The organism is Paenibacillus hamazuiensis (assembly GCF_023276405.1).
Lineage (GTDB): Bacteria > Bacillota > Bacilli > Paenibacillales > NBRC-103111 > Paenibacillus_AF > Paenibacillus_AF hamazuiensis.
In genome coordinates this window covers 8,686,275-8,743,945 of sequence record NZ_JALRMO010000001.1, presented here as the reverse complement: position 1 = coordinate 8,743,945, position 57,671 = coordinate 8,686,275, and the positions used below count along the sequence as shown (strand labels likewise).

General features: G+C 50.7%; 45 protein-coding genes (2 of these 45 cut by a window edge). 9 read left to right on the top strand and 36 right to left on the bottom strand.

Annotated features, from left to right (window positions below):
- Positions 1–2,527, top strand: partial view of an aconitate hydratase AcnA gene (gene acnA, locus MYS68_RS38170; protein ID WP_248930740.1) — the 3' portion only. It extends 164 nt beyond the left edge of the window; the window shows 2,527 of its 2,691 coding nt (coding positions 165–2,691); its start codon lies beyond the left edge, outside the window; it ends in the stop codon at positions 2,525–2,527.
- A 268-nt stretch (positions 2,528–2,795) separates the two neighbouring features.
- Here acnA and MYS68_RS38165 read toward each other — a convergent pair whose 3' ends face one another.
- From MYS68_RS38165 to MYS68_RS38115, 11 genes are all read right to left on the bottom strand, one after another.
- Positions 2,796–4,223: an aldehyde dehydrogenase family protein gene (locus tag MYS68_RS38165; RefSeq protein ID WP_248930739.1), complete on the bottom strand. Its 1,428-nt coding sequence runs from the start codon at positions 4,221–4,223 to the stop codon at positions 2,796–2,798.
- 20 nt (positions 4,224–4,243) lie between these two features.
- Positions 4,244–5,410, bottom strand: a complete 1,167-nt coding sequence (locus tag MYS68_RS38160; protein ID WP_248930738.1) for an iron-containing alcohol dehydrogenase — start codon at positions 5,408–5,410, stop codon at positions 4,244–4,246.
- A gap of 35 nt (positions 5,411–5,445) precedes the next feature.
- A complete protein-coding gene (locus MYS68_RS38155) occupies positions 5,446–6,213 on the bottom strand; it encodes an SDR family NAD(P)-dependent oxidoreductase (RefSeq protein WP_248930737.1) in 768 nt (255 codons plus the stop codon).
- A gap of 19 nt (positions 6,214–6,232) precedes the next feature.
- Positions 6,233–7,264, bottom strand: coding sequence for a LacI family DNA-binding transcriptional regulator (locus MYS68_RS38150; protein ID WP_248930736.1), 1,032 nt, complete (start codon positions 7,262–7,264; stop codon positions 6,233–6,235).
- A gap of 33 nt (positions 7,265–7,297) precedes the next feature.
- On the bottom strand, positions 7,298–7,969 hold the full coding sequence (locus MYS68_RS38145; protein WP_248930735.1) for an aspartate/glutamate racemase family protein: 672 nt from the start codon (positions 7,967–7,969) through the stop codon (positions 7,298–7,300).
- Between the two features lie 382 nt (positions 7,970–8,351).
- Entirely contained in the window at positions 8,352–9,335 is a 984-nt protein-coding gene (nudK, locus tag MYS68_RS38140; protein WP_248930734.1) for a GDP-mannose pyrophosphatase NudK, read from the bottom strand.
- Positions 9,336–10,529, bottom strand: a complete 1,194-nt coding sequence (locus MYS68_RS38135) for a MerR family transcriptional regulator (protein WP_248930733.1) — start codon at positions 10,527–10,529, stop codon at positions 9,336–9,338.
- A 172-nt stretch (positions 10,530–10,701) separates the two neighbouring features.
- Positions 10,702–12,081, bottom strand: a complete 1,380-nt coding sequence (locus MYS68_RS38130) for a phospholipase D-like domain-containing protein (protein ID WP_248930732.1) — start codon at positions 12,079–12,081, stop codon at positions 10,702–10,704.
- Positions 12,082–12,157: 76 nt separating this feature from the next.
- A complete protein-coding gene (locus tag MYS68_RS38125; RefSeq protein ID WP_248930731.1) occupies positions 12,158–13,402 on the bottom strand; it encodes an ISL3 family transposase in 1,245 nt (414 codons plus the stop codon).
- 19 nt (positions 13,403–13,421) lie between these two features.
- On the bottom strand, positions 13,422–14,603 hold the full coding sequence (locus MYS68_RS38120) for an MFS transporter (RefSeq protein WP_248930730.1): 1,182 nt from the start codon (positions 14,601–14,603) through the stop codon (positions 13,422–13,424).
- A 74-nt stretch (positions 14,604–14,677) separates the two neighbouring features.
- Positions 14,678–14,968 carry an ArsR/SmtB family transcription factor gene (locus MYS68_RS38115; protein ID WP_248930729.1) on the bottom strand — a complete coding sequence of 97 codons (291 nt, stop codon included), beginning with the start codon at positions 14,966–14,968 and terminating at the stop codon, positions 14,678–14,680.
- A 182-nt stretch (positions 14,969–15,150) separates the two neighbouring features.
- Between MYS68_RS38115 and MYS68_RS38110 the strand changes: the two genes are divergently transcribed.
- Complete coding sequence (locus MYS68_RS38110) at positions 15,151–16,056, top strand: AraC family transcriptional regulator (protein ID WP_275983660.1); 906 nt, start codon at positions 15,151–15,153, stop codon at positions 16,054–16,056.
- Positions 16,057–16,127: 71 nt separating this feature from the next.
- On the opposite strand, the gene MYS68_RS38105 is transcribed toward MYS68_RS38110, so the two are convergent.
- The 13 genes from MYS68_RS38105 to MYS68_RS38045 form a co-directional block, all read right to left on the bottom strand.
- Complete coding sequence (locus MYS68_RS38105) at positions 16,128–17,201, bottom strand: Gfo/Idh/MocA family protein (RefSeq protein ID WP_248930727.1); 1,074 nt, start codon at positions 17,199–17,201, stop codon at positions 16,128–16,130.
- A 1-nt stretch (position 17,202) separates the two neighbouring features.
- The gene (locus MYS68_RS38100) at positions 17,203–18,363 is read right to left on the bottom strand and encodes a Gfo/Idh/MocA family protein (RefSeq protein ID WP_248930726.1); all 1,161 of its coding nucleotides are present in this window, start codon (positions 18,361–18,363) and stop codon (positions 17,203–17,205) included.
- 176 nt (positions 18,364–18,539) lie between these two features.
- On the bottom strand, positions 18,540–19,361 hold the full coding sequence (locus tag MYS68_RS38095; RefSeq protein ID WP_248930725.1) for a PfkB family carbohydrate kinase: 822 nt from the start codon (positions 19,359–19,361) through the stop codon (positions 18,540–18,542).
- Entirely contained in the window at positions 19,358–21,160 is a 1,803-nt protein-coding gene (locus MYS68_RS38090; protein ID WP_248930724.1) for a hydantoinase B/oxoprolinase family protein, read from the bottom strand. Before MYS68_RS38090 ends, MYS68_RS38095 begins: the two co-directional genes overlap by 4 nt.
- Positions 21,161–23,230 carry a hydantoinase/oxoprolinase family protein gene (locus MYS68_RS38085; RefSeq protein WP_248930723.1) on the bottom strand — a complete coding sequence of 690 codons (2,070 nt, stop codon included), beginning with the start codon at positions 23,228–23,230 and terminating at the stop codon, positions 21,161–21,163.
- 223 nt (positions 23,231–23,453) lie between these two features.
- Positions 23,454–25,070: a response regulator transcription factor gene (locus MYS68_RS38080; protein WP_248930722.1), complete on the bottom strand. Its 1,617-nt coding sequence runs from the start codon at positions 25,068–25,070 to the stop codon at positions 23,454–23,456.
- The gene (locus MYS68_RS38075) at positions 25,064–26,980 is read right to left on the bottom strand and encodes a cache domain-containing sensor histidine kinase (protein ID WP_248930721.1); all 1,917 of its coding nucleotides are present in this window, start codon (positions 26,978–26,980) and stop codon (positions 25,064–25,066) included. Before MYS68_RS38075 ends, MYS68_RS38080 begins: the two co-directional genes overlap by 7 nt.
- Positions 26,981–27,092: 112 nt before the next feature.
- Entirely contained in the window at positions 27,093–28,679 is a 1,587-nt protein-coding gene (locus MYS68_RS38070) for an ABC transporter substrate-binding protein (protein WP_248930720.1), read from the bottom strand.
- Positions 28,680–28,752: 73 nt separating this feature from the next.
- The gene (locus MYS68_RS38065; protein ID WP_248930719.1) at positions 28,753–29,577 is read right to left on the bottom strand and encodes an ABC transporter permease; all 825 of its coding nucleotides are present in this window, start codon (positions 29,575–29,577) and stop codon (positions 28,753–28,755) included.
- Positions 29,578–29,589: 12 nt separating this feature from the next.
- Positions 29,590–30,531 (bottom strand): ABC transporter permease, encoded by a 942-nt coding sequence (locus MYS68_RS38060; RefSeq protein WP_248930718.1) that lies wholly within the window; start codon positions 30,529–30,531, stop codon positions 29,590–29,592.
- Between the two features lie 15 nt (positions 30,532–30,546).
- Positions 30,547–31,545, bottom strand: a complete 999-nt coding sequence (locus MYS68_RS38055; RefSeq protein WP_248930717.1) for an ABC transporter ATP-binding protein — start codon at positions 31,543–31,545, stop codon at positions 30,547–30,549.
- On the bottom strand, positions 31,542–32,534 hold the full coding sequence (locus MYS68_RS38050; protein WP_248930716.1) for an ABC transporter ATP-binding protein: 993 nt from the start codon (positions 32,532–32,534) through the stop codon (positions 31,542–31,544). Before MYS68_RS38050 ends, MYS68_RS38055 begins: the two co-directional genes overlap by 4 nt.
- A 293-nt stretch (positions 32,535–32,827) precedes the next feature.
- Complete coding sequence (locus tag MYS68_RS38045) at positions 32,828–34,045, bottom strand: MFS transporter (RefSeq protein ID WP_248930715.1); 1,218 nt, start codon at positions 34,043–34,045, stop codon at positions 32,828–32,830.
- 137 nt (positions 34,046–34,182) lie between these two features.
- Between MYS68_RS38045 and MYS68_RS38040 the strand changes: the two genes are divergently transcribed.
- Entirely contained in the window at positions 34,183–35,082 is a 900-nt protein-coding gene (locus tag MYS68_RS38040) for a LysR family transcriptional regulator (RefSeq protein WP_248930714.1), read from the top strand.
- Between the two features lie 61 nt (positions 35,083–35,143).
- Here the strand turns inward: MYS68_RS38040 and MYS68_RS38035 are convergent, their stop codons facing one another.
- From MYS68_RS38035 to MYS68_RS37990, 10 genes are all read right to left on the bottom strand, one after another.
- The gene (locus tag MYS68_RS38035) at positions 35,144–36,136 is read right to left on the bottom strand and encodes a Gfo/Idh/MocA family protein (protein WP_248930713.1); all 993 of its coding nucleotides are present in this window, start codon (positions 36,134–36,136) and stop codon (positions 35,144–35,146) included.
- A gap of 22 nt (positions 36,137–36,158) precedes the next feature.
- Positions 36,159–38,105, bottom strand: coding sequence for a sigma-54-dependent Fis family transcriptional regulator (locus MYS68_RS38030; RefSeq protein WP_248930712.1), 1,947 nt, complete (start codon positions 38,103–38,105; stop codon positions 36,159–36,161).
- A gap of 208 nt (positions 38,106–38,313) precedes the next feature.
- The gene (locus MYS68_RS38025; protein WP_248930711.1) at positions 38,314–38,892 is read right to left on the bottom strand and encodes a peroxiredoxin; all 579 of its coding nucleotides are present in this window, start codon (positions 38,890–38,892) and stop codon (positions 38,314–38,316) included.
- A 30-nt stretch (positions 38,893–38,922) separates the two neighbouring features.
- Positions 38,923–39,180 carry a glutaredoxin family protein gene (locus MYS68_RS38020; protein WP_248930710.1) on the bottom strand — a complete coding sequence of 86 codons (258 nt, stop codon included), beginning with the start codon at positions 39,178–39,180 and terminating at the stop codon, positions 38,923–38,925.
- Between the two features lie 18 nt (positions 39,181–39,198).
- Entirely contained in the window at positions 39,199–40,122 is a 924-nt protein-coding gene (locus MYS68_RS38015; protein ID WP_248930709.1) for an NAD(P)/FAD-dependent oxidoreductase, read from the bottom strand.
- Positions 40,123–40,172: 50 nt separating this feature from the next.
- Positions 40,173–41,213 carry a zinc-dependent alcohol dehydrogenase family protein gene (locus MYS68_RS38010; protein ID WP_248931155.1) on the bottom strand — a complete coding sequence of 347 codons (1,041 nt, stop codon included), beginning with the start codon at positions 41,211–41,213 and terminating at the stop codon, positions 40,173–40,175.
- A gap of 97 nt (positions 41,214–41,310) precedes the next feature.
- Positions 41,311–41,637: a propane 2-monooxygenase effector subunit MimD gene (gene mimD, locus MYS68_RS38005; protein ID WP_248930708.1), complete on the bottom strand. Its 327-nt coding sequence runs from the start codon at positions 41,635–41,637 to the stop codon at positions 41,311–41,313.
- On the bottom strand, positions 41,634–42,704 hold the full coding sequence (locus tag MYS68_RS38000; RefSeq protein ID WP_248930707.1) for an aromatic/alkene monooxygenase hydroxylase subunit beta: 1,071 nt from the start codon (positions 42,702–42,704) through the stop codon (positions 41,634–41,636). The genes mimD and MYS68_RS38000 overlap by 4 nt, the downstream gene beginning before the upstream one ends.
- A gap of 39 nt (positions 42,705–42,743) precedes the next feature.
- The gene (locus MYS68_RS37995; protein ID WP_248930706.1) at positions 42,744–43,778 is read right to left on the bottom strand and encodes an NADH:ubiquinone reductase (Na(+)-transporting) subunit F; all 1,035 of its coding nucleotides are present in this window, start codon (positions 43,776–43,778) and stop codon (positions 42,744–42,746) included.
- A 35-nt stretch (positions 43,779–43,813) separates the two neighbouring features.
- The gene (locus tag MYS68_RS37990) at positions 43,814–45,466 is read right to left on the bottom strand and encodes an aromatic/alkene/methane monooxygenase hydroxylase/oxygenase subunit alpha (protein ID WP_248930705.1); all 1,653 of its coding nucleotides are present in this window, start codon (positions 45,464–45,466) and stop codon (positions 43,814–43,816) included.
- Between the two features lie 448 nt (positions 45,467–45,914).
- Between MYS68_RS37990 and MYS68_RS37985 the strand changes: the two genes are divergently transcribed.
- The 6 genes from MYS68_RS37985 (at position 45,915) to rpoN (ending at position 52,362) form a co-directional block, all read left to right on the top strand.
- Entirely contained in the window at positions 45,915–46,466 is a 552-nt protein-coding gene (locus MYS68_RS37985) for a DJ-1/PfpI family protein (protein WP_275983658.1), read from the top strand.
- A 49-nt stretch (positions 46,467–46,515) separates the two neighbouring features.
- Complete coding sequence (locus MYS68_RS37980) at positions 46,516–47,535, top strand: amidohydrolase family protein (protein ID WP_248930704.1); 1,020 nt, start codon at positions 46,516–46,518, stop codon at positions 47,533–47,535.
- Positions 47,536–47,554: 19 nt separating this feature from the next.
- Positions 47,555–48,298, top strand: a complete 744-nt coding sequence (locus tag MYS68_RS37975) for an iron-sulfur cluster assembly protein (protein ID WP_248930703.1) — start codon at positions 47,555–47,557, stop codon at positions 48,296–48,298.
- A complete protein-coding gene (locus tag MYS68_RS37970; RefSeq protein WP_248930702.1) occupies positions 48,276–49,301 on the top strand; it encodes an NAD(P)-dependent alcohol dehydrogenase in 1,026 nt (341 codons plus the stop codon). The genes MYS68_RS37975 and MYS68_RS37970 overlap by 23 nt, the downstream gene beginning before the upstream one ends.
- Before the next feature lie 31 nt (positions 49,302–49,332).
- Complete coding sequence (gene groL, locus MYS68_RS37965) at positions 49,333–50,964, top strand: chaperonin GroEL (RefSeq protein ID WP_248930701.1); 1,632 nt, start codon at positions 49,333–49,335, stop codon at positions 50,962–50,964.
- Between the two features lie 81 nt (positions 50,965–51,045).
- Complete coding sequence (gene rpoN, locus MYS68_RS37960) at positions 51,046–52,362, top strand: RNA polymerase factor sigma-54 (protein WP_248930700.1); 1,317 nt, start codon at positions 51,046–51,048, stop codon at positions 52,360–52,362.
- Positions 52,363–52,490: 128 nt separating this feature from the next.
- Here rpoN and pyc read toward each other — a convergent pair whose 3' ends face one another.
- Both pyc and MYS68_RS37950 read right to left on the bottom strand, forming a co-directional pair.
- Positions 52,491–55,940, bottom strand: a complete 3,450-nt coding sequence (gene pyc / locus MYS68_RS37955) for a pyruvate carboxylase (protein ID WP_248930699.1) — start codon at positions 55,938–55,940, stop codon at positions 52,491–52,493.
- A 265-nt stretch (positions 55,941–56,205) separates the two neighbouring features.
- On the bottom strand, positions 56,206–57,671 hold the 3' portion of the coding sequence (locus MYS68_RS37950; RefSeq protein ID WP_248930698.1) for a ribulokinase. Its footprint extends 214 nt past the window's final position; 1,466 of the gene's 1,680 nt are visible here — the last part of the coding sequence; its start codon lies beyond the right edge, outside the window — the gene reads right to left on this strand; it ends in the stop codon at positions 56,206–56,208.

Here is a 57,671-nt window from a genome sequence, read left to right as displayed (position 1 = left end):
TACCGAAGATCATATCCGCAAGCTGGCGCAATGGACGACGAAACGGGATCCTAACCAGGAAATTCCGTTTAAACCGGCGCGCATCCTGCTTCATGACACAACGGGGCTGCCGGCCATTGTCGACCTGGCGGCCATGCGTCAAGCGATGCATCGGATCGGGGGAGCCCCTTCCAAAGTCAATCCTTTAATACCGGTCGACCTGGTTATCGATCACTCCGTCACGGTGGATTATTTCGCCCGGCCGGACGCCCTGGAATTAAACGAGGATAAGGAGTTCGAGCGGAACCGCGAACGGTTTCGGTTTTTCCGCTGGGCCCGCCAGGCTTTCGAAAATATCCGCATCGTACCGCCGTCGACCGGGATCATGCACCAGATCAATATGGAGCTGTTATCGTCCGTTGCCGTTACCAAAGCTGTCGACGGTTCCGCGGTCGTATACCCCGACTCCTTGGTCGGTACCGATTCGCACACGACGATGATTAACGGACTCGGTATCGTTGCCTGGGGAGTAGGCGGCATTGAAGCGGAGGCGGCGATGCTTGGCCAGCCGTTATATTTCGTGACGCCGGAGGTGGTCGGCTTCAGATTGACCGGCTCGCTTCCGGAAGGAACGACGGCGACCGACCTTGCGCTGACCGTCACGCAGATGCTGAGGAAAAAAGGCGTTGTCGGCAAGTTCGTCGAATTTTTCGGACCCGGGGTCGCCCGCATGAGTGTAGCCGACCGGGCAACGATCGCCAATATGGCTCCGGAATACGGAGCGACGATGGGGTATTTCCCGGTGGACCGCGAAACGTTGCGGTATTTGCGGCAAATCGGGCGCAGCGAAGAGCAACTCGCGCTTATCGAAGCTTATTACGGCGCACAGGGGATGCTGGCGACGCCGGAGCGCGCCGAACCTGTCTACCCGGACATCATCGAACTTGATCTTTCCACTGTCGTTCCGAGCCTGGCCGGACCTAAGCGCCCGCAGGATCGGGTCGACCTTTCCCGCATGAAGCAAGCTTACAACGGCATCGTACGCTCCCCCATCAGCCAAGGAGGGTACGGCTTAACCGAGGAAGAGCTGGAAAAAACGGTTACCGTCTGCCATCCGAACGGAGAGACAAGCCTTATTTCGCACGGTTCGGTCGTGCTGGCCGCGATAACAAGCTGCACCAACACGTCCAACCCGTCCGTGCTGATCGGTGCAGGGCTTCTGGCCAAAAAGGCGGTGGAGAAAGGTCTGCGCAAGCCGTTTTTCGTCAAAAGCTCGCTCACTCCGGGATCGCGCGTAGTGACCGATTATTTGACGGAATCCGGGCTTCTGCCATATTTGGAGCAGCTCGGCTTTCATATCACAGGTTACGGCTGCGCCACGTGTATCGGCAATTCGGGACCTTTGCCCGACGAAATCAGCGAGGCCGTTCAGCGCGGCGACCTGGTCGTTGCGGGAGTGCTGTCGGGCAACCGCAACTTCGAAGGCCGGATTCATCCGCAGATTAGAGCGAACTATTTGGCTTCGCCTCCGCTTGTCGTCGCTTATGCGCTGGCCGGAACCGTCAATATCGATTTCGCGGGCGAACCTATAGGCCGTGATGAGCGCGGCGAACCTGTATTTTTAAAGGATATCTGGCCTTCGTCCGCAGAAATCGAAGAGTGGATGGCTCTCGCGGTTCGTCCGGAGTTATTTCGCAAGCGATATGCCAACGTCTACGAGGCGAACCCCCGGTGGAACGAGCTGGACGTTCCGGAAGGCGAGCTTTACGCCTGGGATGCAGGTTCGACTTACATTCAGGAGCCGCCTTTTCTTGCAGGTATTGAGAAAAATGCCCCAGGCATCCGGGAAATCGGCTCCGCCCGGGTTCTCGCCTTGCTGGGCGATTCCGTGACGACCGACCATGCTTCCCCGTCCGGCGCCATCAAACCGGACAGTCCGGCAGGACAGTATTTGCTGCAGCATGGCGTGAAGCGGGAAGACTTCAACTCGTACCCTTCCCGGCGCGGAAATCACGAAGTGATGATTCGCGGAGCGTTTGCCAATGTCCGAATCCGCAATCAGCTGGTGCCGGGCTCCGAAGGCGGGGTTACGGTCTATCTGCCGACCGGCGAAACGATGTCCATCTTTGACGCGGCGATGAAATACCGGGAGAACGGCACCGCTCTGGCGGTCATCGCCGGCAAGGAATACGGCACGGGAAGTTCGAGAGATTGGGCGGCGAAGGGGCCTTACCTGCTCGGGGTCAAAATGATCATCGCGGAAAGCTTCGAACGCATTCACCGCAGCAACCTGGTTGGCATGGGCGTTCTTCCGCTGCAGTTCGTCCCCGGCACAAGCGCCGCGTCGCTGGGCATTACCGGCCGCGAGCGTTTCGACACCGCCGGCCTGAACGACGGGATCGCGCCGGGTCAAACGATCCGCATCATCGCGACGCGCGAAGATGGAACCCGCTTCGAATTCCCCGTCATCGTCCGGCTCGATAACGTCGTCGACGTGGAATATTATCGGAACGGCGGCATTATGCAGACCGTCTTTCGCAAGCTGTAAAAAGAGGTGCCGGGATACCCGGCACCTCCAGGCTGCCCGGAAAACCCCAACTCCAAGATGAATCCCTTGATAAGGTGAGGGGTATTCCCCGGAGAGTTTACGGGCCGCCTTTGAAAACGTGTAAAAACCGCTGCTTATTGATTAAATTTACACGTTTTCAAGAGCGGCCGGAGGGGATGCCCCCACCCATGACAAATGGATTCATCCGCTTTTTGGGTTTTTCGACAAGCTAGAGGTGCCGGGAAAGCCCCGGCACCTCTTGTATTTCCTATAAATGAAACGCCACGAACTTCAATTCCGTCATCTCTTCCGTGGAATATTTGACGCCTTCCTTGCCGATGCCGCTGTTCTTCACGCCGCCGTAAGGCATATGATCCACCCGGAAGGAGGGAATGTCGTTGATGATCACCCCGCCGACCTCCAGCCGTTCGGCCGCCTCAAACGCCCGCTGCACCGAGGTCGTATACACGCCGGCTTGCAGGCCGTATTGCGACGCATTCACTTGGGCGAGAGCGTCTTCCCAGTCTTCGTACGGGTTGATCACGACGACCGGCCCGAAAGCCTCGCTGCACGACAGCGCCAAATCGGAACGCCCCTCCGCGATGACCGTCGGCTGAAATACGGCCCCTTCGCGCGTCCCCCCGAGCACGATCCGTGCACCGGCCTGCCCGGCTTCCGCCACCCAGCGTTCGATCCGTTCCGCTTCGCGTATGTGGATGAGAGCCGACACATCCGTCTGCTCTAAGCGCGGGTCGCCGACGACGAGCCGTTTCGCGTTTTCGACGAATGCCTCCAAAAAAAGCTCGAATAACTCCCGCTTCACGAAAATTCGCTGAATCGAAATGCATACTTGACCGGCGAAATTGAAAGAGCCTTCCACGCAGCGGGCCGCTACCGCTTGAATATTTTCGGCGCTGTCGACAATGACGGCGGAGTTCGATCCGAGCTCCAGCGTGACCCGCTTCAGCCCCGCTTTTTCCCTTATGCCGAGCCCGACCTCATAGCTGCCGGTAAACGTGACCATTTTGACCCGGCTGTCTTTCACGAGCAGGTCTCCGACATCGCCACCCCGGCCGGTCACGACGTTAAGCGCTCCCGCAGGCAAGCCCGCCTGCTCGAAGATGCCGGCCGTCATGAAGGCGCTAAGCGGCGTTTGCGATGCCGGTTTCAGCACGACGGCGTTGCCGGCGGCAAAGGCCGGCCCGAGCTTATGCGCCGTAAGGTTGAACGGAAAATTAAACGGAGTGATCGCCGCGATGACACCGAGCGGTTCACGCACCGTAAACCCGAACTTCCCCCTTCCGCCCTTGGCCGCATCCAGCGGAACCGTTTCGCCGTGAATCCGTTTGGCCTCTTCCGAGGCAAACTTGTACGTTTCTATCGTGCGCGCGATCTCCGCCCTGGCCGCTTTGAGCGGCTTGGCGTTCTCGGCTGCCAGGATGAGCGCACATTCCTCCGACTTTTGCTCAAAAAGCCGGGACACCCTCTCCAATATTTGCGATCGTTCGAGCGCCGTCAGACGTCGCATCGTCTTCGCCGCAGCATGGGCGCTCGCCAGCGCCGCCTCCACATCCGCCCGGTCCGCGAGCGGGATGAGCCCAAGGTTTTCTCCGTTATACGGGGAAAACAGTTCGTAATGCCGTTTTCCAGCGACCCATTGACCGCCGATAAACAATTTTTTTGCCTCCAAGACCATCAAACTCCTTTCGCTTATATTTAAACACCACGATAGGCCTTTTCATAGATCCGCAAAATCTTGTCTTTGTTCAGCTTATACGGCGTATTCAGCAGCAAACGGTCGATCTTCGACGCCTGTTCGGCAAGCACCGGCAATGCGGCCTCGTCCACTCCGAGCCCGCTTAGCGAAGTGGGCAGATCGAGCTCTCCAAGCAGCCGGAACATGTAATCCGTAACCGCCTGCAAAGCTTCGTGCGGCCGGCTGCCGTAATCGCCCAGCTGCAGAAATCCGGCGATGTTCACCATCTGCTCCGTGCAGGTTTTTCCCGTCACTTCAAACACAAACGGCATCAACAGGGCATTGGCTATCCCGTGCTCGATGTGAAACTTCCCGCCGAGCGGATAAGCGAGCGCATGGACGGCGCCGACGCCGGCGTTCGCCAATGATATCCCCGCCCAGTTGCTGACGAGACTCATCCCGATCCGGGCATCGACGCTGCTTCCGTGATGAACGGCGCGGGCAATATGGGCGGGGAACAGCTTCATCGCCTGCTCGGCGTACATTTTCGTCGCCGGTGTCGCGCGCACCGCCACGTAAGATTCGATCGCATGCGTAAAAGCATCGACTCCGGAGGCGGCCGTCACACGGGCCGGGCAGGAGACCGTCAGCATCGGATCGATAATGGCCACATCGGGAAGCAGCGCAGGACTCACCAGTCCCCGTTTAAGCTCCTGCTCGTCATCTCCGAAAATGGCGTTCATCGTCATTTCCGCGCCCGTACCGGAGGTGGTGGGCAGCAAAATGCAAGGTACGCTGCGATTCTCAATCGCCTTCTCGCCGCTGATATAAGGGGCAATATCGGATTTATCCAGCAAAGCGGCGATCGTCTTGGCCATATCCATCGCGCTGCCGCCGCCGATCCCGACCACCAGATCGCAGCTTTCCTGACGCAGCGAATCGACAGCCCCGGCAAGCAGCTTAAACGTCGGCTCCCCTTGAATGTCCGTGAAAACGACTAACGGAATATGAAGCCTCTCCAGCAATTCGACGATTCGGCCCACGACACCGGCCCCTTCCAAACCTTTGTCGCTCACGAGTGCGATCCGGGAAGGGGAGAAACGGGTGACTTCCTCCGGCAGCGACTGCAATGACTGTACACCGAACCGGACGTTGCCCGGCATGCGAAAATCGGAATAAGCGCTCATTCATCATACCTCCTGAAATTAAAATCATTTATCGCTTACCATACCGTCCATCCGCCGTCCACGACGATCGTTTGCCCGGTCACCATGTCCGATGCCCGGGAGCTCAAATAAAGAAGCGCCCCGAACAAATCCTCCGGTTTCGCCAAGCGCCCCAGCGGAATACGCCTCAGCACGTCTTCTTTGAATTCGGGATCGTCCAACATCCGCTCCGTTAACGGAGTTTCGATGAACGTGGGTGCAATCGCGTTCACATTGATGCCGCAGGCAGCCCATTCGATGGCCAGCGCCCTAGTAAGCTGCAGCAGCCCGCCTTTGCTGGAGCAATAAGCACTGCGTTTATAATAGCCTACAAAAGCCATCTGAGACGATATATTGATGATTTTGCCGCGCCCGTTCTCCTTCATAAATCGGGCGGCGGCTTGACTGCAGAAAAAAGCGCTTTTTAAATTTAAATCGAGCACCGCATCCCAATCGGCTTCCGTAACCTCTTCGGCAGGTTTGGCAATGTTCGTGCCCGCATTGTTCACGAGAATATCCACACTGCCGAAAGTTTCGTTAACCTTGCGCATCACGGCCGGCAGCTCATCGACCGATAAAACGTCGCAGCCTATACTCAGCGCCATCCCTTCGGCCGCCCGAATTTCTTCCGCCAGCGCCTCCAATTTTGTTTCGTTTCTGGCCACCAGGGCCACCTTGGCCCCGGCGTTTGCAAGGAGCTTGGCCATGTCGCTTCCTATGCCTTGACTGGCCCCCGTCACAACGGCGGTTTTCCCGGCCAAATCAAATAATTGGTTCAACTTCATACCCATGGCACCTCCTTCCCTACACATTGGCCTTTAAGCAAGGCCCCGTCGTTCCTCTTATGATCAGTTCCGGCTCCAGTGTTACTTGAACAGGCTGCTTATCCCGATGATCGCTGCCAAGCTGCTTCAGCAAAATCTCTAACGCAAGCTGCGCCATTTTCTTTTTTTGCTGCGAGACGGTGGTCAAATTGATTAAGGGATTGGCGGCAATACCGATATTGTCAAAACCGATGATCGAGATGTCTCGCGGCACCGACAATCCCATCGATACCACGGCGTCCATGACAGCCATTGCCATCTGATCCGAAGCCGCCACAAAACTTGTCGGACCGTCCCGTTCGCCCAGTACGCGCTGCACATACGAATATATAGCGTCATATTCAAAAACACCGTCATAAATCCAATCGGACGTATACACAAACTCCGAATCTCGCAGACTGGAAATATACCCCCGATACCGTTCATGGAAGGTGGAATATTTCAACGGGCCGGAAACGTATCCGATCCGCCTGTGTCCGTTTTCCATCAAATGACTCATCGCCATGCGGACGCCCAGTTCATTATCGACTTCAATATAACTTGTCATCGCGTCATCCATTTTCCGGTTATAGAGCACGATAGGAAATCCGGTTTGAGCAAGGCGTTTCACACTTGGTTCGTCACGGGTAACCGATGCGGCGATAATACCGTCTACCCGCTTCGATACGAGCGTCTTTAAAGCATGCTCCATGTTCCGATCCCTATGGCCCGCATCCAGTACAACGATCTCGTATCCGGCCATGTTGGCGTGGCGTATTACCAGCTGAGCCGTTTCCGCATAAAACGGATTGGCAATATCCTGTACGATAAGTCCAATCGTATTCGTTTTGTTCGTCACCATACTGCGGGCTATTTCGTCCGGAATAAAACCGAGCTCCGCAATCGCATCGAGCACTTTTTGACGAGTGGACGGTTTCACGTTCGGATACTTGTTGAGAACCTTCGATACGGTCGGTTGAGAAACCCCCGCTTTTTTCGCGACATCGTGGATCGTTATTTTTTCCGCATTCATGGAAGCCATTTCCTTTTTCAGAATACGTATTCTTTAATCGCCGCAAGAAAGGACGGAAAGCATCGACTTCACGCTGATTTCCGGGCTGGTCAGCACAGGTACCGATCCCTTCGGAACTTGCTTCAACACGCGAGCCATCGACATTTGGGCCAGTACGATCACATCGCAGCGGCTTTCCATTTCATGTATTCGCTGTCCTATGAGCTGATCATGCTTGTTCGGATCACCTGCCTGCAGCGCATCGAAAGCTTCCGTGAGCACGATCGTCTCCACATGTACGTCAGCCCCTTCCCGCCCGGCTATCTCTTGGATAAGGCCCGTCGTCGTCGGTCCGGCCGCCTGAACCGTTGCAATGACTCCGATTCGCTTCCCGAGCTTTACCGCGTGCTCCAGCATGCTGTAATCCGCACTCAGCACCGGCTTGGAGAAAAGATGTTTGATTCCGTTAACCTGCGGCGTAAACGACGAGCATGTCAGCATAATCCCCTCCGCCCGGCTCTGTTCCGCACGCTCCATCAAACCGACGAGCCTGCGGACCATGGACTCTGAAACGACACCGGTCTCGTTGAGCTCTGAAATCAATCCTTCATCCAGAAAATGAAGCAATTTCACATGCGGGGCATGCTCCTGAAACGCTTCCACAATTGGTTGAACGGAATTCATCGTCGCGTGGACAAGCGCAATTTGCCTTTTGGCTTGATGCATATCGGTTGTCTCCTCCTTTTTTAAGTGAACACGGATACGGGCTGATTAACGGTTGCTGTCGAGCTTATTTGGCTCAAAAACGTCATTTATAAATCGTAACGGTTGTGGCAGAGCTTATTTCCCATCTTGTATCCCTTAAAACGATGAAAGTTCACAAATAACCGCTCTGGCAACCGTTGCCGTTCTGAAATGACCCATTTAGCCCGTTTAAGCTCCACTGCAACCGTTACACCAGCATGAGCCGTAACCGACCGCTGCAACATGTAAATGTTTGGTTCAACTTATAAAATCATATTAATGGGGCTTTCATGAAAAGGAAAATTCGAAATATCTATGGTCAGCCATAAGTAAAACGAATTTCAGTTCATGATGTTGTCTTTTTCTAATGCAGCTTTGGAATGTCCTCAAGCCTCCCGAAGATCTGTTTCCCCTTCTCCTTCCCGATCTTTACCATTTCATCCGCCCCCGTCGACGGACCTCCTACTCTCAGCACGGCATCGCAGTGGTTGATCAGACGCACCGCGGACGGGTGAAAAATGCAATTGAATGTCCCGTCACCGATACCGGTTGATCCCGCGGTGGCGATCAGCGGCAGCGCGTACCATTCCCCTAAAACCGGCATATGCCCGGCTTCATAGATCTGCAGGGCGACCTCGTTCATGAATCGGACGTTTTGTTCGATTCTCTTCGGATCGTCGCCGGTTCCCGATCTGTACGGTCCGGCAACAAGAATATGCAGCGGTTTTTGTCCGGGCGGCGTAATATCCGCCTCACGTTCAAACAGCCCGTGCAGATCAGCGTATTGAAGAAGCAGGATCGTCTTCCCGTCCCGAATCTCGCCGGTTCGTATCATATCCAATGCCTGGCGGAACGGCAATTCCAATACTTCGATATTCTCCTGCTCCTCATCGAGACCGCCCCCTCTTCCCGATGCCATCGTTGCGTCGTACTCTGCGACGTAAAAATGTACGATCTCCGTAACTGAACCCGGCGACATGTAAGCTTCTCCGACTTTTTGAACCTTCTTGAGCTTGTAGCCCGTCTCTTCCTCCGTCTCGCGTATAATGGTTGCTTCCGGCGTTTCCCGGTCCAGCAACCCGGCGCATGTTTCGATTAACATACCCGTAGGATTTTGATTTTTGTAGGTCGGCATTCGAAATTGGCGGGTCAGCACAACGGTTTGATTCTCCCGGTTATAGAGGAGGATGGTCGCGCCGTTGCCGCGATCGTACACTTCGCGCGTCTGCTTTTCCCATACCCCGTTATCTTTACGGTACTCGAAGGTGACTTTTTTCAGAACATACCAATTGTCCGACAAAACCTCCTCTGTAACATTTCGGATTCTGGCGTGGCGAGTTTCCATCATTTATTTCCTCCCTTTATACATTCCGTTTTCTTTCGTAACGAGCAAAGCGCCTTCGCGCTCCAGAATCTGCTCAACATAGGTCCGAAAGCGGTCCAGTGCCGCTCCCTGCAGTCTTGACCGCGCATTCATAGGAGTGGAGATCATGTAGTCAATCAGAGCTTGCGCTTCGGTGATTCTTAGGCTGTCCTCATAAAAGAACGGTTCAACCTCGCGAAAGAAAGGCGAGAGCAGCTCATCCGCATTACCCAAATGAAATCTCTCAATGACGCGGTCCAGGACCTCCATCTCCGGGTCAAAAGATATACCGAGCTGCTCCACCTCCTGCAGATGCCGCAAGCTCATCGTCGTGGTGTAGAAGCAGCCGCCTTTTTTTATAACTCGATGTATTTCCCGAATGGCTTTTGGGATATCCTGCACATGATAGAGCATGTTGCCCGCGATAACCTTATCGAATTGCCCGTCGTGGAAGGGGATGTCCTGCGCGTCCGCTACCAGAAATTTAAATTGGGGCAGATCTTTGAGCCGGCTCCGCGCCTCCTCCACCATCCCTTCGGACAGATCTGTCAATGTGATACGCCAACTCTCCGGAATGCGATCGGCGTTGCGCTGCCACAAGGCGCCGTCCCCGCAGCCCAGCTCCAGCAAATGAACGTCCGGCTCCCGCCCAAGCTGCTCAAACACCCATTTGTACCATCCGTGCGGATTGGTGCTGAAACGGTCATACAGGTGCATTCGGGATTGTAACCGGGACGGACTCCGATACTGTTCCCCCCACTTCTGGTCCGTCTGTACAGCCTGAATAATGTCCGCCAGATGGTTCCATCCCCCCTCGCTTAACGCGTTTCCTTCCTCTAACGCCCTGCGGATCGCCTTCACGACATTTTCGGTATGGAGCATCTTTTGCCGCAGCACATCCAACTGAGCGAGAAGCGAGTCCCGAATCTTTCCGCTTGAGTCCATCTCCGCCGCCAAAATGCTCCTGATCTCCTCCAATGACAACCCCACGTACTTCAGCGTTTGAATTTGCTGCAGCCGGCTTAGGTCGTCCACTCCATACCTTCTCACAGCTCCCGTTTGATCCTTGTCCGGAGTCAACAGTCCTATCTGGTCATAATACCGCAAGGTTCGAAGAGATAATCCCGTCCGCTTAGCCAGCTGTCCTGTCGTAAAAAATGTGCTTTTTTTCAAGAACATTTCCCCCCTCCGTATAGACCATAGTAAACGTTAGATCCAGTATATCTGATTACGTAACGTCACCCGCAAGCGATTTTTACAAAAACAAAAAAGGAACCGCCTCCTTAAGGAGTTGGTTCCCGGTTAAAATGAATCGCCAAGCCGGATATGGGCGATCGAAAGACAGGTTTGATTACGCGCCGTAAGCTGACGGTTCCAGACTAAACGCAAGACCTTGCCAGTTGTAGTCGCCCCGCTCCGCTTTTTGGCGGTTATCGTACGCAATATCCCGATAAAGCTGCAGGGCGGCGCGGTCATCGAGATGTCCGGTATCGTGTCCGAGATGCTCGAACAAAAGCTGCCTGCGAAATGCGCGCACCGCTTCCTCATCCCATATCGCCGCATTCATTTCCGTATGGCCGAAAAACGAGTTCGAGTGCAGGTTGCATGACCCGATAGTCATCCACACGTCGTCGACCAGCATGACTTTGGCATGCACGTAAATATGGCTGCGTCCTCCTTGTCCGTCAGGACCGGCAATTCCGACCAAAGCGAATTTTTCATACCGGCCGAGCGCTTCTATCCGATCGAAGAACGCTTTGCGTTCCGGGTTTCTGCGGGCCGCCCGCACATGATCCTCGGGATTGGCCGGAACGAGCAATACGATATCTACGCCGCGCTTTAACGCATCCTCCAGTCTGGAAGCGATCTCCAGAATCGGGAGAGCCTGATTTTCGATGTAGATGGAACGGCGAGCCGCATCAATCGCCTGCAGGTATTGCTCGGAAACAGAATGTTCGCCTTCAACGATATCGAACGGGCTGCCTTCGGGAGTAGGGCAGCTATTGCTGTAGCGGCCTTTATAGACATTCCTTTGGATTTGTACCGACGTATTTCCTCGAGGAGCGGATACTTGGGACGGAAAGGGCAATTCGTCGTCGCCGGTATGCCCCCATACCCCGTCGGCCTCCATCCTTTCGCTGGCCTCATTCCACCTTTGCACGAAATTGTGGTGCACATCGGTTGCGGACGGCCCCGCTACTTCGACATAAATATCGTGGCGCTGATTTTCCCCGATATGGCCGGGTTCGAAGGTTTGGAAGGTCGGATTGATTCCTCCGATAAAGGCCGTCTCGGACGGATGGCCTGCATCGATCAGCCAAATTTTTTGATGCTGGCAATAATAACCGAATGCCCGATCCCAACGGGCGCGAAATCGCGATCCCCGTGCGGCGAGCATATCATGGTCTTCCTTGGAGCCTGCAAAAGCTTGGCCGTAACCGCTGCTCTCCGGGTTGGGGCGCCAGAAGAGAATCCGAACATCGAGCCCTCGCGCTGCCGCGCGGTCCAGCACATCCAGAATGGTTCCGCGACCGTCCGGCATCCGGAAATCCGGTGCCATGAAAGTAATCGAGAGCCAAACGCTAATCTGCGCGTTTTCGATCGCCTCGCAAATGCGCCTAAAGGTCGGAGCGCTGTCAACCAGCGGATGCACGGAATTGCCGTATCTTACGGGATACGATCCGGATGCAAGACAAGGGATATGTGACTGCACATTGATAATGGAAGTCACCGTGACTCCTCCTTCACAAATGGATAAGATCATCCTATCACAACCTGGAAGGAAGAAATTTTTTTATTATATTAATTTATGAAACGCCCTTCTCCAATATCTCAATCAAAGTGGAAATATCAACGCCAAGCAGAGTCGGTTCTTCCGTTTCACGAGGTGGCATTTTGATTTTTGTAAAGAGAATTTTGGCTCGCAAAGCTTCGAATGAATAACCCCTACCCAACCGGTTTACGAGACGAATAAGGCTATTCAGTGACTCTGTATAAGCGTTCGTAACGCGGTGGTCGAAGTAGGCGAATATTTCTTCTTCCCAGTTGTCCACAGCCCATGTAAGAGGCTCAAAAGCCATTTGGAGTTCATTTGGAATCTCGGCCTTCCAATCGTGGTATTTGAGGTAAGCCTTTTGTCTGCTATCGCTATCCCATAAGTCAAAAAATGATTCCTTCAAGTTATATGCAATGCTGAGAGAAGGGTATTTATTCGTCCATAGGTCAAAAGTTATCTTATCCATCTCTGTTAGCTCATTATGGCGTTTCAAGAGAATAAAGCGGTCGTGCATGAGCCCACGCCGTTCCTTCGGTGATAACCCCTCTCTAAGCTGTTTGCGGATGGTTTCTAACGCTTGGTTTGCCATACGGACAACGTGAAACTTATCGACAATGATAAGAGCTTTTGGCAGTACAGCTCTCACGGCGTCCTTATATGGCTGCCACATATTCATAGTAACGTATTGTATTTGTCCTTTATTTGGAAGGCGTGAGAGGTAGCCTACTACGGATTCCTTGTTACGATTGGGCAAAACGTCTAACAAAGTACGTTCCACAATATTGGTTAAAACGCATCTTGGCTTAATCATGTGTATTTCGTCAATCCCAAGCCAATTAGGTGTTTCAAATCGATGAGTTTCTTCAAGACGGTTGATGTAATCACGAAAGATGCTGCGTATCGTTTTTTCATGCAATCCAACTTCCTCGGATATACTGACAAACGTGCGTTTAAGGCTTTGCTTTTCTATATAAGACAATAAACGTTTGGTGCAATTTCGCTTTTCGTCTATGGTGTGGTTTAGATGTTCCCAAAAGGTTCGATTGCAGTCTTTGCAGCGATACCTCATACGCTTTATAAGAAGCCCTGCACGCTTGCCGTGAATTGGTAAGTCCATACAAATCTGTTCCCTGCTATCGTGTTTGTAAAGGTTGGCTGTACATCCACAATGAGGGCAAGTCAAAGGTAGAGAGTTCGCCACCACTTGAATTAGAAATTCGAATTCATTCTCACAAATACTTAAGATGTTGAATTTCGAAAGATTTAAAATATCCATTTGAATTTCTTCTATGCATTTATGCTGCAAACTCCTTCTTTGTTTTCGCATCACTGGCCAAAATACCGCTGAATTTAAACAATAACAACGAACCGGCAAAGCAAATGGCCGCAAACAAGCCAACGGCGGAAAAACCGTTAAAAGATGCGTAAATCAGGCCTGCGATCCAAGAACCGAACGTTGTCGCGGCGTACATGACCGAACTGGCCAAGCTGGAGATTGTGCCGCGGATGGTCGGATTTAATGAATTCAGCATTCCCAATATGAGTGGAAAAGCGATTCCCATGGTAACGAATATGAAAAAGTAAACACTTTCGAAAGCCGCAACCGATGGCAAGTGGGGTAAAACAATAAAACATGCAATAGAGACAAGAAAGCCCGCAACCAACGTGTTGAAACGGTTTAATGTTTTGATCACATAGGCACCGCAGAGACTCCCGACTATATTCCCGAGACCGAGAAAAAACATCACATACCCCGCTTGATCGATTGAAAGGTGAAAGCGATCCGTCACCCATTTTCCGATGAAAGAAAAGGCAGCAAAGAATCCGCATTGAAACAAGAAATGAGCGAAGAAAGCTCTTCTTGCCATTGGACTTTTCAATAGCGGGATGTATCTGCTGAAAATAGGAGATTTGGTTATTTGGCCTTGATCCGGTTTCATTTCGGGCAAAGCATAGTGGATGAATATTGCCACAAATAACGCGAATGTTCCGATTGTAAAAAAAGAATAAGACCAATGGATGGAGGCAAGCAGACTTCCAATAGGGATGCCGAACGCTTGGGAAGCAGCCACGCCGGCCATAACGATTCCGGATACTTTGGCGATCTTCGGCGCTCTGAACAGGGCAGGGATCGCGGCCCAGACTTGAGGAGCCGTAAATGCCGCGCTGACTCCGGCTAAAAAACGGAATAAGAACATCGACCAAAAACCTGTGGCAAAGCCGCACAACAGGGTTGAAACCGAGAAGCATACCATGCCGGAAAGCATGACCTTTTTGCGATCCCAACCATCGGAAAGCGGTCCGGCAATCAGCGCGAATAGGGCATACCCTAAAGCATAGGCTCCGACCATCCAACCGGCAGATTCGGTCGGGATATGAAACAATTGTTGGAGCGTGGGGATAAGCGGAGAAATCAAAAAAGTATCCGTACCGATGACAAACATGACGAGGAATAATAAGATTGTTAATCTTAACATGGTATCCACCCTTTTCATATTGTTCTATAGTTCAATGATTATTGAACTAATGAAGAAAAAAAAGAGATTCCCTTCTACAACGTATCCAGAAATCCAGGTAAGTAAGTTTGAAAAGTCTCCAAATCGAGACTCGTATACTTTGTTTGGGCATCTTTTCGTACGTTGATTAATTTCGCCTCCTTTAAAGTACGCAAGTGATACGAAGTATTCGATTTGGAAGTATCGCGAATGTTTCTTACTTCTCCGCAATTCATTTCCTTCTTGCCGGCGTATAGAGCTCGAATGATATCCAGTCTTGTTTCATCAGCTAATGCTTTGAATATTTTGATTCTGAGCTCATCATTTGTTATTATTTGAGTAGTCATAAAACTATTGTACTAAGATATCGTTACAAATCAAGTCTTTAGAAAAATACCACCACATTCTCCGATTTATAAGTGAAATGACTTCGGCGAGTGCGGGGTATAAACCAGGTCTTGTTTACACTTATATGATTGGATATATTGAAATTAAACTATTTAAACCGGCTTAACTGGAGTGGATCCGTTTGTCTTCCCGTGAGAGCAGAAGCAGAGATTTAAGCGAAGGGCCTTTATATTTTGCTTATAGACGTCTCAGTGCGAATAACCAACACAAGGAAACGTTTCATTCCCATCGGGGCCTCGAAATATTGCTGATCCATCAAGGCAAAGGGACCATGATCGTGAACAATGTCAGCTATGCGATCAGACCGGGGATGGTTTGCATTTTCCAGCCTTACCAGTTTCACCATCTCCAGCTCGATTATTCCGATAACCAGACCTTTGAGCGTTCCATTGCCATCTTCGAGCCGGCGACGTTTGATTCCTATTTTGAAAAATGGCCCGCCCTTAATGCATTTTACAGAAACATGTATTTAAGTAAACTTCCATCTCCCTGTATATATGGAGTAGAAGACACACATGAGCTGGTAACCGTGTTTCAGAGTATGCAGCAAAAGGTCCCCACCTTAACGGAAGCGGAGCAGCTTGAGGAAATTTCTTTGTTTCTCGTATCGGCATTCCGCAGTCTAAAGCCATTATGGCAAACACAGCGGGATCAAATCACGCCGCTGCGCACCCGCAAAAATCGCCATGTGGAACAAATACTGATCTGGATCGAACGCCATTATGCCATGCCCTTCCATTTGGAGGACATGTCGAAGGAGCTTCATCTGACGACCTATCATTTGTCCCATTTGTTTAAGGAAGCGGTCGGCATCAGCATCACGGAATACATCGCTACCCGAAGGACGCATCAGGCCGTCATGCTGCTGACCACAACCGATAAGCCGATCACCCTGATCGCCGAAGAAATCGGGATTACGAACAGCTCGTATTTCTGCAAATTTTTTAAATCCCGCATGGGCACGACGCCCCACCAATACCGCAAAAGGTGGAGCAGAACAAATCCCCCGAAAAATAAACCTTTGTAGCTTATTCCCGGTACTTTTTGGGGGCAACAAAAAAGCTCGTAACCTGCCAAGCAGGCATACGAGCCTTTCCGCTATTCTATGTGTGCCGCATTGCGCTGGGCAATCACGCTGAGCTCGGCCGCCTTGAATGCGTGCTCCTGCGTCATCGCGTTTTCCGTACGGTTGATGCAATCGAGAATCAACTGCCCAAAATAAGGGTAACCGACCTGGCCGGACACATTCCAGTAATGCTCCCCTTCGGAATTGACCAGATAAACGTTGTCGCCCTTCTGATTTCTGCCGATGTCCACATATTTACGCAGCTCAATGTAACCGTCCGTGCCGAGAATCGTCGTACGCCCGTCGCCCCAGGTGGATAGACCGTCCGGAGTAAACCAGTCTACCCGGAAATATCCGGTGGCGCCGTTTTCTCCGACCAAGGTCGCATCGCCGAAATCCTCGAATTGGGGATACTGCTTATGATGATAATTCGCCTTCTTGCTGTGAGCAATAGCGGCGTTCTTCGCGCCGGTATAATACAAAAACTGCTCGATCTGATGGCTGCCGATATCGCAAAGGATTCCTCCGAAGCGGTCGCGGTCGAAAAACCAGTCCGGCCGGCTATTGGCATTGATTCGATGCGGCCCCAAGCCTATCACCTGCACTACACGCCCGATGGCTCCCTGTTCAATAAGCTGGCCTGCATAAACCGCGCTCTCCACGTGAAGACGTTCGCTGTAATAGACCGCATATTTTTGCTTCGTTTCGGCCGCCTTTTGCTTCGCCTGCTCCAATTGTTCCAATGTCGTAAGCGGCGCCTTATCGGTAAAATAGTCTTTCCCGTGCGACATGACGCGGAGCCCCAACGCGCATCGTTCCGAAGGGATAGCCGCTCCCGCAACGAGGCGGATGCCGCTGTCCTGCAAGATCTCCTGCTCCGAACGGGCAGCCTTTACATGAGGGAATTTATTCTGAAATGCCGCCACCTTCGCCGGGTCCGGATCGTACACCCAATCCAGTTGGCCGCCGGCTTCGATCAAACCTTGACTCATTCCATAGATGTGCCCATGATCCAAACCGATTGCCGCAAATCGAAATTCCCCGGGGGCGCAAACCGGATTCGGCTTCCCCTTAGGGGCGTAAAACATTCCGCTCTTATGATCCATCTTATTTTTTCCCTTCCTCAAGACTTCCTGTAGTAATGGCCATATCCGCAAAGTTTTCAACGTGGCTATTTTTCTCATAGAAGTAGGTGACATGTTTCAGCACCCCTTCTCGGGTATAAAACGGATCGTCCGGCTGCAGCGGCAGTTGAACGATTTCGCCGGTGCTTGCCGATTTGTAAATACTCATGATCAATTCCAAAGTGTCGCGACCGCTGATTCCGTCGATAAGCACGGGCGAACCGGTCTCAATGGCCGTAAGCACGTTATCGATTTGTGCCGTATGCCCTTGATAGGGAAGATCGGGTAGGCTGTCATAATACTGCTGAATTTTCGTTTCCAGTTCCGTATCCGGTTCAGGGAATCCGTTTGGCTTGGAGACCGACGCCTTCAGTTTCCATGGAGCGGATATACGGGCGTTTAATCCTTGGAAAACGATCTGCTGTTCCTCCCCGTGATGGACTACCGAGCTTGTGACCTGACCCAAAGTTCCATCCGGATAACGCAGCATGGCAATGGATAAATCTTCGATTTCGGCATTATCGTGAGCAACGTTGCTCATGAAAGCCTGCACCTGGCTCGGACGCCCCCGCATCCAAAGCAGAGCATCGATATGGTGAACCGCATGGTTCAAGGTTGGGCCCCCGCCTTCCTTCTCCCATGTTCCGCGCCACCACAAGTCATAATAGCAATGTCCGCGCCACCAATAGGAGTCAACCTGGGCGTGAAGAATTTTCCCGGCCAAACCGCTGTCCAGAACGGATTTCAATTTCATCATCGCATTTCTAAAACGATTTTGTGCAATGACGGACACAATTTTACCGTTTTTACCGGCCGCTTCGTTAATATCGTCGCATTCCTTCAGCGAAGCCGCCATCGGCTTTTCAATCACCACATGGCTGCCCGCATTCAGAAAATCAATGGCGATTTCGGCATGCACATAAGGCGGAGTGCATATGGATACAAGATCGATTCCGTCATGAAGCAGATCTTTGTAATCCTGCACGATTTTCGCATCGAGCCCGTATTTTTCAACCCTCGCCTGAGCTTTTTCGGGGTAAACATCGCTTATGGCGACGATTTTACAGCGATCCTTGAATTGCAGATAACCTTCGATATGACTTGTCGAAATGGCCCCTGCGCCGATAATGGCTACCTTTAACATTTGCACCCCTCCGCTTGTTTAACTCCGGAATCTTGTTTTCAAATTAATGATAACCAATATACCGATTGATTTGTCCTTCTCTAATGCGATAAAAATAACGCTGCATTGCGTTTCTCCTCTGACAAAAAGAAAGACATCCCGGAAAAACCGGAATGTCTCGCCATTTCCTTTCTCGGCTACTTTGTTTTCCCGTAACCGAATGCGCCGTAATAAGTGCATGTATGGGCCGCGATTTCCGCCGCTTTGGACAAAGCATAACGAGCATCTTTGGCATCCGCATAATGCGTAAGAAACCCGGCAATAAACGAATCGCCGGCTCCCATTGTATCCACGACTTTTGTTGGAAGAGTCGGTTGTTCAAAGATGTCTCCGTTTATTGAAAACAGCGCAGACCTTTCACCGCGTGTCACCCCCACAACCTCAACGCCAAATCGGTGAACAAGCTCAAACAGGTCTTTCATGCTCTGCAGCTGCATATCGCTGCCCGAGAAAAACGCATAGTTGATATGTGGGCAAATGCGCTCCAAATACTCCGGATTCCATTTTTTTGAGGTGGAAAAATCAAAAGAAACTTCCTTATGCGAAACTTTCGGCAGTTCGTTCTCGAAATCGCTGTTTACACTGGAATGGATCACATCGTAGCCATTTATATACTCGATATCGTCTGCCGTTAATTGTAAAGTGACCAATGATTGAACCCGAACTCCACGATTGGTCCCGATAAAAACGCGGTCGCCTTCTTCGTTGACAGCGACCTGCGCCTCGCCGTTCTCGCCAACCACCACCCGGATACGGGAGAAATCGATTCCCTCGTCTTCCATACAATGAACGACATGATCCGCAGCTGCATCTGTCCCGATAACCCCTAAATAACCGGCAGCTTTCGCACCGTATCGCTTGCTTATGACCGCGACATTCAGCGCATTGCCCCCCGGATACATCATTCCCTGGTCTTTGTAAAAGTCGACAACGTTATCTCCGATAGCCAACAATTTCATTTCAATAAGCTGCCTTCCGCATGTGTCTTCCGATTTTCAGCGGATGGCTGCAAGGACAAGGACTTTCGCAGTTGACTGGTCGCCACCTCGTCCATCAACAGTTCCCCGTCGTAAGTCCTTTCCAATACAACGCCATATTCGCTGCGAGCTTTGTCCAGGGATACTTTAGACTCCCGAACATCATGCAAAACTTGTTCCGGAGGGCGTTCCGAAGGAGTGCCGTGGCCGCCGGCGCCGGGTGTACGAACGCTGATCAAGTCTTCTTTGTTTAATACCAATCCTGAAAGCTTGGACTTCAATTTTTCCGTCTGCTGGCCGCTGCGGGTTAACCAGAAGCTGCCTCTTTCCCCTTCTCCTCCGCCGGCCAAACCCCAGGGCGCCAATTTGTGCCGCTCGCCGAGTCCGGTAAATTCAAGGTGATCCGCAAGGATGCGGTAATCTCTTTGAATGCCCAATCCGCCTCTGAATTTCCCCGGACCGCCCGAATCCGTACACAATTGATACCGTTCTATCAAAATCGGATATTCGCGTTCCAACGCTTCAACGGGCAGATTCGACGTATTCGTCATATGAACCTGTACCCCGCTCAACCCGTCTCCGCTGCTGTGCGCCCCGGCGCCGCCGGCAATCGTTTCGAGGTAAACAAAATAATGATTTGTGGCGGGATTAACGCCTGAGAAAATAGCTGAAGTAACCGAACTGTTGCAAGCCGCCAGCACGCGTTCGGGAACGGCTTGGCCGAATGCGCCGAACAATACGTCGCATACCCTCTGGCTTGTGTCCACACGCACACCGACAGGAGCAGGCTGGGAACAATTGACGATCGTACCTTCCGGTGCAACGAGCTCGATAGCCCGATAAATCCCGGCGTTGGAGAATGTTTCTTGGCCCGCAATCGCTTTCAGGCAATAAAAAACCGCAGTCAGTGTGCCGGAATAAACCAAATTCAGCGGGCCGGTCACTTGAGGGCTTGTGCCTGTGAAATCCACTTTTATGGAATCGTCTTTAACCGTGATGGAAGCCCGAATCGGAATGGTCCGCTCCAAATCCCGTCCGTCATCATCCAAATAATCCTCAAACGTATAGATCCCGTTGGGAATGGTTCTTATCCCCGCCCGCATTAATTCTTCGGCATAATCCAAAAGCGCATCCGTACATTCCGCAAAATAATCCGGACCATACTTGGCTATGACCTCGGCAAGCCGCTTAACGCCGGCCTTATTGCTTGAGATTTGCGCCAGCAGGTCCCCGCTGCGCTCCCGGGGAGTCCGGCTGTTGAGCAGGATGAATTGAAACGTCTCCTGCAGCACTTCATCGTTACGGCAAATTCGCACCAAAGGAATTCGGATACCCTCTTGAAAAATGCTGTCCGCATTTGCCGATGTGCTCCCGGGAACCATACCGCCAAGATCGGAATGGTGTGCGATGTTGGCAACAAAGGCAGCCAACTTCCCTTGTACGAAAACCGGAGCGACCATGGTAATATCCGGCAAATGGGTTCCGCCGCCTGCATACGGATCGTTTGTAATAAACATATCTCCCGGTTTAATGTTATCGGGCGGCTCTTTCTTGAGAAGCTCCTGCACCACGCTCAGCATCGAACCAAGCAGCATCGGAACGTTTTCCATTTGTGCTATCAACTGCCCCTTGGCATCGAAAATTGCAGTTGCCGCGTCTTTTCTTTCCTTAATGCTCGTGGAATAAGCCGTTTTGATCAGGGTGATCCCCATCTCTTCCGAAACGGAAAGCAACAGGTTGCTTATAATTTCGAGGGTAATCGGATCAATTCGCCGCTTCATTTATATCACCTCGCCAAAAGTATGGATCAGCAGATTTAAATACTCATCCACTTGTGCCGATTGTCCGGGCAATATCAAGGTTGTCGTGTCCATTTGCTCGATAATGGCCGGCCCATGAATACGGTCGCCCGGCGCCAATTGAGTTCTTTCATAAATGGCCGTTTCGTAGAAGCCCGGTTTTTCGACTTCCGAATAATATACCTGGCGTTTGGATACAGGTTCGGGCGTGCGAACTTGACCGGCTTCCCGTTTTTCGATTTTGGCCTTCGGCAGTTCGCCGAGTGCGGTCAATCGATAGTTGACAAATTCAATTTTGCCGGCTTTATTCGAATATCCGTAGCTTTTTTCATGCTGCTCGTGAAAACGCCGGACAATCATGTCCAGTCCGCCCGCTGTCAATTCTTCCCGATCCACAGGAATCGACAGTTCATAGTTTTGACCGACGAACCGAATATCCATATGCAGTATAAATCTCCGTTTGGACGGCTCGATCCCCTCTTTCTCCAGCAATTTTGCGCCTTCCTCCTGCATGCTGTCAAAAAGAGCTTGCACGTCTTTCAAATGTTTCTCGCTTGGTTCAAACAATGCCGTGCGAACGTAATCCGAGCGGATGTCGGTAACCAAAAGTCCAAGCGAGCAAAACGTGCCGGGCGCCGGTGGAATAAGCACTTTGGGAATATTCAGGTCCCTGGCCAGCGCTCCGCAATGAAGACCGCCGCCGCCGCCAAACGATACCAGCGTAAACTCTCTCGGATCATATCCTTTTTGCACGGAAATGCGCCGAATCCCCCTGACCATGTTGGCGTTGACGACCGAAATGATTCCGCTCGCAGCTTCCAGAACGGACAAATTCGTTTTCGAGCAGATGTTATCCTGAATCACCTTCGCAGCCGCATCGAGATCGAGCGCCATCCGGCCGCCAAGAATACCGCCGGGATTTAATCTGCCGAGCAGCGCATTCGCGTCGGTTACGGTCGGGAGCAGGCCGCCGTGGCCGTAACAGGCCGGGCCGGGAGTGGCTCCCGCACTTTGAGGGCCGACCTTTAATGCTCCCCCGGCGTCCAGCCATGCGATGGAACCGCCTCCCGCACCGCAGGCATAAATATCCAGCATGGGAACCCTGGCCGGGAAACCTTCGATCTCTCTTTCCATGGAAACTTTGGGCTCTCCGTTCTCAATAAGGCTGAAATCCGCCGAAGTTCCGCCCATATCGAAGGTAATCATATTTTTGAGGCCGGTCAGCTCCGAAACATACGCAGCCGCCACCACACCCGCAGCCGGGCCTGACACGGCCGTACGAACCGGATTCGCTACCGACTCCTGAATCGAAATAATGCCTCCGCTTGATTGAGTGATATACGGATCGACCGGAAGCCCCGCAGCACGCACGGAGTTTTGGAAATTCACCATGTAATGCTCCATGACCGGGCCGAGGTAAGCGTTGAGCGAAGTCGTGGACAACCTGGGGTACTCTCTGAATTCAGGCACCACCTGATGGGACGCCGACACATACACGTCCGGCAGCAACCGTTTGATCTCTTCCACTGCGATCTTCTCATGAACCGGATTGATGTACGAGAACAGGAAGCAGACGGCAATGGACCTAACTCCTTCTTTCTTCAATGCATCCACCGCTTCACGCAAACTGTCCATGTCGATTTCCTTGCGCACGGATCCGTCTGCATATAAGCGCTCGTCCACTTCGTGGCGCAAAAATCCGGGAATGACCGTTTCAGGTTTCTCTGCAAACAGATCGTAAAGTTTCGGTCGGGTTTGGCGGGCGATCTCAAGCAAGTCGCGAAAGCCCTTGGTTACGAGCAACCCGGTTTTTACACCTTTTCTTTCAATGAGCGCATTCGTTGCTACCGTTGTTCCGTGGGCCAAATACCCGACTTCCGAAACCGCGATACCGTTTTGAGCCAAAATTTGTTCGACGCCTGTCATTATGGCGCGAGACGGATCTGCAGGCGTAGAAGGTACTTTATGATTCAACACTTTGCCGGACGACGTTTCCACCAACGTCACATCCGTAAAGGTGCCTCCTACGTCGACACCAACCATGTAACGCATGCCGCTTGCCTCCCTCTTTTTTGCCAGTATCATGCATTTGAATGCCTATCAATCGTTCCCCAAGTGAATTATATAGCTCGGATATGGGGAAATGAATGTAATATCTCACGTATTACTTGTCAAATCGTCTTGTCTTTGCAAAGACCGATTACCGGGTACGACAAAAGCCCCGGAAATCCGGGGCTCTGCCAATGGTTAAGCATGTATCGCGGGGAGTGAATGGCTATTCTCTGTGTTTGATTTTTCCCGGGTTGACTCCGATAAATTTCTTGAACAGCTTGCTGAAGTAAGCCTCGTCTTTAATGCCGACTTTCTCAGCCGCCTCATACACTTTCAAATTTTGCTTCAGTATGAGCTCCCTGGCTTTCTCCATCTTGGTGCGATTAACAAAATTGGTGAAGCTCTCACCGATCGCTTTCTTGAAAATATAAGAGAAATAACTTCTGCTCATGTTCGAAAATTTTGCGGCGTCGTCAAGTGTAATATTTTTATCGATATTTTCGAACACGTACCTCTTGATGCCGGCAATTTCCGTTCTTGTCCCTTGGCCTTTGATGATCAGCATCGACCGCATCATTCCGGCAACGTATTCGTCCACGGTTTTGCGTATATCCATAAGCGTTTCCGCTTCCAGGATCGTTTCCGTCCACTTCGAATTCGCATCGTCCTGAACGGGGAACAGCGAATCCTCATAAGGCTTGAACACTTTTTTGAAAATGTACAGCACATTAAGCACCGCCGTTTTGATCCGCAGCGGATGGTACTTGCTGCCGGATAAGAGGGAATTAAAGAAACGGTCGATAACCGCTCTTACTCCCTCATCGTCGTTGGCACCAATATATTCGATCAGCAGCTTCTCTTCTTCCATATCGAAAATGACTTCCTTATCGATAAAATCCGGCATCTTCCGGGCGAAAAAGATGCTCTCATTGCCATGATAAAACCGATACTCCGCCGTGTATTTCGCCTTCGAATAAAGACCGGGAACGTCGCGCAAACCGGCCGCCCTGCCTCCCACGCTGAATGTAACGGTAATATTCAAATAGCGCTTAAGGGAAGCGTTTATCTTCTGAAGCAGCCCGGTCAATTGGGTATCGCTCAAAGCGGTATGGCCCGAAGCATCCAGCAAAATCAAATATTCCCCTTCGCTCAGTTCCGCGAAAGAGCCCTTGGCGTTTTCCGCGACACCTTCCTTGAGAATGTTCAGGAATGATACGCTAAGCAGATGGCTGTCCTTCAGCCGGCTTCTTGTTGGCGCATAATAGTAGTCGTCGATTTGGCCATATATCACGAGCATTTGCCCGAACCCGAGCGGCACCTGCATGATCGCCGATTCCTTCTCGAATTCGGCGGGCGTAATGGAGCCGCCGATCAATTTTTTGTACAGGTTGTTTTTGATGACCTGTTTGTTCGCCCGAAGGGAGGATTCAAAGGTAATTTTTACTTCCTTTTGAAGCCGTTCATTTTCAACTTGTCCCTTCACTTTCAGAAGCAGCTCCAAAAGACTGTCGGGCTTCATGGACAGCTTCAAAATATAATCCTCGGCACCGAGCTTCATGGCTCTTTTTACGGCATCCATCTCATTGTGACAGCTCAGCACGATGGTCTTGATGTGCGGATAATGGACAGAAAGATGTTCAATTAACTCAAGGCCGGTCATATTCGGCATCAAAATATCGGTCAGAACGATATCCGGCTTCGTTGTATCGATCAGCGATAGCGCTTGCATACCGTCTTCCGCCTGTCCGACGAATTCCATATCGTATTTTTCCCACTGAATGCATGACTGAATACCGACTCTGACAAGCGCCTCGTCATCTACGATCAATACCTTCAGCATGATTGGCCCACCTTCTCTTCCTTATTCCGAAGCGCCGGAAACGTAACGGAAACCGTCGTACCTTGCTCCCGGGGCGATGCGATGTTGAGTCCGTACTGCTCACCGTATCTCAGCTGCAAGCGCTCGTGAATGTTGCGAAGCCCCAGCCCGCTGAATTTATGACGGTAATCCGACTCCGTATTCGTATCGCTGAGCACCTCGTGTATTCGGCGCTCCGTCATTCCTTCTCCATTGTCGCTCACATCGATCTGTAAGTAACGCCCATCATGAACATGTGCCGAAATTCGAATGATCCCGCCGCTTTTCCTGTTCTTCAAGCCATGCAGGACGCAGTTCTCGACGATCGGCTGCAGCAGCAGTTTAATAATTTTATAATCTTCCAGCTCCGGAGCGATTTCGAAGACAAGCTCCACACTATCGTTAAAACGGGCGTTTTGAATGTTCATATAAGCGATGACAAGCTGCTTTTCTTCCTTTAATGTAATTTCCTCGCTGCCCTTGTTCATGCTGACCTCAAGCAGCTGTCCGAGATCTGCAATCATGTTGGATGCGTTAACCGCACCGTTCATCATGGCCGTCCATTTGATAATATTCAGCGTATTGAATAAAAAATGGGGATTGATTTGCGCCTTCAGAGCCTCGTATTTCAGCTCCTGCTCCCTTCTCTCGTCCTCCACTACTTTCAGCACCAGCTCATCCACCCGTTTGAACAAATGATCGAAGCTTTTGGTAATGTCGTACACATCGTTGGAGTAGGAAACACCTTTCGTACCGAGACTGTAAATGCCGATCTTCTTCTTTCGCAAGTCTTTGATGAGCCGCTTAAGCGGATTTGTAATCAGCAGGATCAGCATCACGCTCATGAATAGAAACAAGCCGAATACGACGTAATTGATCGCAAGCACTTTTTGTTTCAGGCTTGTCGTATTTTTCATAACATCTTCATAAGGGATGACGGAAACGATCGTCCATCCGAGACGGTTCAAGTTATAATAATTAACCATATAGGATTTATCGTTCGAAGCGCCGATGTAGTACCCTTTCTGGTTGCCGTACAGCGTTAATTTATTCAAAATCTTGTCGATATCGCTCATCCCGACATCCCCGGATGATTTGATGATTTGATCCCGGCTGTCCAGCAGCAGCACGGTGCCTCGGGAACGAACGGTGAACAAGGAAACGAAATCGTCCAGATCGACATTGATCATGACGATGCCGAGCATTTCGCCCGTATAGCTGTTTTTCACGGGTCTGGCCAGGGAAGCATACTTTTTGGCCGAATCCATGGTCGGTATATGATAACTGAACGGAACCGTCCATAACGTTTCGCTTTCGCGATCGACAAGCGTTTGAAACCATTTTTCCTGCTTGAGCCGCGAAGCGAATTCCTGTTTGAAGTTTAAATCTTCCTGGCTCATCTCGAGATCGCTTACAATATTGCCCATCACATTGCAGACGATGCCGTCGGAGCTGATTAATATCATATGGGCGGTATAATTAAAAAATATATTGTTTTTGGCGTAATTCAAATGATTCTCAAGCTTGGACATTCTTAAATAATCGGCGGGCGTCAGCTCTTGCGGAGATTTCATTTTGTCGAACGGCTTGAATCCCGGGTCACGATGGAAGGCATTCAAATTCGAGAAAACGACGTCGTCCGAGCTGAGCACATTCGATAACTTCAGCATGTCAAGCGTCACGTTTTCAACCTGGGTTCCGACCTGCTCCAAGTTGCTGAGCAGCAAGTCGGACGTTTCTTTCTCGAACAATGTCTCCGTATGTTGAAAGCTGAATTGCAGCGATAGAAATACGGCGCAAAATACGAAAATAACGATAGAGACGATGATCCGTATTTGTAAATTGCGAAACAGCAGCATGATCCATTGCTTCAACTTGTACGGAATCGTCATCCCCTCCTCGAAGCCGCGTTACTGCTCGTACTCATCATTGTACTGGAGTTTAGATCCATCTTCAATACGAAGGAACCCCCCGGAGATGTCCGGGGGGAAAGCAATCCTCACGTTACTTGACCGCCGCATCTTCCAGCGTAATGCCGGATTGGAACGACAGGAAGCCGGGCATATTTTTGAAGCCGTCCACATTTTTCTTCATGGCGTATGCCTGCTCGCGCCAGGACAAGTACACGAACGGGGACAAATCGAGGGCGCGGTCGATCAATTTCTCGTATATTTCCTTACGCTTAGCTTCGTCCTGCTCTTTGCGTCCGTCGACCAGCAATTTGTTGATTTCCGCATCGTTAAAGTAAGCCGAGTTGTTCAGTCTTACCGCACCTCCGGTATAGAAGTTGCTGAGCCAATCTGCGTCCGTAATGTCGCCGGAAGTGCCGGCGATGAGAAAATCGTAATTGCCGTCCGTATTTTTCTTCGTACGGGTAGCCCAATCGGGAAGATCCAACTCCACTTCAATGCCTATCTTTTTCAACTCGGACTGTACGGCCACGGCGGTTTGCTGGTGATACGAGAATTGGGACGTAGACAGCAGGCGCGCTTTGAAGCCGTTCGGATATCCGGCTTCCGCAAGCAGCTTCTTCGCCTTTTCGACGCTGTATTCGAAATAGTTGTCATTCTTCGGGTTATAACCCATATATCCTTGAGGTATGGCGAGACCGTAGATGGGCTTGCCTCTTCCGTTAAACGCCGTATTGATGATCGTATTCCGATCGATCGCATACGAGATCGCTTTTCTGACCCGCGGATCGCTGAACGGCGCAAATTGCGTGTTGAACTGAATCATCATGAACGGACCGCTGACGCTATCCAGCTTCAGGTTAGGGTCCTGCTCAATGGACGCCGCGTCCTTCCAGGGCACATAGTCGATTAAATCGACGTCCCCCGCTTTCAGAGCGTTCACCCTTGTATTTTCATCCGGATAGAAAATGAAGCGAATCGAATTCACTTTCGCTTTATCTTTCTTGTAGTAACCGTCAAACTTCTTAACGACAAATTCCTGGCCTTTGGTCCACTTCACGAATTGGAACGGCCCGGCTCCCATCGGGTTTGCGTTCAGATCGCCGTTTTTCTCCTCCGTCCATTTCTTCGATACGATAACCGATTCCGGAAGCGCCAAATAGTGAACCAGCGGAGCGTAAGGCTCCTTAAGGGTAAAAACTGCGGTTTTGGCATCGGGAGCTTCGATTTTGTCGATAACGGACAGCTCGTTGCGGAACGTGGCGTTATTTTTCGGATTTGCGATGCGTTCGAAGGTGAATTTCACATCTTCGGCCGTTACCGGATCGCCATTTTGGAATTTGGCGTCGCGAAGCTTGAACGTGTATGTTTTCTTGTCTGCAGATACGGAATAGGACTCCGCCAGCTCGTTGCTCAGCTTGCCTTCCTTGTCGTAATTGACCAGTCCCCGGTAAATGGCAAGCTTGATTGTCCTTCCGTGAGTGGCATTTTGCACAAGCGGATCCATTGTTGCCGGTTCGCCGGACAAGCCGAAAATCAGCTCGCTTGCTTTTTGGGCATCCTTCCTGTCCGCTGTTTCCGGCTTGGTCGCATCGGATGCCGTATTGGACGACGTGCAGCCGCTGACAATGATTGCAACGGCCAATGCCAGAAGCATAACTTTCGATAACGCTTTCATCATTTCTGTTAACCTCCCTTTAATATGTATAATGAGGGCAGCCGCGTATCCGAAGCAACCCTTATTATTGCCAAATTTATGAGCGATTCAGCTTCGGATCCAATATATCCCGCAAACTGTCGCCGAGCAAATTGACAGCCAGGATCGTAATGCCCAGACAAAGCGACGGCCAAACCGCATACATCGGGTTCAAGCTGATATAACCCCGCGATTGTCCGATCATTTGTCCCCATGACGGCTCCGGCGGAACTACTCCCAGTCCGAGGAAGCTGAGCCCCGATTCCAGCAAAATCGCCGCAGCGATCGTCAAACTGATTTGAATAATAAGCGGGGACATGATGTTGGGCAAAATACTCCCCGTCAATACGCGCAGATGGGACGCGCCGAGCGACAGCTCGCTCTCGACGTATTCCTGCTTTTTGACCTGAAGGGTCGATGAATACGCAATTCGGGCGAAATGCGGAGCATAGACGATGCCGATAATGACGATCAAATTTTTCACTCCAGCCCCCCAAAAGCCTACGACCATAAGCGCCAGCAGGATCGGCGGAAAGCATAATATGATGTCCACGGTCCGCATGATCGTTTTCTCGACAAAACCGCGAAAATAACCGGACAGTGTCCCCAGCAGCAAGCCCAGTGCGAACGCCAGCAAGGTGGAGCCTAAAGCGACGGTGAGGGAAGGACGTATTCCCAATATCAATCGGCTCAAAATATCCCTGCCGAATTCGTCCGTCCCCAAGGGATAACCCGGCAGCGACGGCTTCAGCACGTTGTCCGGATGCAGCTCCAGCGGGTCGTGCGGAATAATCCACGGCCCGATCGCCGCAACGATCAATATGGGCAGCAATAGGAGCGAGCTGACGACGAACATCTTGTTTCGCAAAAACTTTTTCAGCATGTCTTCAACTCCTTAACGCACTCTCGGATCCATAAGACCGTACAGCAGATCGACCAGCATATTGATCAGGATGAAAAATGCAGCCATGACGACGATACAGCCTTGGATGAGCGGATAATCGCGGCTTGCAATCGACTTGACCAGCAGTGTGCTCATCCCCGGCCAATTGAACAAATATTCGAGCAGCACCGTGCCGCCGATCAAGTTGCCGAGCTGCAAGCCTATAATGGTAACGACCGGTATGATTGCGTTGCGAAAGGCGTGCTTGAAAATGACGGACCATTCGGAAACCCCTTTGGCTCTTAAGGTCTGGATGAACTCCTTATTCAGCACCTCCAGCATCGAAGAGCGCGTCATTCTGGCGATCGATGCCGCAAGCCCCAGCGCGAGCGTAACCGCAGGCAAGGCGAGGCGAAGCATATGTTTGCCGGGATTGTCCGAAAATGCCACGAAGCCGCTGGCCGGCAGCCAATGAAGCTTGAAGCTGAACACGAGAATCATAAACGCGCCGAGCACATAAACAGGGAATGACACTCCCAGCGCGGCGAGCGAGGATAAAGCCAAGTCAAGGATGCTTTGCCGCCGTAAAGCCGCGATGATGCCGAGCGGGACCCCGATGATCGTGGCCAATAGGATCGATACGAGCGCCAGTTCGATCGTATTCGGCAGCCGCTGTGCAATATACGTTTTCACGGGAGTCGTATCGTACAGGGAGACGCCGAAGTCAAAACGCGCAAATTTGGCGATCCAATTGAAATATTGCTCCATCAGCGGCCGGTCCAACCCGAGCGTATGACGCATTTCAGCCACCGCGGCCGCGTCGGCGCCGCGTTCCGTGCCAAGGACGAGTACCGCCGGATCTCCCGGCATGAAATGAATCAATGAGAATACCAAGGTGGCCACTACGATAACCTGAACGATGACCTGAAGCAGCTTGGTTGATAAATATGGCAACAATTCGATCACCTTCTATTCCGCAGAGCCGGACGTAGGCAGGCCGCTTGCGTATAAATGGCATGCTACGGCATGCTTTTCGCTGATTTTCACAAAATCCGGAGCGACTTCGCTGCAAATCGGCATCGCTTCCCGGCAGCGGGTGCAAAACCGGCAGCCCTTGGGCGGATTGACCGGACTCGGAACGTCGCCCGATAAAACGATCCGCTCCTTGTTATAATCGGGATCCGGTACCGGGATAGCCGATAAAAGCGCTTTCGTATACGGATGTCTCGCGTTCGCATACAGCTCGTCGGCGTCGGCGATTTCAACGATTTTGCCGAGGTACATGACCGCGATTCTGCTGCTCATATGCTTAACGACCGATAAATTATGGGAAATGAACAAATATGTCAATCCGAATTCTTTCTGCAGATCATTTAACAAATTCAGAATCTGCGATTGAATCGATACATCCAAGGCGGACACGGCTTCATCGCATACGATAAGCTTCGGATTCAAGGCGATGGCGCGGGCAATTCCGATTCGCTGCCGCTGACCTCCCGAGAATTCGTGCGGATAGCGGTTTATATATTGCGGACTGAGCCCGACCAGCTCCAGCAGCCTTTTTACTTTCACTTCCTTTTCCGCGCCGCCGGCGACTCCATGGATTTCAAAAGGCGCTCCGATAATTTGTCCCACCGTTTGACGCGGATTCAACGACTCAAACGGCTTCTGGAACACCATCTGCAGCTTGGACCGCTGGTTCCTCAGTTCCTTGCCCTTCAACCTTAACAGATCGCTGTTATCGAAACGGATTTCGCCGCTGTCGGCGTCGATGAGCCGCATAATGACCCGTGACAACGTGCTTTTCCCGCAACCGGATTCGCCTACCAATCCGAACGTTTCTCCTCTGAAGATCGAGAAACTGACATCGTCCACAGCCTTAACGAATCCATGGCGCCCGGAAAAGATCGTTTTTTTCAATGGAAAATATTTTTTGACGTGTTTTACATCCAATAAAATGTCGTTCATCCCGCCTCGCCTTCCCTCCAAGCCATTTCCGGTTTTAAGCAGCGAACAAACGTTCCGCCATCCCCCCGCAGCATTTCCGGCTCCGACTGCCTGCACGTCTCGTCCGCATTCGGACATCGGGGATGGAACCGGCAGCCGCTCGGCATCGAGCCGATGCTCGGCACGGTGCCGCTGATGCTGTACAGTTTTTCATTCGTCCGGTTCAGGTGCGGAATCGATCGGATTAATCCCTGCGTATATGGATGCCGAGGCCGGTGAAAAATGGACCTGACATCGCCCTCCTCCATGATTTTGCCCGCATACATGACGGCAACCCTGTCGGCCATCTCCGCCACAACTCCCAGATCGTGCGTGATCAGCATGATGCTCATATTCAGCTCGTCTCTGATTTTCTTAAGTAAATCGAGGATTTGCGCCTGCACCGTTACGTCAAGAGCGGTCGTCGGTTCATCGGCGATAAGCAGCTTCGGATTGCACGAAAGCGCCATCGCAATGCTGACCCGCTGGCACATCCCGCCCGACAGCTCATGAGGGTAAGCTTCCATGCACCGTTCCGGGTGCGCGATTCCGACATGGCCGAGCAGCTCCAGCGCCTTCTTGTATGCGCCTCTACGCGACATTTTTTCATGGATGCGAATCGCTTCTATAATTTGACTGCCGCACGTATAAACGGGATCCAGCGCCATCATCGGGTCTTGGAAAATCATAGCAATAGACTTGCCCCGATATTGCGTCATGTCTTTCTTTTTTACTTTCAGCAGATCGCGGCCTTCAAACCGGATTTCACCGGACGTAATTTTCCCCGCCGCCGGAAGCAGCTGCATCAGAGATAGAGAGGCTACCGTTTTGCCGCTGCCGCTCTCGCCGACAATACATAAAATTTCACCTTTTTTTATCGTCAGGTTGATGCCGCTGACTGCCGGGAATACGCCGTGTTCCGTCTTGAATTCCGTGCTTAAATTGTTGATTCTCAGCAATTCTTCGTCCATATTCGCCACCCCCGGCCAACCTCTTTACATAACAAACACATCGTTGTACTCATTATAAGGTTGTTTGTTTTGCGAACCCATGGAATGTTGAATGGTTTCGTTGTAAATTCAAACTGTTTTTCGTCGGAATCCTGTTTGCTCGTTCGAACTCGATGATGGCGAAATATTTTTGTTGTATTATTTTGTGTTTTTGTTGCAATATTGTACGATTGAATCCGATCCGAAAGAAAAAAAACTCCTCCCGGGTAACGGGACGAGTATGGTTGCCGATAAGTCGTGCGCCTGAGAATGGCCTATGAAACCGCTGAATTCCGCGTCTGAACCGAACCCGCCGGGGCCACTTTTGCCAGAAGGAACGCTATCGCGAGCGCTATCAGCAAAAATCCCGTGATCATGCCGACGACTCCGCCCCAACCAAACGAGGTCCAAAATCCACCGGCCATTGTCCCTCCGATACCGGAACCTGCGTAATAAAAAAACAGATAAAGCGAGGAAGCTTGCGCTTTGTCGCGAAGGGCACGCCGCCCTACCCAGCCGCTTGCGATGGAATGACTTCCGAAAAATCCGAATGTCATGATGGGCAGTCCAAGTATCTTTATCCACAGATGAGAATTCAAAGTCAGAATAACCCCGGCAAGCGTAATGAGCAGCGAATACGTAAGCGCCTTTTGTCTCCCATGCCTCGTCGCCAGCTTCGCTGCCCAAACAGAGCTGAACGTTCCTACAAGAAATACGATAAAGATCCAACCGACCAGCGTCTGACTGAGCGAGTATGGCGGAGCTGTCAGCACATAACCGATATAATTAAACAAGGCGACATTGCTGCCGAGGATGAGAAATCCGATGCCGAACAATATCAGCATCCCGGGATCTTTCAGATGGTTCGTCAGGGAGACAAGCAGCTTGCCTATTTCCAACGAACGCGGATGAAAATTTTGAGACTTCGGCAGGCTTACAAAAAAAATAAAGCTGGCTATCAGGCTGATGAAGCTGATCGTTCCTATCGCCGCATGCCAGTTGAAGATGTCCGTCAGTATACCGGAAACGACCCTTCCGCATACGGCTCCTAACGCATTTCCGCTAATGTAAAGCCCCATCGCCACACCAAGGCTGTCCGGTTCCATCTCTTCTCCCAGATACGCCATTGCAATGGAAGGCAGCCCGCCTAATGCGAAGCCCAATATCACCCGGAATGCAAGCAGCTCTTCATACGTCGTGCTGAGTGCAGTCAGAATGGACAAGAGGGAAGCGGCGAGCATGGAGAAAATCATGACCGGCTTGCGGCCCCATACTTCCGATAAAGAACCCATCAACAGCATGCTGACCGCCAAAGAAATAGTGGTCATGGAAAGTGACAGACTGGCCGCTGTGGGTGAAATATGAAATTCCTTCGTATATTCCGGCATAAGCGGTTGTGTGCTGTACAGGATGGCAAAAGTATTGAATCCCGCGGCAAAAAAAGCCAGATTGGATTTACGAAAAGCGGATGTGCCTTGCTGGATGTAACCCATGATGTGACCCCCCCGAATTCATTCCGTGCTTGCTTTTATACTACCATCGACAAATCATGATGTATAATTTATTATAATTATTGTTTTCATGCATGATGGTAATCATTGACCATATCTTTATAACGGAGGGTTTGCATATGGAATGGCAGCAGCTCGAATATTTTCAAACGTTGGCACAGATGCAGCATGTGACGCGCGCCGCCGAGCACCTTTGCCTTTCCCAGCCGGCCCTAAGCCGTTCCATCGCCCGGCTGGAAGAAGAACTGGGAGTTCCGCTGTTTGATCGACAAGGCCGCACCATCGTACTCAACCGATACGGCCGGCTCTTTTTGAAGCGTGTGAATCGGATGCTCATGGAATTTCACATGGGGAAGCAAGAGCTGCATGACCTGGTTCACCCCGAGTATGGGGAGATCGCATTCGGGTTCCTTCATACGCTGGGCACCGGCGTAATCCCTGATTTACTCAGCGCTTTCCGCCGTCAATTCCCGACAATCGGCTTCCAGCTGACCCAAAATCACAGCTATTCGCTTCTGGAACAGCTGAATGCCGGAGAACTGGATATTTGTCTGATGGCTCAGCCGACCGAATCCAAATATCCGGTCCAATGGATTCCTCTTTGGAGCGAGGAGATTTTCGCCACCTTCCCGCGGGAACATCCTCTCGCCAACGCGGAAAGCATCGGATTGGATGAAATAGCTGACGAACCGTTCATCTTTCTGAAGAAAGGATATGCGCTGCGCAGCACCACCGACCAGCTGTTCGGGCAGTATGGAATCAGTCCCAGGATTACTTTTGAAGGAGAAGAAGTCGCCACCGTTGCGGGGTTCGTCGCCGCCGGCCTGGGCGTTTCGCTGCTCCCCGACGTGGGGCTCGATAAAAGCAAAATTGCTCCGGTTCGGATTAAAGCACCGAAGTGCGAACGGGTGATAGGGATAGCGGCGATAGAAGGAAGGTACATGCCACCGGCGGCGGTCCGTTTTAAAGAGTTTGTGAGGGGTTACTGTGACAGGATCACAAAGAGTAATCTGCCGTAAGGCGAGAAAACGGCAGCCGCAAACCAGCTGCCGTTCCGGGTGATTTATAGTTATCCGGGGCTCATCTTCTCAGCAAAAAAGCAATGCCGCATTCGGCATTCCAACTATCTTCCGCTAATGTTTGGCGTTCCACTTGCGTCATCATAGAGCCATGACGTAAAGATTGCATAATCGCATCCAAAACCTTCATATTTTTCAACAAATATTCCCCGCCGATATATTCAGCAAAAGCTCCCTGCAAAATACAATCGGAAATGTGATCAATCAAATGCACATTCCGATCATCTTTTACAATGAGTTCTGTCCTGGTTTGCTTTGTTTGAATCACAATCATACCGTCTCCGCCGTTCAGATCGGGACGATAAGCAAAAGGGAGTGTGATAACTCCCTCCGTACCAACGACTTCATATTCATTTCGCATCGTCATTTCCGAGCTGCAATCGACCATTGCGTAAAGATGCCCCGGATAATGCAAAATAACCCCAACCGTTTGTACCATGCCGGCTGGATTGCTTTCACCAATGGCGACGGCACCTACAGGCTCGCTCTCAAAAATGTAACGAACGGAGTTTATACAGTCGGAGCCGACATGGTACAGAATTCCTGCATCCAATTCATCTTCCCTTGCCCTTGCCGGGAACGAATAACCGGCTCTCATCATTTTGACCTCGCCAATCAAGCCGCTTTGAATCAATTGCTTAGCCTTTTCATGTTGGGGATGGAAAAGATGAGGGAACGATTCCAGGAAAATAACTCCGTTCTCCTTACAAACATTCATAATTTGTGCCGCATCTTGTACGTGTAAAGCTGCCGGCTTTTCGCACAATATATGTTTCCCGGCGTGGGCGGCCTTTCGTATCCATTCCAGGCGGTGTTTGCTTGGCAGCTGAATATAGACCGCATCGATATCAGGATCGTTAATCACCCGCTCGAAATGAACATATTCCTTATGAACCAGTTCTGCATTGGAAGTGCGGTTAAAAACAGCCCTAAATGCTTCACGGTCTGAATTTTCTGCGCTCAATACACCCCATTTCACTCTTTTTGCAGTCATAAAGTCACTCCTCATATAAAGATCAGTCCTGCAGATCGCGGCCGAGTTTTCGATAAATGGTGCTCCGATGTATCCCCAACCTGGCTGCCGCCTCCGATACGTTTCCGTTTAACTCATGCAGTACCTCGCGAATAAGTTGTATTTCTTGATTTTTACGGGAGCTTCTCGTCTTGGAAAAATCCATTTTGACTTCACTCGTTTCTTTCCTGCTTTCCAGTACTTCTTCCGGCAAATGAATCGTTTGAACGACATCTCCCGTTAAACCGGCGGCGAGACGATAAGCCACATTCCGCAGCTCGCGTACGTTTCCGGGCCAAGAGTATTCCTGCAAAACTCTCATCGCTTCTTCATCCACCTTAACGGGCGGACGTCCGATCTCATTGCATATTTTTTTCAAGAAATGTTCCAGCAACAGAACAATATCACCCTGCCTTTCCCGCAGCGGGGGAACGTATTGCGACAGTACATTTAACCGATAGTACAAATCCCGACGGAATCTCCCCTGTTCAACTTCAGCGTATAATCTACGATTGGTTGCGGCGATGATCCGTATATTTACCGGAATCGGTGTTCTTCCTCCCAATCGAACAACTTCCTTCTCCTCCAGGACCCGGAGCATCAAAGCTTGCAAATCGGGCGGCAATTCCCCGATTTCATCAAGGAATATAGTTCCTCCATGGGCCAGTTCGAATTTGCCCGCTCTTCCCTCTTTGGATGCGCCCGTAAATGCACCGCCTTCATAACCGAAAAATTCGCTGGCGGCAAGCTCCTTCGGTATGGCGCCGCAATTAACGGCAATAAAGGGTCCTGTCGCCCGATAACCGGCCGCATGTATGGACTGAGCCAGCAGCTCTTTGCCCGTTCCGCTTTCCCCTTCGATCAGTACCGGCAGATCGCTTCTCGCGGCAGTTTGCGCTTTGGAAAGAGCGGATAAAAATTGCGGCGAACGTCCGATCAAAGAAGCGAACGAATACTTCGTTGAAAGTTTAACGGAAGCCCGACTCTTTTCGTTTGGCGATATGACTTGAATAATTGCTCCGATGGGCTCGCCTTGATATAAACAGGTGCGAAGGACGAAACCCCACTTTCCATCTTCTCTGTCGACTTCCCAAATCCGTTCCAACGCCGTTATATGGGGTTCTCCGACCGGACAGCCAACCAAACGATGATTGGTATCAATCCAACCCTGCTCATATATTTTCGGCGATGCTTTGATTACGTTGTATCCACGGTCAAGTGCGACGATCATTGTGTTCCGGCCGCGGTACATCTCGTTCATGCAAAATTCCATAACTTTGGCCCGTTGGAATTCCAATTTATAACGCAGTCGCTCTTCTATAGCCCTTACGGCTGAAACAACTGCAGGGAGCAAAGACGGGTGAGCAACTTCCCACGGTCCCGTTAAGTCCAGGACCCCCAAAATCTGATTGGTTGCAGGGTCTCGAATTGGCGATGCCGAACAAGTCCAATTGTGCACATCTTTGCAAAAGTGCTCGGCCGCAAATATCTGTACGGGCGAACGGTTAAAAAGCGCCACACCTATTGCATTTGTCCCTGCATGACCTTCCGCCCAAGAGGAGCCGGTAACAAACTGCATTTGCTCTGCCTTCATTCTTAATTTCACATCGCCGTCAATTCTTAAAATCGTTCCATTTGCATCGGTTATTACTGCTAAATGACCGGAATCTTGGGCCAGATCCTTCATTCCGGATAAAATCTGGTCCTGTTCATAAATCAATGGATTGTCCGACATGGAATGTTGAATATATTCTGTGGATACAGGAGTGGGCAAGTTTATTTGCAGAGGTTGAATCCCTTGCATTTGACAGCGCTTCCACGATTCAACTATCAAAGGCCGAACTTCAAAGCCGGCATCCTCCCGGAAATTAAAGCTCTCCCAAGCCGCTTCCAGTTTTGACCTTGTAATCATCGGCGAATTGTGTAAGTCTAAAGCATGATACGGATTCATCTTGCAAGCCACCTCCTGAAATCAACATTTCTTTATCAGGCACTTGGAAAAATTAACCGGTTCTCATGCAGCCTACGATTAATATATAATATTTTGAATTTTAAATCAATTTGAATACATCCTATGTAATCATGATTATCAAAACCCCAAAAAACCTTATGTCAAGGATTAAAGGGGTTTTGATTGCAGGAAGCATAATTCTCGGTATTTATAACGTTTTCTCCCCGGGTTTCCAGTTGGCGGGACATAGACCTCCGGCCTGCAGCGCCTGCAGCACACGTAAAGTTTCATCAACGCTCCGGCCTACGTTCATGTCTGTTACCACCTGATAGCGGAGAATTCCTTCCGGATCGATGATAAACAGTCCACGGTGGGCCGCGCCGGTTTCATCGTCCAGTATGCCGTAGGCGCGCGCCGCTTCTTTGTGAAAATCCGATGCCATCGGATAGTTAACCTCGCCGATCCCTTTCTGATCGCGCGGCGTTTGCGTCCATGCACGGTGCGTAAAAACGCTGTCTACCGAAGCGCCGAGAATTTCGCAGTCCAACTCTGCAAACTCCTTATAATGGTCGCTGAAGGCTATAATTTCCGTGGGGCAAATAAAGGTAAAATCAAACGGCCAGAAGAAAAGCAGCAGCCACTTGCCGCGATAATCCTCCAATGAAACGTCTTCATCCAGCGTCTTCATGTTTTTGGTCGATTTCAGCTTAAACGATGGCGCCGGCAGACCGACCTTGGCTATCTGCTGATTTAAATTTACTTGCTCCATTGCAGTTGTGTTCGACATTGTTATAATCTCCTTTATTTGAATATTTTGTCAGGATGCCGTGCCATTAAGCTCGGCCAACGCTTTTTTAATTCGAGTGGGGTTTAGTCCCAAAATCTTCTTATCGCCGATAACCGTAAGCGGTACCGTCGCCATGCCCATTTCCTTTAATTCCGCGGCGTATTGCTCGTTTAGATCAATGTTCTTTTCCACAAAGACGATATTTTGCTGATTCAGGTATTCCTTTAATTGAGCGCAATAAATGCAATCCGTTCCCGAATATACCGTAACGCAACTGTTAACGGACATATGGCGTCTCACCTCCACTTATTTATATTGGGCGAGAATTTGCTTGCGCCCGCGGACGAACTTGTCGGCGGACATGGCTGCGATTACGCCATCCGCCGCTGCGACAACCGCCTGCTTCACCGGGGAGCGGCGAACTTCCCCCGCTCCAAACACACCCGGTACCGCTGATTCCATATATTCATTCAGCACCATATACCCGTTTTCATCCAACGGCACCTGGTCTTCCAGGAAATCAGTACCGGGTTTGCTGCCGGTTAAAAAGATGAAAACTCCATCCACCTCAAGAAGCTGGTCTTCGCCCGTATTCGACTTAATCTTTAGTCCGCTGACATGCTCTTCTCCCATGATTTCAATGGGCCGGGTTCGAAAGTACATTTGCGTATGGTCAAGCTCCACCGGATAAGATACGCCCTGGAGCTCGGGTCGCGGAACGATGAAATGGATTTTTGCCGCAAATTCGCTTAATGCCATGGCCTCCTCCAGCGCTTCCGCCGACTCGCCGATCACCGCTACCTCTTTACCGGCAAAAAATGCTCCGTCGCAGGTGGCGCAAGTGCTGACCCCTTTGCCGAGCAGTCTCTCCTCCCCCGGCAGCATCCGGTTTCTCCCTTTCGAACCCGTTGCGACGATGACGGCTTTCGCTTCGTACATTCCGTCGGAGGTGAACAAATATTTTACCTTCCCTTCAACATCCACAGCCGTTATGGAAGTTTGCCTGAATTCGGCCCCGAAGCTTTCCGCCTGCTTCCTGATCAGGGTCAGCAGTTCGCGTCCGGTCGGTTCTCCGGGCACTCCCGGGTAATTAGCGATTTTATGTGTGATCGCCAAAGCTCCGCTATTCGGCGATTTGTCCAAAACCAGCGTGCGTAAACCGCCTCTGGCTGCATACACCGCTGCAGACGCGCCCGCAGGTCCGCCGCCTATGATGATGACGTCATACATACCGGAAACTCCCCCCTCCCTTACAGCTTGATAAGAAAAGATTTAAGTCTTTACTCGTTGGAAATAATCACTTTCAACGCCCTTTCCTTTGAGGCATTTCCAAATACTTCGTAAGCCTTCATGATTTCCCCAAGTTTAAAATGGTGAGTAATCAACTTCCAAGGCTCAAGCTTATTGGATTCCACTATTTTCAAAAGCATCGGCGTCGTATTGGTATCCACCAAGCCTGTCGTTAACGTAATGTTATGGATCCACAACTTCTGCAAATTCAATTGAACGCCTTTTCCGTGAACCCCTACATTCGCTATATGCCCGCCGGCTGTAACAATATTTTGGCAAATGTCGAATGTCTCGGGAATTCCGACAGCTTCTATCGCTACGTCCACGCCTTTGCCATCCGTCAGCTCCATTACTTTTTCCACGGATTTTCCAGCTTTGCTGTTGATCACTTGCGTTGCTCCAAATTTTTTCGATACTTCAAGACGGTTATCATCGAGATCAATCACTATAATTTCAGAAGGAGAGTAAAACTGGGAAGTCAGCACAGCGGCAAGTCCGACCGGTCCCGCCCCGACAACCGCAACGGTATCCCCGGGTTTTACTTGTCCCTTCATCACGCCGACTTCAAAGCCGGTAGGCAATATATCGCTTAACATAACCAACGCTTCTTCATCGGCGCCGGCCGGAATGGAATGCAAACTTGTATCGGCATAAGGTATCCGAACGTATTCGGCCTGTGTGCCATCAATCGTATGTCCGAGCACCCAACCGGCTTTCTCACAATGGGAATACATGCTCTTTTTACAGTAACGGCATTTTCCGCACGATGTGATGCAAGAGATCAATACCTTATCTCCCGGCCGAAACTGATGAACGCCGGCCCCGACTTCGACAATCACTCCTACCCCTTCATGTCCCAAAGTGCGCCCCTTGGCAACCGTCGGAACATCGCCTTTCAAAATGTGCAGGTCGCTGCCGCAAATCGTTGTCTTCACCATTTTAACGATCGCATCTGTCGGCTCTTGAATGGTTGGCGTCGGTTTGTCAACCAATTCTTTTTTTCCCGGACCTTGATAAATTAACGCTTTGATAAAAATCCCTCCCCTAGTCAGCTCGCATTCCTGCTTAAACTTTCCGCGATAACCGGTCGGGAGAACGGGATGAACCGCCCTCCTCCCGGTCCATTACCTAAACGCCGACATATTTATTGGCATCGTCGGGATTGGCAAACAGCAGAACTTTATCATCCAGCAATATCATGCGGCCATAGTGGGTCGACATCTCTACCTGAAAGGCGTAGGGATCGAAGCTTCGCCCCAATGCTTCGCTGATCTCGGACATATCAAACTCGAGTATTCCTACTCCATCGATGCGGATCATAGCGGGATATTGCGTGATTTCCACATTAGGTTTTTCACGCATGATGTCGGCAATAACTCTACCCTCGACACTGTCGCTTAACGTGACACCGCATTTGTTCGAAAACCCTTTATCCAGAGCGAAATTGCTGCTCATAGTTTTACCTCCTCCGGCAAATCCAATTGAAGGTATTCCCAAATGGAGTTGAACTTTTCTTGCGCCCGCGTATACGAAGCGGCGAAGGTCGTCACCTTTTTGCGGGGTTGCGACCAGATCGGCTGCAGCTGTTTTGCGGCGTTAACGCACATAGGCGTCCACTTTTTCAACCAGCCCTGAGCGACTTCTTTATTGTGATCGCCGTATTGAGGATCTTTAAGAAATACGGAAAATAGGTCCAAGGAATAAGACAGATTGCGCTCCAAGTCGGCTTCTGCCGTAGAAACGACAGTCGGCGTTACATAATCGCCATGACTCGCGGCGAATTGCATCAAGAAGCCGCTTCGAAACAATTCCCCGACCAGCGGTTCATATACGAGGTTTGCCGCAAACACTTGCTCCGCCCAATCCGTTGTAGCGTAGAAGTTCTCTACCGCTTCGCGGGCTCCTTGCCACAATGGATTATTCAGCCAGTTCTCCTTACCCGCTTGTTCATTTAACTCCTTGACATCTTGGGCCATTTCCATCATATACAAAGCAATATCCTGAGCGTAGCGAAGTTTATCCGACGAGTTGATCAGAATGGCAGTGTTGATCATTTGCGACATCCCGTCGCGCTGAGCCGATTGAAACAGCATGCCAAGACCGTATTCGGGATGTTTGGAAGCTCCCAGATGATCTTGCAGTATTTTAATCCACGTTTTGTCAAGGCTCTCAAAGGCATTTTCCGCCCTGGCATTTTGAATCGTCAGAGAGACCTGCTTTTCAATGTCGGCCTGGCGAATATAGTGGGTGCGTTCCCACTCTCCGTTGGGATCGCGGAACAAATGCCAATCCGAGGACTTGATTTTCGTGTTCTTCTCAGAATAGGCAGGCCTTCCGTCAGCGAAGGAAATGATCCAGTCCTGCAGCAGATACCGTTTGGGATCCGGCTGGACATCGACCGTAACATCTTCGTATAATGTCGCGCGACGGCTTTTGGGCTGATAATAATTGAATTTGCGGCTTTCACTGCCCGCGAACTTTTTCGCGCCGGCTTCGGCAGATTGTTCCGTAGAGCTTCTCATTTTTTCTACCTCCGATTCAGAATGGAAAAAGATTGGGCATTAATTGGAAGCGGGTACAAATTTATCGAAGAAAATGCGATCGGCTGAAACCCCATGATTTTTCAGCAGCGGAATCGTGGAGTCAATCATCGGCGCAGGCCCGCACAAGAAGACTTCCAAATCTTTCCCGGCGGTAACGGGATCCAGATGAGCCTCCACGACCTTTGTGATGAATCCGGTTTCACCGTTCCAGTTGTCTTCCGGCTGCGGTTCCGAAAGGGCCGGAATAAACCTGAATTTCGGAAAGCGCTCGGCGATCTCGACGAATTTATCCAAATAAAACAAATCGCGTTTCGAACGGGCGCCGTAGAAAAAGGTAACCTTGCGGTCCACTCCTTTTTCGACGATGTCATTCAGGATAGACCAAAGCGGAGCCATGCCCGATCCGCCGCCGATGAGAAAAATATCACCGGTGTTTTCTTCTCGGCGAATGCAATTCCCGAAAGGTCCCCGAACCTCCATGGCATCTCCGACTTTCAATTGTTCTTCCAAAAACGTGGAAAACTTGCCCCCTTTAAAGATTTTGATCATAAATTCAAGCCGGTCCGACTGTCTCGGGGTATTCGCCATTGAGTAGGAACGGTAAACATCTGTCCCGGGCAAATAGACATCCATAAATTGTCCGGCATGGAAAGTAATCTGATTCGGTTCCTCCAGCTTTAAAACGATACGCCGGATATCATGCGTGAGAGATTCCATTTCCGAAACGACCGTCCGGTAGGTTTTGATCGGAACCGTCACTTTAAGAGCTTCTTCGTCATATTGCAGAAGCTGCACGGTCATATCGCTGTATGGCACGGCTTTGCACAGCAAAATGTAGCCTTCCTCTTTTTCAAAATCCGGCAGAGCAAAGGTGGAATACCGCTCCATCTCGACATCGCCATCGACAAGGATGGACTTGCAGGTGGAACACTGACCCTCCTTGCAACCGTGCATTAAAGCGATCCCTTGACGGAAAGCCGCGTCCAAAATGGTTTCGCCCTCTTCGACCTCCATCTGAACCCCTACAGGTTCAAGTGTAATTGTATATGGCACAGTATTTCCTCCTCGTTTGGGCCTGGATGTGACTATCAGTGAATCTTAAATCCGGCGCGATATTCCAGAATATGCTTCTCTCTCTGCTCTTTGGACATGGCGCGGAGATCCACCAACGGGCTTCTGACCTGATAACCTTTCACATGGTCCAGCGTCCACATTTTGCTGTCCTCAAAGTGCAAATGCGGTTGTGGAATTAACGTTTTCCCATCCGGACGAACAAATCCCATATCCTGAATCACATCGGCCAAATCTCTGCCGTGATATACTTCTTCCCATTGCCGGCGTCCGCTGAAGCGTCCCATCGCCGGAGTCTCGCGGCCTTTATACTTGTCTGCAAACGCCACCTTATGCGTCCAGCAGCATTGTTCGGAGCAATAGGTGTATAATTGACCGTCTACTTCGTCAACCACCAGATCTTCGCGAATGACACAAGGAACCATGCAACTCCAGCAGCGGTGCGGATATACATAACCCGTATCGGCCCAAGCGATTGGCGTGCTGCCGGCTTTGGAAAGCTCGCGGTAATGATCCCACCATGCTCCGAATTCCTTGTACCAGCCCGGATATTTGCTTTCGAACCATTCATAATCGCGCTCTTCGAGCGGATCGATTCGCCAGAAATTGAGCGGCCAGCCCGTTGCAAAAAACTGAGCAACCTTATGCGTATAGAAGTTTTTGGTGATGCGATCCCAAGCGGCTTCCACATCGTCATGATGAATTTTGATTCCATATTTCTCCAAAGGAATCAGATAGCTGCGATAATAATCGTCATAAATCCATTTCCGCCACAGCTCGGCATAGGATTCTTTGCTCTTGCTGCGATCCTTGCTTCCGTATTCAATAATGGTACCTATCGCTGCATCGACAATGGCGTGATTTTGCCAAAAAGCGTATCTGATATCGCGTTCCAACAGATCGTGGTTGTCCGAATCGCCCAACACCATCATTAATGTACCGTATCCGTTATTAATGTGACGCGACTCGTCCGACTGCACGGACAAGAAGACGGTCGGAAGCACATAATCCCCGTTCGCCGCAGCCTCGGAAGGCATGGCTACAAACAGCGTATTTGTGAAAGCGGTTTCGGCAACGATCTGCAAATAGATATTAGCGGCTGTAATCGCATCGCCGGTAATAAATCCTTCGCCAAACTGACGGCCGATGGTTGTCGCATAGCATTGTCCGAATGCCTTTTGGGTAATATCAAAACCTGCCGGGTCAATATAATTTTCCATATACCACTTTTTCAGGTTCATTTGAATCGTGGAATGTCTGAATTCATCGATCATCTGCATCGTATAACCGTTTTTCAACTCGTCATTGGGCACCACATTGGTTAACAGCGCCATGGCCCGGGCAGCGGAGATTTCCGGAAATGGAATAATGGCCAGGAAGAGCTTCATCCACTCAATCCAGCGAGGCTCGGCATTTCGGAACATATTTCCGCGAAGCGCCGCATCCAACGCACCGTACACCCGGTTGTCCTTCTCCTCCTCCATGGCGAAGTAGGAACGCAAAACCTGTTTCATCGTGTCCTTAGGGGCCTTGGAAAATTTGTAGTCGGTCGGATACTTCAAGGATTCCTTCGCATAGCTGGGAAGCCATGCCAGCTCCTTGACCCGGCTGTGAGCTTCGGAAATGCTGATCCCGGGCTGAGCTTTAATTTTCGACAACGAGCTTGCCATAAAAAACGCCTCCTAATCAATTTGGTTTTGAAAAAGGGACTGATCAAGATTCCCTTCACACTATTTGATTCAGCAATTTATATGCCAAATGATGTACTGTCATTATGCAAACCATCCGAAATAAACAAAGTCCATGAAAAAAGTCGCTTTTTATCCATATTATTTAGAATTATTATTTATAAAGTTTAAGAATCAATGCTCCACCTCTTCCAGTTAATGAGACAGTCTTCCCTGTCGCACAAATTCATATTTTCTGCGACAGTTGCGAAATGATTGCGACAACATGCGACAGTTCGCATTTAACGCGCATTCAAAATGCGCTGCTGCGCGCCGTTGTGACGGGTTTCATCGGCGAAAAACAGATTGGCATGGATTTTGCTTGGAATTTAGGCAAGGGGGAAGTTCTTCTCCTCAAAATTTGTTGTCAGAAGAAAGGAGCGTTTAACAAATGAGCAGGAAAGTATTGATGATTACGGGAGACATGGCGGAGTCGTTGGAGGTGATGTATCCTCTGCACCGCCTGCGGGAGGAAGGTTATACGGTTGATATTGCAGCGCCCACAAAGAAGGTGATCCAAACGGTTGTCCATGACTTTGAACCGGGTTTTGAAACCTTTACCGAAAAATACGGTTATCGCGTTCAAGCCGATCTTGCGTTTCAAGAGGTCAACCCCGCCGAATACGATGGCGCCGTAATTCCCGGCGGACGCGCTCCCGAGCACATTCGAAATGACAGCGCATTCAACAAGATTTTAAACCATTTTGTAGAGACGAAGAAACCTTTGGCCTTTGAGTGCCACGCCGCTTTGGCCCTGCTTCCTCAAGGTCATCTGAAAGGGCGCCGATGTGCGGCTTTTTGGTCGCTCAAGCCTGACCTGACCGCTGCCGGAGCCACATTTGTCGATGAGGAGGTTGTGGTGGACGGAAGTTTTGTAACGTCGCGCGCTTGGATCGATCATCCCGGATATATGAAGGAATTCATTAAATTGCTGAAACGATAATCGCTAAACCCCTTGTTTAAACAAAACTAAAATATTGGAGGAGTGCACCATGTTTAAAACGGCAAACGGAGAAGAAATTTTTGTCATTGACAGTCATATTGCGTTATGGGACGCAAGTCCGGAAAACCAGCTGAACATCCATGGCGAGCAGTTTATCAACTGTTTCTATGATTATCATAAAAACCTTAGTCCGGCTCAGTATTTATGGCCGAAGGAGAAATTTCTCAAATACGATGCGGAAACGCTGATACACGATGTGTTCACGAAAGGGTATGCGGACATGGCTATTTTCCAGCCCGTCTTTTTGACGGATTTTTATAAAAAACCGTTCGGGGATATTGAAAAAAATGCCGAGCTTGTGAAGATGTACCCGGGGAGATTGATTGGCAACGGATCTTTTGATCCGCGCGACGGGGAACAAGGACTCGAATATTTGGAATTTATGGCGAAAACCTACGGCATTAAAGGAGTAAAATTGTACACGGCCGAATGGAGAGGCTCGTCTCGAGGTTATAAGCTTACCGACCCATGGGCGGAACGGTATTTGGCAAAATGCGAAGAGCTGGGCATCGTTAATATTCACGCGCATAAAGGTCCCACATTAACCCCGCTCGATCGGGATGCTTTTGATGTGGCGGATATTGACGGGGCGGCTTCCAACTTCCCGGGATTGAACTTTATCGTGGAACACTGCGGTCTCCCTCGATTGGAGGACTTTTGCTGGATCGCCACGCAGGAAAAGAATGTTTATGCCGGCTTGTCCGTAGCAATGCCTTTCATTCATACCCGCCCCCGGTATTTCGCGCAAATTATCAGTGAGCTGCTCTACTGGGTGGGTGAGGATAGAATGCTGTTTGGAAGCGACTATGCGCTTTGGGAGCCGGGTTGGCTGATTGAGAAATTTATGGCCTTTGAGCTTCCGGAAGATCTCAAACAGGAAACCGGAACCGATTTAACTTTGGCGGTCAAAAGAAAAATTTTGGGCGAAAATGCCGCACGATTGTATGGTATCGATATCGCCGCCCAGAAGTCGTTGTTAAGTCAAGATAAGCTCGCAGTAAGCCGTTAATCGAGTTGGGAGGGATAACATGCAGCAGCGGGAAGAAGTTTTTAAGAAATTAGCTCTGGTCAACGATCCCGAATTGGACCGATCGCTTACCGAACTGGAATTTATCAATGAAGTAACCATCCAGGATTCATCCGTCACGGTTTCATTCCGTCTTCCCACTTATTGGTGTTCCACAAACTTCGCTTTCATCATGGCGGAGGATATACGCGACCGGGTATCGGAGCTTCCGTGGGTAAGCAACGTGGTCGTCAGACTCGAAGATCACTGCGCCGCAGCCGAAATCAATGAAGGGGTTTCGTCGCGCAAATCGTTCTTCGAGACGTTCCCGAATATGGCTAAGGGCGAACTTCAAGAGCTGCGGGAATCATTTCGAATCAAAGCCTATTTTTCCCGTCAAGAAAAGTTAATTCAATATCTCATCCGTTCGGGATTGGAACATGCGGCTATCTTGAATTTGACCATTCAAGGTTTGTCGGAACTGCCGTTTTTTGAAGCGGAAGGAACCGTACTGGCGGAACGATATTTGGCCATTCGCGAGGAATTCGGACAGGGCAATCAACCGGAGCAAACAGCGTTTATTCGGCCGGACGGCAGCGAGCTGGATCCGGAGAGCTTTCCCGATTACCTGGCGAGCGCGCGGCTGATCCGCCTCAGTATGGAATTCAACGGGCACCATTGCCAAGGCTTGTTTCAAACACGATACGGTACGGAACCACTTTCCGAAATGGAGGCATGCAAAAATGAAAGCAGCGCTTTTGTATAATTACAATGAGCCTTTACGAATTGAGCAAGTTCCGGACCCGGTCATTACGGACCCAAGCGATGTTATCGTGAAAGTCGGGGGAGCCGGCGTTTGCCATACCGACCTGCATCTGATCGAAGGCGTTTGGGCGGAAACTCTCGGCACGCCGCTTCCCTACATCATCGGCCACGAAAACGCCGGTTGGGTCCACGAAATCGGTTCCGGCGTTACCAATTTCCAGGTAGGCGATCCTGTTATTCTGCACCCTGTGATGAGCTGTGGAAAATGTCTGAGCTGCCGTTCCGGCGAGGACATGCACTGCCCCAATCTGAAGTTTTGCGGTCTCACCGTTAATGGCGGATATGCCCAATATTTGAAAACTTCCGAACGGGCCTTGATTCCGCTGCCGAAGGGTGTAAATCCCGCCGATGTAGCGCCGTTTGCCGATGCCGGCATCACCGCCTACCGCGCTGTACGCAAAGCGGCTCCTTTAGCCAAGCCCGGTACCCATGTTGTTATGATCGGGATGGGAGGACTCGGCCATATTGGCGTTCAAGTCATGAGAGAGCTGGGGAATGCGGATATCATTGCGCTGGATAAGAACAAGGAGCGTCTGAACATGTCCTTGGAGCTCGGGGCCGTTCACGCCGTCGAGGCCAATCATAAAGCCGTTTCTCAGGTTCGGAGTCTGACCGCCGGGCAAGGAGCCGATATCATTATCGACTTTGTCGGCAATGACCAAACCCACGAGGAGAGCCTGCAAATGCTTCGCAAGGGGGGAACCTATATCGTTGTCGGTTACGGGGGGACGGTACAACTTCCTTCGCTTAAACTCATCAACAATGAGTTCAGCATTCTCGGCAGTTTGGTCGGAAACTATAACGAGCTGTATCAGTTGATGGAACTTCATGCCCGAGGCAAGGTAAAGCTTCATTCCACGAAATATTCGCTGGACGAGGCGAACGATGTGCTGAATTTGCTTCATCATGGAAAAATAAACGGCCGAGCCGTTCTTGTCCCATAAAAATAAAAACACCTCGAAGGGATTGAACAATATGGCAAAGCTTTTTTTGCTGCATGAGGAGGCACGGGCTGCTCTTGAACGAGGTGTCGATAAACTGGCCGCGATCGTCAAATCCACACTCGGACCGAAGGGCCGCAATGTCATCATCGATCGACCGTTTTCCACTCCCTTGGTCTCCAACGATGGAGTATTTATCGCAGGTGAAATTGAACTCGAGGATCCCTTCGAGAATATGGGCGCCATGCTGGTTAAGGAAGTAGCCAATCATACGAATAATAGTGCGGGTGACGGCACAACCACCGCTACCGTACTTGCCCAGGCTATGGTGAAGGAAGGTCTGAAGTCCGTTCGCAATGGCGCCAATCCGATTTTTTTAAAAAAAGGGATGGAACTCGCGGTCAAAGAAGTCGTTCATCATCTTAAAGAGTCCGCCGTTTCCGTTGATAACAACAAGTTCATAGCCAAGGTAGCGTCGCTCGCCGCAAAAGACGAAGAGATAGGGGAATTCATTGCCGATGCCATAGAGAAGGTAGGCAAGGACGGAATTATCAATGTCATTGAATCCAAACTCCCGTTCACGACACTCGAATTTATGGAAGGCATGCAATTCGAGCGCGGTTATATATCACATAAAATGGTCACTGATCCTGAAACCATGGAGGCGGTTCTTCATCACCCATACATTCTCATCGCCGATCAAAAAATTACCTCCGTTCAACAAATTTCGCCTATCATTGACCAATTAACTCACAAAGACCGTCCGCTGCTCCTCATTGCGGAAGAGATCGAGAGCCAGGTGTTAGGCAGCCTGGTAAATCAGATTTCGAACAAATTGAAGATTGTCGCTGTTCGCACGCCTGAGTTTGGTTATAACCGTAAATTGGTATTGGAAGATATTGCAATTCTTACAGGCGCACAGATTGTCTCCGTGGAAACCGGGATAACCTTGGAACATATCACCGTAAAAGATTTGGGCTCTGCGCAGCAGGTGCGGGTCACGAAAGACAACACCTCGATTACTAACGGGCATGGAGACAAGAATGAAATTAAAGGCAGAAGAAATCAGATTCAAAAGCAGTTCGAAGATACGACCCAGGAATGGGAAAAGGAGAAATTACAGCAGCGATTATCCAATATGTCCAGCGGCATAGCCATCATTCTGGTAGGCGGCGCAACGAATGTTGAGCGCCGGGAAAAGCTGCTTAGAGTCGAAGACGCCTTACATGCTACGCAAGCCGCATTGGAAGAAGGCGTTGTCGCCGGAGGGGGCACTGCCTTATTGCAGGCTTCATCCGCATTGGAAAAATGGCTTCAGCCTCTGCAGGGCGATGAAAAAATCGGGGCCCAGCTTGTCCTGAACGTGCTGCCTACGCCGCTGCAAACCATTGCCGCTAACTGCGGCTTCGACGGGAATTCCATTGCGGATAAGGTGAAAGCTCTGCCCAAGGGACATGGATTCAACGTTCTTACGGAACAATACTTCGACATGATTGCGAATGGAATTATGGATCCCGTTAAAGTCACCTGTTCCGCTCTCGAAAATGCCGCATCCATAGCCGCTTTAATTATTACGACGGAGTCGCTGATTACCAATAAGCCGGACCCGTTAATCGATCCTGCCAGCGGCCCCGCTCGCGGCGGAGGCGCGGAGCTACTCGAATAAGCATATCGGTGGTTGATGACGGATTCCCCTGCATTCTCAATGCAGGGGAATTATCTCTGACTATAGATTGGGTGGGCGAATATGAATCCTTCCGTTTCATTAACGCAAGTGCAAACGAATAAATTAAACATTTCCCCGCAATTCATGCAATCTGTCCATATTATGCATCTTTCATCGGCGGAACTGGTCAATTATTTGCAGGAACAGTCTGTAGAAAATCCTCTGCTGGATATCGCTTGGCCGACCTTAGACCCCGGTAAAAAAATTCGTTTACGTTCGCAAGCACTTTCAAAGGACAGTGAACAGGATTGGCTTAACAATGTCAGGGGGCCGGAAGAAACACTCGAAATCATGCTTCTGAATCAGCTCCAACTGATCGATATTCCCGATAAAATCAGGAAAATTGCCCGATATTTTGCGGGCAACTTAAACGAGCACGGATATTTGAGCGTTGATATTCATGAAGCTGGAGCCCTTTTTCATGCAAGCATAGAGGAAGCTCAGTCTGCGCTTCGTTGTTTGCAATCTTTGGACCCCCCGGGTGTAGGCGCCAGAGACCTGAGAGAATGCTTGCTGCTGCAAATCGGCAGAGACCGTAACGCGAGTCCTTGGGCATATCGGATTGTAAGCGATTTCTTAAAGGATTTGGCTGGCGGAAAACACAAGCGGATCTCGGATAAGTTGAACATATCCATTGAAGAAGTGAACCATTCACTTCGTTATATTCGCAGCTTGAACCCGCGCCCAGGCCTTCCTTACAGTAACGTATCCCAGAAATATATCGTACCGGATGCCATTATTCTAAAACGACAAAACGGCTGTCAAATTATCATGAATGAGAGCGGATTCCCTACATTATCGATTAATCATTATTATCAACAGCTTTTAAGCGGAAACGAATGCAAAGAAGCCAAGCATTTTTTGCGTTCTTACTTGCAAACCGCCAACGGACTTATTCGCGGCCTTGAAGAAAGACAAAAAACTTTGTATAAAGTCATTGAAACCATTGTACAAGAGCAGTTCGCATTTTTTGAAAAAGGCAAATCCCATTTGAAGCCTATGAATTTGAAGGCCGTTGCGGAAATTTTGAAGTTGCACGAATCGACCGTAAGCCGCGCCGTGCAAAACAAATATGTTCAAACTCAGCATGGCTTATTTGAATTAGGTTACTTTTTTGCATCCGGTTTGTCGACGGACGATGGCATGGCGACATCCGCAGAAAGTGTGAAAGAAAGAATTAAGACGATTATTCAAAATGAAGATAAAAGAAACCCTCTCTCCGATCAGCAGATCATGGAAATATTGGTAAAGGAAAAGATTCAAATCTCCCGAAGAACGGTGATGAAATACAGGGAAGAACTGAAATACTTATCGTCGCGGCTTCGCGGTTCATGCTGAGGTCGGGTCGAATAATCGTGCCCTCGGCTCCGTCATGCGAAATCGAGCGTGCCGGCAATATGCGTCGGCACCTCCACCGGTACGTTCGGAAATAAAAGAAGAGAGGTTTCCCCCTCTTCATCGCTAATTTAAGGCTGAAGTTCAATCAATAAATCCCCCGTTTGAATCACATCGCCGGCTTTTACGTATACCGCCTTCACCTGTCCATTCATCGGCGCTTGAATGTTGGTTTCCATTTTCATCGATTCGGTAATAAAGAGATGCTCCCCTTTTTTCACCTTATCTCCCGGTTCCACCATCACTTTAACGACTTTGCCCGGCATGGGCGCTCCGATTTGCCCACGGTCGCCGGAGTCGGCCTTGCGGCGAACTTCGGCGCTCACTTCGGCGGACAGGTCGCGAACGGGAATTTCACGCGGCTGGCCGTTCAGTTCGAAGTATATCGTTTTCGTTCCGTCAGGGGCGAGCGGCCCTATGGCGATCAGCTTCACCATGAGCGTCTTCCCCTGTTCAATGTTGACGGCAATCTCTTCGCCAAGACGAAGCCCGTAAAAGAACGTAGGCGTATCCAGCACGGAAATATCGCCGAACTCTCCGGTTACCTTTTCTTTATCCAAAAATACTTTCGGATACATCAGGTAGCTCATCAAATCATAATCGTTCACAGGACGTCCCAATTTCTGTTCCAATTCCATGCGAATTTGAGCAAAATCAACGGCGGGGAGCAGCTCGCCCGGCCGGCAGGTGAAATATTCGCGGCCTTTCAGAATGACATCGCGCAGCTTTTCCGGAAACCCGCCGGGAGGCTGTCCCAGATAGCCCTGGAAAAACTGAACCACCGATTCCGGGAAATTGAGCAGCTCGCCTTTTTCATAGATGTCTTCTTCGCTTAAACGGTTTTGCACCATAAACAGCGCCATATCCCCTACGACTTTGGAAGACGGAGTGACCTTCACGATATCGCCAAACATCCGATTGACGGTGGAGTACGCCGTCTTGACCTCTTCCCACCGTTCTTCCAATCCTACGCCCTTGGCCTGCTGATGAAGATTGGTGTACTGCCCGCCGGGCATTTCATGGAGATAAATCTCCGAACTCGGCGACTTCATGCCGCTCTCAAATCCTTCATAATAGGCGCGGACGTCTTCCCAATAATCGGACAGCTTTTGCAGTTGGGAAAGATCGAGTCCCGTATCCCGCTCCTGGCCCTGCAAGGAAGCCACCAGCCCGTTTAAGCTGGGCTGCGAGGTCAGTCCGGACATCGAGCTGACGGCTGCGTCGACAATATCGACGCCTGCTTCGTAAGCTTTGATGAGCGTGGCCATTTGGTTGCCGCTCGTATCGTGGGTATGCAGATGGATCGGGATTCCGATTTCCTGCTTGAGGACGCTGATCAGTTTATAAGCGGCGAAAGGCTTGAGCAATCCGGCCATATCTTTAATCGCAAGAATGTGAGCTCCCGTTTTTTCCAATTGTTTGGCCAATTGAACATAATAGCTCAGGGAGTATTTATCCCTCTTCTCGTCCAAAATATCGCCCGTGTAGCAAATCGCTGCTTCCGCAACTTTGCCGGATTCACGCACCGAATCGATCGCGATGCGCATTCCCTCGATCCAATTCAAGCTGTCGAAAATACGGAATATGTCGATGCCCGCTTCAGCCGCGAGCCCGACGAATTTGCGAATGACGTTGTCGGGATAATTCGTATAACCGACTCCATTTGCTCCGCGAAACAGCATCTGGAACAAAATATTGGGGATCTTTTCGCGAAGCAAGCGAAGCCGCTGCCAAGGATCTTCGTTCAAAAACCGCATGCCGGTATCAAACGTCGCTCCGCCCCACATTTCGAGCGAGAACAGATCCGCCGCCAGCTTTCCTGTCGCCTCCGAAATGTTCAACAGATCGTATGTCCGCACCCTGGTGGCGAAAAGGGATTGATGGGCGTCGCGGAACGTCGTATCGGTGACGAGCAGCCTGCCACTCGACCGAATCCATTGCAGCAGTCCGTCCACTCCGTGCTGCTCCAAAATTTGCTTGCTCCCCGCCGGATATGCCTGTTTCACCGAAGTGACAGGGATCCGGGGCGCCGCAAAGATGGGCTTCTTCCCCGCAGGCAACCCGGGGTGGCCATTGACGATCGTTTGCCCGATGTATGACAGCAGCTTGGTCCCGCGGTCTTTGGGAGTCGGGAATTCAAACAGCTCCGGATGCCCTTCGATAAAGGACGTATCGTATGCGCCGCTTAAAAAGTCGGGATGCTTGACGACATTTTCAAGAAACGGAATGTTGGTTTTGACCCCGCGAATCCGAAATTCCTTTAGCGCTCGAAGCGCTTTTTTGGCAGCTTGTTCGTAGCTCACAGCCTGGGAGCAAACCTTGACCAATAGAGAGTCGTAATGCGGTGTGATGAAGGCTCCCGGATAGGCGTTGCCGCCATCCAGGCGAATCCCTAACCCTTCGCCGGAACGGTAAACGAGCAGACGCCCGGTTTCCGGCATGAAGTTTTTTTCCGGATCTTCGGTGGTCACCCTGCATTGGATCGCGTAGCCGTTCGTTTTGATCTCTTCCTGCCCGGCAATGCCGATCTCCCGATCCTCCAAGCGGTAACCTTCGGCTATGCGGATTTGGGATTGGACAATGTCAATCCCCGTGATCATCTCGGTGATCGTATGCTCCACCTGCACTCGGGGATTGACCTCTATGAAATAAAATTGCTGGCCTGGAGCGACCAGAAATTCAACGGTTCCCGCATTGCGGTATCCGGCTGTTTTCATGAGCTGCAAGGCGGCATCGCAGATTCGTTTGCGGAGTTGTTCGGGAAGCGAATAGCTGGGGGCGACTTCCACGACCTTCTGATGCCTGCGCTGAATCGAGCAATCCCGTTCGAACAAATGCACCGTATGGCCATAGCGATCGGCCAAAATTTGCACCTCGATATGCTTGGGGCGCTCCAAATATTTCTCGATATAAACAGCCCCGCTGCCGAATGCGGATTTGGCTTCCGAGCTTGCGCGATTAAGCGCTTCCTGCAATTCCTCCTCGCTTCGCACGATGCGCATCCCGCGTCCTCCGCCTCCGGAGGCCGCTTTGATGATCATCGGGTAACCGTACTGTTTGGCAAAAAGCAGTGCCTCCTGCAGCGATTGAACCGGTTCCGGCGTGCCGGGGATGACCGGAATTCCGGCCTTCACGGCCATCGCTCTGGCATCAACCTTATCTCCGAACATTTGCAGATGCTCAGGTGCCGGACCGATAAACACGATTCCTTCTTCTTGACATCTTGTTGCAAATGCCGCATTCTCCGCCAAAAATCCGTAACCCGGATGAATCGCATCGACATCGTACCGCTTGGCGACCTCAAGAATGCTTTCGATATCCAGATAGGCTTCAATGGGGCCCTTTCCTTCGCCGATCAGATAAGCTTCATCCGCTTTAAAGCGGTGAAGAGATACATTGTCCTGCTCGGAATACACAGCGACCGTTCGAATGCCCAACTCCGTACATGCCCGGAAAATGCGGATCGCGATTTCCCCCCGGTTGGCGACCAATACCTTTTTGAAATGATGGATATTTGTCATACTTTCCTCCCTCTTTTCCCATCGCTCGAAATTCCTCGTAATACATCTTTTATCATTTTATGATGCGACATAAAATAATTTAGTATGTCATATATAATGAAATACTAGCTTATTTTGCATCATTTTTCAATTATTTCTTTTGTAACATTCGTTATTCTTGGTAAAAAAGACCTCGTTCGTTCTTTAACGCTTTGGTGAACTTAATCTTCAACGCAAAGAAGCCCTTGAATTCAAGGGCTTCTTTGATAAAACCAAAGAGAAAAACTTATTCTGCGGTCCTTATTCGTGCGCTCAGCTCCTTCAACTTTCTCATGAGCCGATCCTCTCTTCTGCCGAAAATATCGTGAAGCTTCACATATTCACCGTAGATTTCATCATACACGATCTTATGCTCCGGTATCGGGCGATACGTCTGCTCGCGCAGTCGGACCATCTTGGCTGCCGCCTCCGCTATGTTCGAATAACCGCCTCTTTCCGAACCGGCGGCAACCGCACCGAACATCGCCGCTCCGAGCGCGGTCGTCTGCTCCGATCCGGGTAGTTTAATTTCCCTTCCGAGTACATCGGCATAAATTTGCATCAGCAGCTGGTTGCGGCCGGGAAGCCCGCCGCAGGCAAAGAGCTCGTTTACCTTGACGCCCGCCTCTTCAAACGTTTCGATGATTCGACGCGTTCCGAAGGCCGCCGCCTCGAGCAGCGCCCGGTATATCTCCTCCGGCTTGGTATGAAGCGTCAGGCCTACGATCAGTCCGCTTAATTCCGAATTGACCAGAACGGAACGGTTCCCATTCCACCAGTCGAGCGCCAGCAATCCGTGTTCACCGGGCTTCAGCCGGCTTGCCCGGTTTTCCAGGAGCGCGTGGACGCCAAGGTTTGCCGCCCCGGCCTCACGCTGCAGCTGCCCCGGAACGGCATGCTCGACGAACCAACCGAACATATCGCCCACCGCAGGCTGGCCGGCTTCATAGCCGAACAAGCCGGGCACGATGCCGTCTCTCACGACACCGCAGATTCCTTCGACATGAACCTCCCGATCGCTGAGCAGCATATGGCACAGCGACGTCCCCATCGCCATCGCCATTTGACCGGGCTTAACGGCCCCTGTCCCGACAGCCCCCGCATGGGCGTCGATCAGGCCGACCGCCACCGCCGTTCCCGGCAGCAGTCCCATCATGTCCGCGGCATGCGCAGACAGCTCCCCCGCTTTGGCGCCCAAAGAAACGACGTTTCCGCGCAGCTTCGTCTCCGCGATTTGCCGCAAACGCGGATCCAGCGCATGAAAAAAGTCGGCCGACGGATATCCGTCCGCCTTATGCCATAAAGCCTTGTACCCGGCGCAGCAGCTGCTTCGGGCCAAGCTTCCCGTCATGACGCGGACGATCCAATCCGCAGCTTCCACGAACATATCCGCCGCCTCGTAGATTTCCGGCGCTTCCCGCAGCACCTGCCATACTTTGGCTATCATCCACTCCGAGGAGGTTTTGCCGCCGTAGCGCCTCAGGAAAACTTCCCCTCTTTGCGCCGCAATCTCGTTCAGCATATCGGCCTCCGCTTGCGCCGCATGATGCTTCCAAAGCTTCACATACGCATGAGGCTCGTCCGCATACGTCTCCAGCATGCAGAGCGGAGTCCCTTCCGCATCGACGGGCATCACCGTACAAGCGGTAAAATCGATGCCTATGCCGATTACCCAAGCCGGCGGCACTCCGGCAATCCGCAGCACCTCCGGAA

Bases quoted from the DNA above. Each gene is read 5' to 3' on its own strand.
- MYS68_RS38160 (WP_248930738.1), bottom strand. From the start codon at position 5,410: ATGAGCGCTTATTCCGATTTTCGCATGCCGGGCAACGTCCGGTTCGGT.
- MYS68_RS38025 (WP_248930711.1), bottom strand. From the start codon at position 38,892: ATGTCGAACACAACTGCAATGGAGCAAGTAAATTTAAATCAGCAGATA.
- mimD (WP_248930708.1), bottom strand. From the start codon at position 41,637: ATGAGCAGCAATTTCGCTCTGGATAAAGGGTTTTCGAACAAATGCGGT.
- pyc (WP_248930699.1), bottom strand. From the start codon at position 55,940: ATGACAAATATCCATCATTTCAAAAAGGTATTGGTCGCCAACCGGGGG.
- MYS68_RS37970 (WP_248930702.1), top strand. From the start codon at position 48,276: ATGAAAGCAGCGCTTTTGTATAATTACAATGAGCCTTTACGAATTGAG.
- MYS68_RS37985 (WP_275983658.1), top strand. From the start codon at position 45,915: ATGAGCAGGAAAGTATTGATGATTACGGGAGACATGGCGGAGTCGTTG.
- MYS68_RS37990 (WP_248930705.1), bottom strand. From the start codon at position 45,466: ATGGCAAGCTCGTTGTCGAAAATTAAAGCTCAGCCCGGGATCAGCATT.
- MYS68_RS38100 (WP_248930726.1), bottom strand. From the start codon at position 18,363: ATGTTAAAGGTAGCCATTATCGGCGCAGGGGCCATTTCGACAAGTCAT.
- MYS68_RS37980 (WP_248930704.1), top strand. From the start codon at position 46,516: ATGTTTAAAACGGCAAACGGAGAAGAAATTTTTGTCATTGACAGTCAT.
- MYS68_RS38075 (WP_248930721.1), bottom strand. From the start codon at position 26,980: ATGACGATTCCGTACAAGTTGAAGCAATGGATCATGCTGCTGTTTCGC.
- MYS68_RS38015 (WP_248930709.1), bottom strand. From the start codon at position 40,122: ATGTATGACGTCATCATCATAGGCGGCGGACCTGCGGGCGCGTCTGCA.
- MYS68_RS38115 (WP_248930729.1), bottom strand. From the start codon at position 14,968: ATGACTACTCAAATAATAACAAATGATGAGCTCAGAATCAAAATATTC.
- groL (WP_248930701.1), top strand. From the start codon at position 49,333: ATGGCAAAGCTTTTTTTGCTGCATGAGGAGGCACGGGCTGCTCTTGAA.
- nudK (WP_248930734.1), bottom strand. From the start codon at position 9,335: ATGATGGAAACTCGCCACGCCAGAATCCGAAATGTTACAGAGGAGGTT.
- MYS68_RS38020 (WP_248930710.1), bottom strand. From the start codon at position 39,180: ATGTCCGTTAACAGTTGCGTTACGGTATATTCGGGAACGGATTGCATT.
- MYS68_RS38055 (WP_248930717.1), bottom strand. From the start codon at position 31,545: ATGAACGACATTTTATTGGATGTAAAACACGTCAAAAAATATTTTCCA.
- MYS68_RS38125 (WP_248930731.1), bottom strand. From the start codon at position 13,402: ATGGATATTTTAAATCTTTCGAAATTCAACATCTTAAGTATTTGTGAG.
- MYS68_RS38000 (WP_248930707.1), bottom strand. From the start codon at position 42,704: ATGAGAAGCTCTACGGAACAATCTGCCGAAGCCGGCGCGAAAAAGTTC.
- rpoN (WP_248930700.1), top strand. From the start codon at position 51,046: ATGAATCCTTCCGTTTCATTAACGCAAGTGCAAACGAATAAATTAAAC.
- MYS68_RS37975 (WP_248930703.1), top strand. From the start codon at position 47,555: ATGCAGCAGCGGGAAGAAGTTTTTAAGAAATTAGCTCTGGTCAACGAT.
- MYS68_RS38035 (WP_248930713.1), bottom strand. From the start codon at position 36,136: ATGACTGCAAAAAGAGTGAAATGGGGTGTATTGAGCGCAGAAAATTCA.
- MYS68_RS38145 (WP_248930735.1), bottom strand. From the start codon at position 7,969: ATGCATCAAGCCAAAAGGCAAATTGCGCTTGTCCACGCGACGATGAAT.
- MYS68_RS38065 (WP_248930719.1), bottom strand. From the start codon at position 29,577: ATGCTGAAAAAGTTTTTGCGAAACAAGATGTTCGTCGTCAGCTCGCTC.
- MYS68_RS38155 (WP_248930737.1), bottom strand. From the start codon at position 6,213: ATGAAGTTGAACCAATTATTTGATTTGGCCGGGAAAACCGCCGTTGTG.
- MYS68_RS38070 (WP_248930720.1), bottom strand. From the start codon at position 28,679: ATGATGAAAGCGTTATCGAAAGTTATGCTTCTGGCATTGGCCGTTGCA.
- MYS68_RS38095 (WP_248930725.1), bottom strand. From the start codon at position 19,361: ATGAAATTGTTGGCTATCGGAGATAACGTTGTCGACTTTTACAAAGAC.
- MYS68_RS38165 (WP_248930739.1), bottom strand. From the start codon at position 4,223: ATGGTCTTGGAGGCAAAAAAATTGTTTATCGGCGGTCAATGGGTCGCT.
- MYS68_RS38150 (WP_248930736.1), bottom strand. From the start codon at position 7,264: ATGAATGCGGAAAAAATAACGATCCACGATGTCGCGAAAAAAGCGGGG.
- MYS68_RS38085 (WP_248930723.1), bottom strand. From the start codon at position 23,230: ATGCGTTACATGGTTGGTGTCGACGTAGGAGGCACCTTTACGGATGTG.
- MYS68_RS38135 (WP_248930733.1), bottom strand. From the start codon at position 10,529: ATGTTCTTGAAAAAAAGCACATTTTTTACGACAGGACAGCTGGCTAAG.
- MYS68_RS38090 (WP_248930724.1), bottom strand. From the start codon at position 21,160: ATGAAGCGGCGAATTGATCCGATTACCCTCGAAATTATAAGCAACCTG.
- MYS68_RS38045 (WP_248930715.1), bottom strand. From the start codon at position 34,045: ATGGGTTACATCCAGCAAGGCACATCCGCTTTTCGTAAATCCAATCTG.
- MYS68_RS38105 (WP_248930727.1), bottom strand. From the start codon at position 17,201: ATGGATCATAAGAGCGGAATGTTTTACGCCCCTAAGGGGAAGCCGAAT.
- MYS68_RS38120 (WP_248930730.1), bottom strand. From the start codon at position 14,603: ATGTTAAGATTAACAATCTTATTATTCCTCGTCATGTTTGTCATCGGT.
- MYS68_RS38080 (WP_248930722.1), bottom strand. From the start codon at position 25,070: ATGCTGAAGGTATTGATCGTAGATGACGAGGCGCTTGTCAGAGTCGGT.
- MYS68_RS38030 (WP_248930712.1), bottom strand. From the start codon at position 38,105: ATGAATCCGTATCATGCTTTAGACTTACACAATTCGCCGATGATTACA.
- MYS68_RS38050 (WP_248930716.1), bottom strand. From the start codon at position 32,534: ATGGACGAAGAATTGCTGAGAATCAACAATTTAAGCACGGAATTCAAG.
- MYS68_RS38040 (WP_248930714.1), top strand. From the start codon at position 34,183: ATGGAATGGCAGCAGCTCGAATATTTTCAAACGTTGGCACAGATGCAG.